This window comes from Rhodococcus sp. C1 (assembly GCF_020809065.1).
Taxonomy (GTDB): Bacteria; Actinomycetota; Actinomycetes; order Mycobacteriales; family Mycobacteriaceae; genus Rhodococcus_F; species Rhodococcus_F qingshengii.
The window spans coordinates 2,704,057-2,761,727 of sequence record NZ_CP078080.1; the positions used below are offsets into that span (position 1 = coordinate 2,704,057).

Sequence of the window (57,671 nt, forward strand, 5' to 3'; positions counted from 1 at the left end):
CGCGCGACACCCTTGATATCGGTCGGTTCGGCGCGCGAGACCACCAGCGCACGGGCGAGCAGACCCTTGTGGTGCTTGTTGAAGTGACTGACCACCGTCCGGGTGCCGTCCGGCTTCTCGGTGAGGACCGTTGCAATCAAGGCGTCCGGAACGGGACCGAGGTCTTGGTACGTACCCGATCGCAGATCGACGACCAGCCCGTCGGCTTCGGCAGCCAACGCCTTCGGCAGTTCCGGCTTCCACAGGGAGCGGAGCGTGCCCATTCCGGGCAGCTTGGACCCGCCGGAAAGGCGGTAGGCGGGGATCAGATCTCCTGCGCGGACAGCACCGAACAGAGCGGAACCAATGGCGATCCGATCGAGCGCCTTCGCCTTCTGGGCGCGGGTGAACGACTTTGCGTCGAGGGCGTCGAAGAGCACGCCGGTGTAGCGCTGCAGTGCGGGCCGCGTCGCGGACACCCACAGCTTGGCGTTGCGTTCCACTTCGTCTGCTTGCGTCGGACCGAGCCCGAGCGCTTCGCACGACGCCTCGACGTCAGCGGCCAGATCGACCAGCGTCTGAACCAGCAATTCGCGCGTTTCGGTCAACTGTGGCATCGACAGTTCGGCCAGATCGAGGGGCGCATCCTTGCCGCCGTCGGACTTGGTTTCTGAGGGAGGCAGCAGTACAAGCACGCTGTAACCGTACCGAGGCCCGCTCGGCCGACTGCGGCGACTATCCTTACACCTCGTGATTACCCGTCTGTCCCACCTGTTCCTGCGTACCCTGCGTGACGATCCCTCGGACGCCGAAGTTGCCAGCCACAAACTGCTGGTTCGTGCCGGCTACGTGCGTCGTATCGCTCCAGGCGTCTACTCGTGGTTGCCGCTGGGATTGCGGGTGCTGCGCGAGGTTGAGCGTGTTGTCCGCGAAGAAATGAATGCCATTGGCGGCCAGGAAATCCTGCTGCCTGCGCTGCTCCCGCGCGATCCCTACGAAGCGTCGAACCGCTGGACCGAGTACGGCCCCAACCTGTTCCGCCTCAAGGACCGCAAGGGCAACGACTACATGCTCGGCCCGACCCACGAGGAGCTCTTTGCTCTGACGGTCAAGGGTGAGTACAACTCCTACAAGGACTTCCCGGTCACCCTGTACCAGGTGCAGACCAAGTACCGCGACGAAGAGCGTCCGCGTGCCGGCATTCTGCGTGGCCGCGAGTTCCTCATGAAGGATTCCTACTCCTTCGACCTGACCGACGAAGGCCTGACGGAGTCGTACCAGGCGCATCGCGGTGCCTACGAGAAGATCTTCACGCGTCTGGGCGTCAAGTACGTCATCGTCTCGGCCACCTCCGGTGCGATGGGCGGCAGCGCGTCCGAGGAGTTCCTTGCCGAGAGCGAGATCGGCGAAGACACCTACGTGCGCTGCCTCGAATCCGGCTACGCCGCCAACGTCGAGGCCGTCAAGACTGTTGTTCCCGACTCGATTCCGTTTGACGGGCTGCCCGAAGCCAAGGTGTACGACACCGCGAACACACCCACCATCGACACCCTGGTGGACTGGGCGAACGGCGCTGATCTCGGCCGTACCGTCACCGCCGCCGACACACTCAAGAACATCATGGTCAAGACCCGCCTGCCCGGCGGCGAGTGGGAACTGCTCGGTATCGGCATCCCCGGCGACCGTGAGGTCGACGAAAAGCGCCTCGAAGCTTCGCTCGAGCCGGCCGAGTTCGTGATGATCACCGAGACCGACTTCAAGAACAACCCGTTCCTGGCCAAGGGTTACATCGGCCCGAAGGCTCTGCAGGCCAACGGCGTTCGCTACCTTGTCGATCCGCGCGTCGTCGACGGCACCAGCTGGATTACCGGCGCCGACGAAGACGGCAAGCACGTGGTCGGCCTCGTTGCCGGTCGCGACTTCACCCCTGACGGAACCATCGAAGCCGCCGAGGTTCGTGACGGCGACGCCTCTCCCGATGGAGCCGGCACGCTGGTCTCGGCTCGCGGTATCGAGATCGGGCACGTCTTCCAGCTCGGCCGCAAGTACACCGACGTCTTCACCGTCGACGTCCTCGCCGAGAACGGCAAGCCCGTCCGCCCGACCATGGGTTCGTACGGCGTCGGCGTCTCGCGTCTGGTGGCCGTCATTGCCGAGCAGCATCACGACGAAAAGGGCCTGCGCTGGCCTGCCGAGGTTTCACCGGCCGACGTCTACCTCGTCATCGCGAATAAGGACGAGACCGCGCGCGAAGGCGCCGAAGGCCTCGCCGCGCAACTCGACCGTGCCGGACTCGAAGTAATCCTCGACGACCGCAAGGCATCGCCGGGCGTGAAGTTCAAGGACTCCGAGCTGATCGGCGTTCCGCTGATCGTTGTCGTCGGCCGTGGTTGGGCCGACGGCAAGGTCGAAATTCGCGACCGCTTCACTGGCGAGAGCCGTGAGATCGACGCCGACTCGGCGATCGAGGAGATCATCAGCGCAGTTCGCGGCTGATTCGAATAGTCGTCTGGGCCGCCGCAGCCACCTTCCGAGGTGTCTGCGGCGGCCCTTCTTTTCTGCCACAATCGTGGCTATGGAACGCGAACCGGATTGGGCAGAAGTCGACGGTTACCTTGTCTCCACGTTGGTAGGTGAAGATCCGGTTCTCGACGCGGCACTCGCCGCCAACTCCGAGGCCGGTCTCCCGCCCATCGACGTGGCGCCGAACCAGGGCAAGCTCCTCAATCTTCTGGCGCGAATGTGCCTGGCGCGCAATGTTCTCGAGATCGGAACGCTCGGCGGATACAGCACGATCTGGCTCGCTCGCGCGGTCGGCCCCTCGGGCCAGGTCATCACGCTGGAATTCGATCCCACCCATGCGGATGTCGCTCGGGCGAATATCGAGCGCGCCGGCTTGGCTGACCGTGTCGACGTCCGCGTCGGGGCGGCGCTCGACAGCCTCCCGTCGATCGCGAAGGAAGAGTTGGGACCTTTCGACTTGGTCTTCATCGACGCCGACAAGGAGAACAACACCGAGTACGTGCGGTGGGCGTTGGCCCTTTCGCATCCCGGAACCGTCATCATCGTGGACAACGTGGTGCGTGGGGGACACGTGTCCAACCCGGATATCGACGACGAGCGCGTCAAAGCGAGTCGAGCGGTGTTGGAGATGATCGCGGCCGAGCCGAAACTCGACGGCACCGCCATTCAAACCGTGGGTTCGAAGGGATGGGACGGGTTTGCCGTTGCAGTAGTGAACGAGTGAGCGCAGACTCGAAGCGGTGAGGATGCTGGGGGCAGCAAAGGCGGCATGGCGATGGGTGCGCAGTGCTCCCGGTACCTACGTCTGGTTGCTGGCCCTGCTGTTCACCACACTGTTCCTGCGGCATCTGCCTGACAATGTCGAGGAGCGTTTTCTCGGCAAGCGCTCGACCAATCTGCATCACCTGGCCGAAGACCCGCTACGAGTCCTGTTCTCGAGTGCCTTCTGGCTCGAAGGTGGCGGTTGGTTGGGATACCTGGTTCTCTTCACCATCTTTCATGCAACGGCTGAGCGTTGGCTCGGGACGTGGCGGTGGTTGTGTGTTGTCGTCATTGCCCACGTCGGAGCCACGTACATCAGCGAAGGTGTTCTGTACGAAGGTATTCGGCACGGATACGTGGCGGAGTCGGCGGTCAACACTCTCGACGTGGGAGTGAGCTACGGTCTGGCCGGCATCATGGGGATTCTGGTGTACCGCATCGTCGATCCGTGGCGATACATCTATCTCGCGGGGTTGCTGCTCTTCTATGGTGTACCTCTGATTTTCGCCACCAATTTCACCGCCATCGGCCACATGTCTGCGTTGTTGCTCGGGTTGGCGTGCTACCCGATCACGCGCGCTCGGGCCGGCACGTGGAATCCGATGGACCTGTGGCATTCGCGAAGAATCGCAGGTCTTCCATGAATCGCACCGCGGAAAGTTACCCGCTGGTAGTTTAGCGTCATCGACGAAAGGTAATGACGTGTCTGGCACCGATGGATTGCTCTTCAACCCCCATACTTACGACCCAGCTCAGTTCGATCCGGAGACCCGCCGTTTGCTGCGAGCCACCATCGAATGGTTCGAGAGCCGCGGCAAGAAGCAACTTCTTCAGGACGACCTCGACGCCGTGTGGGTCTCCGACTTTCTCGAATTTGTCGGCAAGGAGAAGTTGTTCGCGACGTTCCAGACTCCGGCGGCATTCGCCGACGGTGACGAGAACCGTCGTTGGGACGGTGCCCGCAACGCAGCTCTGAGCGAGATCTTCGGTTTCTACGGGCTGGCGTACTGGTACGCGTGGCAGGTCACGATCCTCGGACTCGGACCGATCTGGATGAGTGACAACGACGCTGCGAAGAAGCGTGCAGCGCAGGAACTTGCCGACGGTGGTGTCATGGCGTTCGGGCTGTCCGAGCGCGACCACGGCGCCGACGTGTACTCCACCGACATGCTCCTCACTCCCACCGACGGCGACGTCGCCTTCCGCGCGAGCGGCGAGAAGTACTACATCGGAAACGGCAACGTAGCCGGAATGGTGTCTGTGTTCGGGCGTCGTACCGACGTCGAGGGCCCCGAAGGCTACGTGTTCTTTGTCGCCGACAGTGCACATCCGAACTATCAGCTCGTGGACAACGTCCTGCGCGGGCAGATGTATGTCAGCAATTTCCGCCTCGACGATTACCCGGTGCGCGAGGAAGACATTCTGCACACCGGCGTCGCCGCATTCGAGGCCGCGCTCAACACGGTCAACGTCGGAAAGTTCAACCTCTGCACCGGCTCCATCGGCATCACCGAGCATGCGTTCTTCGAGGCAATCACTCACGCGCAGAATCGAATTCTGTACGGCAATCCCGTCACGGATTTCGCCCACGTTCGCGCCGCCTTCGTCGACGCGTACTCACGTCTGATCGCGATGAAGCAGTTCAGTGCGCGGGCGGTCGACTACTTCCGCAGCGCCAGCCTCGAGGACCGTCGCTACCTGCTGTTCAATCCCATGACCAAGGCCAAGGTCACCTCCGAAGGTGAGAAGGTGGTCGGGTTGCTGCACGATGTGATCGCAGCCAAGGGATACGAGAAGTCAACGTACTTCCGCGAGGCAGCGCAGATGATCGGCACGCTGCCCAAGCTCGAGGGCACCGTCCACGTCAACGTCGGCCTGATTCTCAAGTTCTTGCCGAACTATCTGTTCAACTCGGCGCAGTTCCCGGAGATCGTCACGCGCGACGACGCCGCCGACGACGAGTTCTTCTGGAACCAGGGGCCTACCCGCGGCGCTGCGAAGATTCAGTTCCACGAGTGGAAGCCCGTCTACGAGAAGCACTCTTCGATTCCGAACGTCGCCCGTTTTTACGAGCAGGCGATCGCGCTCACCGAATTGCTCACTGCTGCAGCGCCGGACGCGCAGCAGCAGAAGGATCTCGATTTCATGCTCAACGTCGGGCACCTGTTCTCTCTCGTCGTCTACGGTCATCTGATTCTCGAACAGGCCGAGATCAGCGGGCTCGACGCCGACGTTGTCGATCAGATCTTCGACTTCCAGATTCGTGACTTCTCGGGATACGCGATCGCGCTGCATGGAAAGCCGTCGTCGACACCCGAGCAGCAGAAGTGGGCCCTGGCCGCGGTGCGGAAGCCTGTTGTCGACAGTGAACGCTTCGACCGGGTGTGGCAGCAGGTCAAGGCGTACGACGGTGCATACGAGATGCGCGCATGACCGCGCCGGTTACGCGCGAGCAGTTGATGGCCGTCGTGGAGGGATCCCCGAAAGCCGTCGGCGCGCATGACCGCTCGACCTGGGTGGCCCTGTTTGCCGGCGACGGACAGGTCAACGACCCTGTAGGTTCACGTCCGCACAACGGTCAGGCGGCGATCGAGAGTTTCTACGACACGTTCATCGCCCCCAATTCGATCACCTTCCATGTCGAGCGCGACATCGTGTGCGGCCGGACGGTGTGGCGCGATCTGAGCCTCGCTACCGAGATGTCGACCGGAGTCGTTCTCGACGTTCCGATGCACTTGCGCTACGACTTGGTGGGGGAGCCCGATTCCTTGCGGATCGGAACCCTCTATGCGCATTGGGAATTGGCGACGATGTTGAGCCAGCTCGCGACTGCTGGTGTGGCGGGGGTGAAGGCGGCCGCGAAGTTGACGCCGCAGTTGCTCTCGAACCAGGGGATCGGCGGGGCGCTCGGGTTCTCGCGCGGCATCTTCGGCGTCGGAGACAAAGGCAAGAAGGCAGCGTCGCGGTTCCTCGATGCGGCCGCTGTCGGCCGAACGCCGCCGGTACCCGTCGAGCTTCCGGCGGGGACGCAGTTGTCCAACGCTGATGTCAACGCTCTGCTCACCGGCGTGACGAAGAGCAAGATGCTGGTTGCCGGTCGCACCGTGACGGCGAGCGTCATCGTGTGCGGGGAACCGGCCATCGCATTGTTCGGCTTCGAGGCGAGCGGTCATCGACTCAATCGGGTGCGTTTCTTCACCGAGAGCTGACATAGAGCCCTCCACATGCAGGTCAGGCTCGGCGCGCCACTCCGGCGCGCCGAGCCTTCGCTTTTCTGAGAATTGTCAGATCGCCCCGAGATCCGCAGACAGCCAGTGCTGCGGATTCATGTAGATCGCTACCTGTTCGCCCAACTGCGATCGCGCGAATTCGAGATACCCGTCGACCTTGTCCGGAGCCAGGTAACGCCGCGAGACTTCGACCAGCATCTCGTCGGTGCCCGGAACGATCTTGTCGACGGATCCGCTGACGCTGACGTAACGGATTGTCGGATCGAGCCTTTCGGCCATCAACGAGAAATGCCCGGCCGACTCGATGAGTCGTGCCTTTCGCGAATCCTTGCCCGTGAGGATCCATGGTTTGCCACCGGGTGAGTACAGGTACCAGATCGGGACGGTCAACGGACCGCGCTCGGTGCCGTCCGCCACGGACAGCGCCCCGATGTGGGGTTCGGCCAGGAACTGTTCACGCTCATTTTCGGAGAGTGCCATTCCTCGAGATTACCGCGACGTTTGACATGGCGTTGTGACTCCGTACACAATCGATGTGCTCATTATGAACAGGCGTTCGCAATGCGAACACGTTTCGATCCGAACTACTGGATCCCAACCGGTCGCGAACGCCCACAAGCAGTGAATGTCGAGGATCCGATGACCGCACATACGCAGTCGAGTTCAATCACCGGTTCGCCTGGGGCGCGTGCCGCAATGTGGGTAGCACCGTTGTGTTGGATCGCTGTGCTTCTGGACGGATTCGACCTGGTCGTACTCGGCGCGGTCATTCCTTCGCTTCTCGACTACGACGCGTGGGGTTTGAGTACCGGCACGATTACGATGATCTCGACCTTCGGGCTCATCGGCATGACCATCGGCGCCCTCGTCATCGGCACTCTCACTGACGTCATCGGTCGACGCCGCGCGCTGCTGTACGCCGTTGCCGCATTCTCGATTCTGACTCTGTTGTGCGCAATTGCGCCCAATCCGTTCATCTTCGGGCTGCTGCGCTTCCTTGCCGGTGTGGGGCTGGGTGGCGCCCTACCGACGGCATTGGCTCTGGTCAACGAATTCTCGAAGAAACAAGGCGGTGGATCTGCGTCGACCATGCTGATGACCGGCTACCACGTCGGCGCCGTTGCCACCGCAGCGCTGGCGCTCGTCGTGATCGAACCTTTCGGTTGGCGAGCGATGTTCGTTGTGGGCGCACTTCCTGCCGTCGCCCTGATTCCACTCATGTTGCGGTATCTGCCGGAATCCCCGTCGTACCTTCTCGCTCACGGAAAGCGTGCCGAAGCCGAGGAAATCGCTGCCCGTTACGGAGTCGAACTCGAGATTGCGCCCACGTCCGAAGTTGAGCGCGCCGAAGCCGCCAATCCCGTTCGCGCACTGTTCTCTTCGAAGTTCTTGCGCAACAGCATCGCCATCTGGATCACCAGTTTCATGGGCTTGCTGCTCGTCTACGGATTGAACACATGGCTTCCGACGATCATGCGTGAGGCCGGTTACAACCTCGGGGCGTCGTTGACGTTCCTTCTGATCCTCAATGCCGGCGCCGTCGTCGGGCTGTTGATCGCCGGGGGCGTCGCGAACAAGATCGGCCCGCGGACTGCAGCCATCGTGTGGTTCGCCGGAGCTGCACTGTTCCTGGCGCTTCTGAGTGTGAAGGTGTCGTTCGGAATCTACGTGATGGTCTTCCTCGCCGGATGCTTCGTATTCAGCGCGCAGGTACTGGTCTACGCCTTCACGAGCGCCAATCACCCACCTCAGATTCGCGCGACCGCGCTCGGATGGTCGGCAGGTGTCGGCCGGGTCGGTGCGATCTGTGGCCCGATCCTGGGCGGAGTCCTCCTGGGTGCGGGTTACGCCGTGCCGTGGGGCTTCTACGCTTTCGCGCTCGTCGGACTGCTCGGAGCAATTTCTATCTCCTGCACACGGGTGCGCACCTGAAATACCAGTTTCGCTGGTTGGCGTGCTACTGCTATCGTAAAACATGAGTATGAAGAGTAGCGCTATCGTCGCGCCGCAGGAACCGCTACCGATGCCATCGTCTCGATCCGGTTTGTGGTGGGGCTTGCTCGGTGTGCTGGCGTTCTCGTTCACCGTTCCGCTCACGAGGGTCGCCGTCGCGGATCTCGACCCCCTGTTCGTCGGTGCGGGCCGCGCCGTCGTTGCCGGGGCCCTTGCGATTGTGATGCTGTCGGTTACTCGCGCGACGCTTCCGACGCTTCGGCAGTGGTTGCGCATCGCACTCGTGACTGTTGGTGCGGTACTGGGGTTTTCACTGTTCACCACGTTTGCGTTGCAGACATCGCCGGCGAGTCACGCGGCAGTCGTGATCGGGCTACTTCCCGCTGCGACCGCGGTATTTGCGGTCGTCCGAGGAAAAGAGCGTCCCAGTAAGGGATTCTGGTGGGCAAGCGCCGCCGGCGCGGTATCGGTCGTAGGGTTCGTGGCGATTGCAAACGGCGGACTCGGCTCGTTTCATCTCGCTGATCTTCTTCTGTTCGCCGCGGTGGTGTGTGCAGCGCTGGCATATTCGGAAGGTGCGTTGCTGGCCCGCGAGATCGGGTCGTGGCAGACGATTGCCTGGGCATTGATTCTCGGACTGCCGGTCACGATTGCGTTGACGGTGGCGTCCATGGCCCAGGCCCCGGTCTCTGCCGATGTGAATTCGTGGCTTTCGTTTGCCTACCTGGGATGCGTGAGTATGTTTCTCGGGTTCTTTCCTTGGTACCGGGGTCTGGCGATCGGTCCCATTTCCACTGTGAGCCAAACACAGTTGGTTCAACCGGTGCTCAGCATTGCCTGGTCGGCGCTGATACTCGGTGAGACGTTGTCACCCTCGATCGTGGCCGGCGGTGTCGTCGTCATCGGGTGTGCCTGGCTTGCCCTGAAGGCGCGAGTGGCAGCGCCGCGTGCTGTGCCGGCACGCGACGCGACCACTGCTACTGATGAATCAGAAAAGCGGGCCGCCACCGAAGGCACTGCGGTGTGACGCCGGTTGTTTCCCGTTGGCGTCGGTGATTCCGTACTCGACGGCCGTCTCGGCGGTGATCAGTGTGTGACCGCTGCGCGCGTTCACTTCTGGATCGTTGGCCAATGCAGTGATGACTTGGCCGACGAATTCCGGGGTTTCGGCCTCGGCCAGTGAGAAGCCTTCGAAGCTCTCGATCCCACTCGCCTCCATCCGCTCGTTGCGGATCAACCCGAGCCAGAAGGAAAGTGCGGTGACGCCGGTCCCCTTCAATTCGACAGCCATGTCCGCGGCCATCTTGTCCAAACCTGCCTTCGACATCCCGTACAGCACAGAGTGCAGGTACCCGCGGGTGCCGAACGACGAGATGTTGCCGATCACTCCACTGCCCCGGGGAACCATCAACTTCGCCGCTTCCACCGAAGCAACGTAGTGGGCGCGCAGTCCGATTCCGATCAGCGAATCCCAATCGTCGATCGGCCTCTTCCAGAACGGATCGGCGAAGCCTGCATAACCCGCCGGGTTTGCCCAGACGTTGTTGACCAGAAGATCGAGGCGGCCTGACTGTTCCTCGGCGATGCGTGCAAACAGGTCGACGATCTGTTGATCGTCGGCGTGATCGCACTGCACGGCAATGCCGTGACCACCGCGCTCGGTGATCTCGGCTGCGGTGCGATCGAGTGGGCCGTCGTCGCCGACGGTTCCTCGGGCCGTCACGTACACCGTCCATCCGTCGCTTCCCAGCGCGAGGGCAATGCCCTTGCCGACGCTCCGGCTGGCACCGGTTACGAGCGCAACTTTTCCGTTCGTCGTCATCGCGGCCCACCCAACGAACCCTCGACGATGTCAGCGTCCGGGGAAAGGGGAGTGGTGATCGACCACGTCTCCGTGAAATGGCATTGACTCATTTTCCACATACCGTCCTCGATCACGTACTTGTCGTCGTATTCGCCGGTCATCAACTTCTCGGTGCGCCCGACGGTGTCGATCTGGCGGAACTGCAGAGCCCATCGTCCCACCGCCGACGTCTCCGAGGTCAGTGTGATGTCGGGATGCAATCCGTGATGCATGTCGAGGACCGCGTACCGGCCGTCGACCTTGCGAAGAGCGATCTTCTCGAAGATGTCCGCCATCGGCCCCGCGTCGTCGAAGGCGCCGAGGCGGCCGTAGTCGATCGACGCTCCGGAACGGATGAAGCTGTTGCGGAACCCAACTGGATCCTTGGCATCACATGCTCGCCAGTAGCCGTGCTTGAGCTTCTTGATTTCCTCGATCTGTTCGAGCGCGTCGAGGCGTTGTGCGAGATCCAACGTCGGTCCTTTTCGTCTGGGTTTCCCGGAGACATGTCGGATCGACTGTAGGGTGTCCTCAGTCACATGTGTGTAGTTTTTCCCAGTGACCGGTCAGGAATCGGTGTCGGTTTCGCTCGAGGATTCGTCGCCGGTGAGCGTGATCGCAGTCGAGTCGCTGAAGACGCTGCCCCAGAGCTCGCCGAGGGCTGGATCTTCTTCGGCGTGTTCGGGCGCCATCATTGCGAGCAGATTGTTGATCAGCATCCCGTTCGCGATGAACAAACGCGCTTGCTCGGGTGTGCAACCGGTGCGCTCGCGCAGCAAGGTGTAGATGCCGGACATGGCGTTCCGGGAGACGGCGGCGACATCATCGGTGCTGGTGGCGAAGCCGTGCAACATGACAAGCAGTAGATCTCGGTCGAGAACCAGCTCGCCGTAGGCGGATCCGAGTTCGGCCCAGAACTGCGGATTGCTCGGATCGATCGTGACCGTATCCAATTTGTCGTTGAAGGTGCGGACGATTTCGTCGAGCGCGCGCGTGAACACTGCGTGGAACAAATCTGCCTTGGTTCCGAACATACGCACGACGTAGGGCTGCGAGACACCGGCTTCCTTGGCGACGGCGTCCGTACTGGTCCCCGAGTATCCACCCTTTGCGAAAGCTCGCGTTGCCGCGGCAAGGACCAACGCGCGACGTTCCGGTGCGCTCATCCTGCGGGTACGTGGTTCAGCTGCACCGATCGACATGTTGACACGTTATCACCGGATAGCTTAGTTTCGACCTAAGTAATCATTCGATGCCTTAAGGCACCTTCACTCGAGGAATCACGATGACCGTTTTGACGAAGTCCGGATCGGACGCCGCATCCGGGTCGGAAAGCAGTGGAGGACGTAAGGTTCCGATCGCGATAGCGATGGTTGCTGCCTCTCTGCCCATGTTCATGGCCACCCTCGACAACCTCGTGATGACGAGCGCGCTGCCGGTGATCGAGAAGGAGCTGAATGCGTCCGTCGGGCAACTTCAGTGGTTCATGAATGCGTACACGCTCTGCTTTGCGACGCTGATGCTTTCGGCGACGACGCTCGGCGATCGGTGGGGGCGCCGCAAGATGTTCGTGTTCGGGATCGGGCTGTTCACGGCGGCGTCGATTGCTTCGGCGTTGTCGACGACACCAAGCCTGCTCATCGCGGCCCGAGCCTTTCAGGGCGCCGGCGCTGCCGCGATCATGCCGCTCTCACTCACTCTCCTCGTGGCAGCGGTACCGGAAGCCAAGCGTGCCATGGCAATCGGCGTGTGGGGTGGCGTCTCCGGCCTGGGGATCGCGATGGGTCCCGTGGTCGGTGGAGCGGTAGTCGACGGGTTCTCGTGGCAGGGGATCTTCTGGATCAACGTGCCGGTTGCGATCGTCGCTGTTCCTCTCGCGTTGTATGCGTTGCGTGAATCGACCGGTCGCACACAGCCTCTCGACCTTCCCGGTGTCGCACTCGCCGGACTCGGTGTGTTCCTGGCGGTGTGGGGGATCGTTCACGGCAACGACGAGGGCTGGGGATCGCTTGGAGTAGTTGCGTCGTTGGTCGGTTCCGCAGTCGCGTTGGCACTGTTCGTTTTTCGCGAGATGAAGACCTCGCATCCGGTCATGCCCCTACGTCTGTTCCGCTCACGCAGCTTCTCGATGGCGAACGTCATCGGCTTGACCTTCTCGATCGGAATCTTCGGGGCGGTGTTCCTGCTCTCGCAGTACCTCCAGATCGTGATGGGCTACAGCCCGTTCCAAGCAGGCCTGCGGACGCTTCCGTGGACGGCAGCGCCGATGATCTTCGCGCCTCTCGCCGGTTTTCTGGCGCCGAAGGTCGGGCTCCGTTCGCTTCTGCTGACCGGTCTGTTGCTCCAGGCCGGAGCATTGTTCTGGTTGGCAGCGTTGATCGGTCCCGACGTGACGTACGGGTCGCTGGTTCCGGCTCTACTGATGGCGGGAATCGGTATGGGCCTGACCTTCGCGCCGAGCTCGACGGCGGTACTCGTCGACATGGACGAGCCTGATCACGGAACGGCCAGTTCGACCAACTCGACGCTTCGTGAGATCGGTGTTGCACTGGGAATCGCGGTTCTCACTGCAGTTTTCCTTGCCGCCGGCGGTGCCCTCACGCCCCTCGGTTACGGAGATGCGCTGACACCTGCACTGCGCGTCGGCGGTTGCTTCGTGTTGGTGGCCGTGGTCGCGGCGTGGTTCGTGCCCTCGCATCGCAAGAGCTGAGCCGCTGTGCGCCTTTATTAACCGCCGGCGGTTAATAAAGGCGCACAGCAGTTACGAAGCCGGGTCCCCCGGGAACGCTGAGGTGGCCGGAGCGGTTCCCAGCGCGGACCGCCATCCGGCGCCGCGGATTGCCGCATCGGTCAGGCCGTCGATTCCGAACGTGCGGAGTTGGTCGGTGTCGACCTGTTCGACGAATGCCCTGTAGGTCACGGCGGTGTCGGATTCGATCTGTGCTGCCAGCTGTGCCGCGGTAACGGCGTCCGTCACCGGAAACGGGATCTCGTACGCTGCCGCGGCTGTCGGCGGGGTCACGCCCGCGTCGGTCGACAGGGCAACCAGCGCATCACGTCGTGCGCGGTGCGCTGCTGTGTGCGTGGCAACCTCGTTGACACGGGCAGGATTCGAAAACGCGGCAACCACTCCGTAAGCGAAGATCGCGGCATTCTCTGATTCGATTGCGGTCAGCAAGGCAGAACTCTCGGATCGACGGGTGTGCGAAGTGATCACGGAAGCAACACCGCAACCTGAGTCGAGCACGACGCGCTGATCGAACCGAGCAGGCCCGCGCGATAGCCGGACATCGTCCGAGCGAGATCCGCGGCACTGCGCGCCGAATCGGCCAGCGAGGTACTCAAGGTTTCGACGCCCGTAGGAGCGTTTGCGACCGAGGTCGACGGGGGCGCTGTGGTCGTAGCGGCGCCGCTGCCCGCTGCTCGCGCAATCTCGGCGTCGAGTTCGATTGCATGCGCTGTGCGTTCGGCGCTGATCGTGGTCAGTGATGCCGACTTGTCCGGTGCGAGTGCGATGGCGGCGGTTGCGGCTGCCGCGTCGGAGCGGGCTCGATCGGCCTGGGCCGTCAGCTGGTCGACTTCTGCAGCCGCCTCCGCTGTGCCGTTGTCGGTGCAGGCGGACAACGAGAAGGCAGCAGCGCCCAACGCTGCTGTTCCCGTCATCTTGAGCGCACTCCGCCGGGAGAGTGGGGTAGTAGTCATGGGCGTCAGCACCAGTCCATCGTGCCAGGTGGTCGGCCGATCGTTCGAATCCGCGGCACGTGTTCAAGTGTGACGTGCGTCGGGCACTCTGGTCACGGAGACGCGCAATGGGCGGTACTCTTGGATGCTTGCAGCATGTGGCACCTGGTGTCTTTTCATGCTCGCAGCCGCCCACGTCGACAGTCGACACAAGTCGGACAATCGACGACAACTGAAATGAGGAGTTCGCGAGATGCCGGTGCCATCCAGGGAGAGGGTGATCGAGCTGATCTCCGAACTCGTGCACGCCCAGGGTTACGACGTCGAAGACGTTGTCGTGACCAGTGCGGGCAAGCACAGCGCGGTGCGCATCATGGTCGACAGCGATGCCGGGATCGAGCTCGATGCCGCCGCGGAGATCAGCAGACTCGTTTCGGAACTTTTCGACGCCCTCGAGGAAATCGGTAAAACGCCGTACACCCTCGAGGTGACCTCTCCGGGAATCGATCGCCCACTGACGCTCGATCGTCACTGGCGTCGGGCTCGCGGACGTAAAGCGCGAATCGATCTGGCCGGCGAGACCGTGGTGGGCCGTATCGGAACGTTGAACGACGATTCCGTGGCAGTTGTCATCGGTGGCCGAGGCGGACTGACCGTGCGCGAGATTGCACTGGGCGACGTTCAGAAGGCTGTAGTTCAGGTGGAGTTCTCGAAGCCCAGTGAGGCGGAGTTGGAACTCGCGGGCGGCATCCCGGAGGGGCGCGCAGTTCCCTCCGATGCGGTTGACCTCACCGAGGACTCGGGCGTGGACAGTGTCGAAGACGACGAAGCAGAATTAGAAGACGTAGGAAACGAAGAAGGGTTCGACAAGTGAATATCGACATTGCAGCGTTGCGAGCGATCGAAGCCGAAAAAGGTGTCTCGATCGAAACTGTGATCGCCACGATCCAGACCGCACTGCTGACGGCGTACCGCCACACCGAGGGGCACAAGCAGAACGCTCGGATCGATGTCAACATCAAGACCGGTTCGGTGCGAGTGATGGCGCACGACACCGATGCCGACGGCAACATGATCGGTGAGGAGTGGGATGACACTCCCGAGGGATTCGGACGCATCGCGGCGACCACCGCACGCCAGGTCATCCTGCAGCGTCTGCGCGACGCCGAGCACGAGCGCAGTTTCGGTGAGTTCTCCACCCATGAGGGTGAAATCGTCGGCGGTGTCATTCAGCGTGACACGCGTGCGAATTCCCGCGGAATGGTCGTCGTCCGAATCGGCAGCGAATCCAATGGCGCCGAAGGATTGTTGCCGCCTGCAGAACAGGTTCCCGGCGAGAACTACGAGCACGGTGAGCGCATCAAGTGCTACGTCGTCGGGGTTGCTCGCGGAGCCCGCGGCCCACAGATCACCCTCTCGCGGACCCACCCGAACCTGGTTCGCAAGTTGTTCGCACTCGAGGTTCCAGAGATCGCGGACGGCAGCGTCGAGATCATCAACGTCGCGCGCGAAGCGGGACATCGTTCCAAGATCGCCGTTGCCTCACGTGTGCAGGGGCTCAACGCAAAGGGTGCATGCATCGGCCCGATGGGTCAGCGCGTCCGCAACGTCATGAGCGAACTCGCGGGGGAGAAGATCGACATCATCGACTTCGACGAAGATCCCGCGACGTTTGTGGGCAACGCACTTTCCCCGTCGAAAGTGGTCTCCGTCACTGTCGTCGATCCCGAGGCTCGTGCGGCCCGTGTCATCGTGCCCGATTTCCAGCTTTCGTTGGCCATCGGAAAAGAGGGTCAAAATGCCCGCCTGGCTGCGCGGTTGACGGGTTGGCGTATCGACATTCGTAGCGATGCGGCACCCGTTGGCGACGCGTCCGACCGGCCCGCCACGTCCAACGGATAACAGTGGAATGCAGTGATCGAGACGGTTCGGCGGTAGAGTGGACAATGGTTCGACGTGAGTCCTCGGATTCTGCGCGCGTGAAACCCGGTTCGCCGGTCAGAACGTGTGTGGGATGCAGGGAACAAGGGTCGGCTGTCGATCTGTTGAGGGTCGTGGTTGGTGAGCAGGGGCCGGAGGGTTCCCCGCTCGTCCCCGACGTATCGCGAAGACTCCCCGGTCGAGGTGCATGGCTGCACCTGGATCCGAGTTGTCTGAGCCTGGCAGAGCGGCGCCGAGCATTCAGCAGAGCACTGCGAGTGTCCGGAAATCTGGACACGTCCGCTGTCGACCAGCTGGTCGACGCAGTTCACACAAAAGCAGTACCTCTCGAGAAGAACAGGCACAAGCACTCATGAGCACACCGTGAAGCACCAACGATGAACGTCCATCGGCGATAACCCGAGGTCGTGCGGGACCCACATCTGTGGGATGCCTCCTGCTCGACCTCATCAGTGAGGAGAGCAGTGGCAGGCAAGGCCCGCGTGCACGAGTTGGCTAAAGAACTCGGTGTCACCAGCAAGGAACTACTCGCAACGCTCAAGGAGCAAGGCGAGTTCGTGAAGTCTGCGTCATCCACAGTGGAGGCGCCCGTCGCCCGTCGTCTGCGGGAGTCATTCCCGTCGGCAGGCGGAGCAGAAACCAAGTCCGAGACCGGCGCAGCCGCTCCGGCGGCTCGCCCCGCGGCAAAGCCCGGCGCACCGTCGCCGTCGGCTGCAAAGCCTGGCGCACCGCGTCCCGGCCCCAAGCCGGCCGCACCCGCACCGGCTGCTCCCGCAGCTCCGGCCCCGGCAGCCCCCGCGGCTCCCGCAGCCGCTGCTCCGGCAGCACCGTCAGCGCCGGTCCCCACCCCGACGTTCAACGCTCCGAAGCCAGCACAGCCGGCACGTCCGGCTCCGGCTGCTCCCGCAGCGTCGGCACCGGCAGCCCCCGCGGCTCCGGCCGCACCGTCCACTGGCGCAAAGCCCGGCGGACCGCGTCCGGGACCGAAGGCACCTCGCGTCGGTAACAACCCGTACTCCTCGGCACCCGCCGAGCGTCCGGCACCTCGTCCGGCTCCCGGCGCACCGCGTCCGGGCGCAGGTCAGGGCGGTTCTCGTCCGGCTCCGGGTCAGGGCGGTCCCCGTCCGGCTCCCGGTCAGGGTGGACCTCGTCCGGCTCCGGGTCAGGGCGGTCCCCGTCCGGCTCCCGGTCAGGGTGGACCCCGTCCGCCTGCAGGTCAGGGCGGACCCCGTCCCAGCCCCGGCTCCATGCCTCCTCGCCCGAACCCGGGTGCAATGCCTGCTCGTTCCGCTCGTCCCGCGCCCGGTGGCGGCGGACGTCCGGGTCGTCCCGGTGGCGCTCCCGGTGGTCGTCCGGGTGGCGGCGGCGGTGGATACCGCGGTGGCGGCGCTCCCGGCGCCGGTGCCGGTGCAGGTGCTCCCGGTGGAGCAGCTCCGGCCGGTGGATTCCGCGGTCGTCCCGGCGGCGGTGGCCGTCCCGGTCAGCGCGGCGCAGCGGCAGGTGCATTCGGTCGTCCCGGCGGAGCAGTTCGCCGTGGACGTAAGTCGAAGCGGGCGAAGCGCGCCGAGTACGAAAGCATGCAGGCTCCCGCAGTCGGCGGCGTCAGGCTGCCACGCGGCAACGGCGAGACCATCCGTCTCGCTCGCGGCGCATCTCTGTCGGACTTCGCGGACAAGATCGATGCGAACCCCGCAGCACTCGTGCAGGCGTTGTTCAACCTCGGTGAGATGGTCACGGCAACTCAGTCGGTCAACGACGAGACGCTGGAGCTGCTCGGCGGCGAAATGAACTACGTCGTGCAGGTCGTCAGCCCGGAGGACGAGGATCGCGAGCTGCTCGACAGCTTCGACCTCACCTACGGCGAGGACGCCGGCGGAGAAGAGGACCTCGAGTCCCGTCCGCCTGTGGTCACCGTCATGGGCCACGTCGACCACGGTAAGACCCGTCTGCTCGACGTGATCCGTAAGGCGAATGTCCGTGAGGGCGAAGCCGGCGGCATCACGCAGCACATCGGTGCCTACCAGGTGCTGACCGAGCTCGAGGGCAACGAGCGTCTCGTGACGTTCATCGACACCCCGGGTCACGAGGCCTTCACGGCCATGCGTGCTCGTGGTGCCAAGGCCACCGACCTCGCGATCCTTGTTGTCGCAGCCGACGACGGCGTCATGCCGCAGACGGTGGAAGCGATCAACCACGCCCAGGCGGCCGACGTGCCGATCGTGGTCGCGGTGAACAAGATCGACAAGGAAGGCGCGAACCCGGACAAGATCCGGCAGCAGCTCACCGAGTACGGACTGGTGGCCGAGGAATACGGCGGAGACACCATGTTCGTCGACATCTCGGCGAAGCAGGGTCTCAACATCGACGCACTGCTCGAAGCAGTGCTGTTGACGGCCGACGCTTCCCTGGATCTGCGCGCCAACCCGGACATGGACGCTCAGGGTGTTGCCATCGAGGCGCACCTCGACCGTGGCCGCGGCCCCGTCGCTACCGTGCTCATTCAGCGCGGAACGCTGCGGGTCGGCGACTCGATCGTTGCCGGCGATGCTTACGGCCGCGTCCGCCGCATGGTGGACGAGCACGGTCAGGACGTCCACGAGGCACTGCCTTCACGTCCGGTCCAGGTCATCGGCTTCACGTCGGTCCCCGGTGCAGGCGACAACCTGCTCGTGGTCGACGAGGACCGTATCGCTCGTCAGATCGCGGACCGTCGCAACGCACGTAAGCGCAACGCGCTTGCAGCGAAGAGTCGTAAGCGCATCAGCCTCGACGATCTCGATGCAGCTCTGAAGGAACATTCACAGCTGAACTTGATCCTCAAGGGTGACAACTCGGGAACCGTGGAGGCCCTCGAAGAGGCTCTCCTCGGAATTCCGATCGACGACGAGGTGCAGTTGCGCGTCATCGACCGCGGTGTCGGTGGCATCACGGAGACCAACGTCAACCTGGCTGCTGCGTCCAACGCGATCATCATCGGCTTCAACGTCCGCGCCGAAGGCAAGGCAACGGAGCTGGCGAACCGCGAGGGCGTCGACATTCGCTACTACTCGGTGATCTACCAGGCCATCGACGAGGTCGAGAAGGCACTCAAGGGTCTGCTCAAGCCGGTGTACGAAGAGGTCGAGCTGGGCAAGGCAGAGATCCGCGCCATGTTCCGTTCGTCCAAGATCGGCAACATTGCCGGTTGCTTGGTCACCTCAGGCAGCATCCGTCGCAACGCCAAGGCACGTCTCATCCGCGACAGCAAGGTCATCGCCGAGACGGTCACCATCTCCTCGCTCAAGCGGGAGAAGGAAGACGCTACCGAGGTTCGCGAAGGCTACGAATGTGGTTTGACCGTCACCTATTCCGATATCAAGATCGGTGACGTTCTCGAGTGCTACGAGCTTCGCGAGAAGCCGCGCGACTGATTATGTCGACACGGGCGTTGGGGCGGACGCACGTGAGTACTAGCTGACATGGACTCTCTCGGACTTGAACATACAAGTCCGAGAGAGTCCATTCGGCTCTGTATAGGGGGAAAATGTTTGTAGGGGCACTGGAGTTCGACATCCTTTTCGGCGATGTCCACTCACTCAAGGAAAAGCGTTCGATGCTGTCGCCGATCCTGACGGAACTCCGTCGATTCGGTGTGAGTGCAGCGGAGGCGGGGGAGCAGGGACGCCTGCGTCGTGCGCTCGTGGGCGTCGGTGTGGTCAGTTCGTCCGTCGATCACCTGCACGACGTTCTCGATCATTGTGAGCGGGCGGTCGCCGAGCGTCCGGAGATTCAGTTGCTGGCTGTGCGAAGGCGAATTTTCGGCCCGGAAGACTGAGCGTCACCGATCTGTGTCGCTTAGCCACTCTTCCAGACGCCGTAACGAATCGAGTTCGTCGGAAAGGGATTCGGCTCCGGTGAGGAAGCGCGTGATTCGCGGGGCGCCCTTGGCGAGGACTTCCCCGTAGGCGGCGCACTACTTCATGCAACTACGAACCGCACGGTAGACGCGCCCGGATCGATCAAGGTTGATGTGAGCGATTCGCTGGTCAGATTGAGGCCCGCGTTGCCCGCCCCGACCTCAATGGATATCTGGCGGCTCGATTCACCCCGCAGCGAACCGGATCCGTCAGAGATGTGCGTCAAGTCGATTGCTCTCGTTCCACCGGTGCGAGTGTCGCGGTTCGAATAATTGACGTAGGCGGTGATCGAACACGGGCTGTCGAAAAAGGAAGTCCAGGAGACTGAAACGACTGCAATGCCTGGACGGTCGTGCGGCGTTTGGACGTAGCCCGTGAGTTGTCCGCTACAAGGAAGGGTGTTGTTCCTTCCCAACGAATATGTCAATGGAAGCGGTGTGAACTCGCTGTGGTCGGCCGACGCGATTGCCGGCGAGCAAAGTAGTGCAGTCGCAACGAGTCCTCCGGAAATTATCGATGCGGTGATTCTTGATCGCGTCATCGACCGGACGTTACCAACAAAAGGGCGATCGGTCTGTGCTGTGGGTTCGGCAGGCGCGGGTGGATGGTGATTTGGTTGCCGGGTAGCCGATGGACGAGACTGTTGTCGGTAATAATTCTTGTTAACCAGAACTTTGATCGATCGAGTCACCTCGATTCGAGTGGCCAGGTAGAGGAGACTGACAGTCATGGTAGATCCAGCCCGGGCACGCAAGTTGGCAAAGCGTATCGGAACCATCGTCGCGACCGCGATCGATCACGAGATCAAGGATCCGCGACTCGCATTCGTGACCATCACGGACACCAAGGTCACCAACGATCTGCACGACGCGACGGTGTACTACACAGTCATGGGCGAGAAGGTCGATTCCGCACCCGATGTGGAAGCCGCCGCCGCAGGTCTCGAGAAGGCCAAGGGTGTTCTGCGCTCGAAGGTCGGTGCCGGAACCGGAGTTCGCTTCACACCGACTCTGACGTTTGTCGCCGATACCGTTCCCGACACCGCGCGTCATATGGAAGAACTGCTGGCCCGTGCCAAGGCCGCCGACGACGAGGTCGCCAAGGCGCGTGAGAATGCACAGCCGGCCGGAGATGCAGATCCGTACAAGGAGCCGCGAGTGGCTTCGGACGAAGACGAGGCGTCGCCAGATGTTCGTGAAGCCGACTGACGCGCACCGAGAATGACGATCACCGCACTTTCGGACGTCGACCCCTGCGAGGCGAAGTTCGCTCAGGTGGCCGAGGTTCTCGAATCGGCACACACGGTGACAATTCTCTGCCATGTGCAGCCGGATGCGGACACGATCGGCAGCGGACTTGCGCTCGGTCTCGTTCTCGAGCGTCGGGGCATTTCGGTGCAGGTCGCGTTCAGTCGGCCGTCGGCGCTGCCCGAGTCGATGCGCGATTTCCCCGGTCTCCACTTGCTCGTGGCGCCCACTGATGTTCGGGAAAGTGTCGATGTACTGGTGACGGTGGATGTCGGCAGCGAGGGCCGTCTCGGTGAGTTGTCGAGTCGACTCGCCGGCGCGAATCGCACGATCGTCCTTGATCACCATCGCTCCAATTCCGAATTCGGAAGCATCAACGTCGTCGACGAAACCGCGGCCTCGACGACGGCACTCATCGCACGATTCTTCGATGCGTGGGGAGTCGCGATCGATCGCGATATCGCGCACTGTCTCTATGCCGGACTGGTCACCGACACCGGCTCCTTCCGGTGGGGAGGTCCGCTTCCGCACGTGCTCGCCGCGCGTTTGCTGGCGACCGGCATCGACGGCGACGCGATTGCGCGAAAGCTGCTCGACACCCATCCGTTCGGGTGGTTGCCGATGCTGGGCGCTGTACTCGGGTCCGCGGTGCTGGTTCCGGAAGCTGCGGACGGCCGTGGGCTGGTGTACGCGGTGATCCGACGCAGTGACATCGGCGATCTTCGCTCCGAGGAGATCGAGAGCGTCGTCGATATCGTGCGGACCACTTCGGAAGCCGAAGTTGCCGCCGTACTCAAAGAGTCGGTTTCCGGAAGCTGGTCGATCTCGTTGCGTGCAAAGTCGGCGATCGACGTGTCGGCGGTCGCTGAAAGTCTTGGTGGCGGCGGGCACCGGCTGTCGGCCGGATATACGTCGACCACTTCCAGCGACGAGATTGTTGCCGCGCTCGTCGCGGCACTCGGCTGAATCCGCGGCATTGAGCGAATCTGACGCCACCTCGGCGGGATCTTCGGCAGCTGATTTCGACGTCACTGGGCGTCGAATCTTTTCCCTGGCGTTTCCGGCGCTCGGGGTACTGGCGGCCGAACCCCTCTATCTGTTGTTCGACATCGCCGTGGTCGGCCGACTCGGGGCGCTTCCGCTGGCCGGATTGGCAGTCGGTGGTCTGATCCTGTCGTTGGTGAGTACGCAGCTGACCTTCTTGTCGTACGGCACCACGGCGCGGGCCGCACGGCTTCACGGGGCGGGCCGCGAGCGCGACGCGGTGGGTGAGGGTGTTCAGGCGACCTGGCTGGCGGCCGCGATCGGCCTGGCCTTGGTCGTGATCGTGCAGGTGATCGCCGGCCCGCTGACTTCGGCGGTGGCCGGGACTCCCGACATCGCCGCGGCTGCGGAAAGTTGGCTCCGGATAGCGGTGTTGGGTGTTCCACTCATCCTGGTGGCCCTGGCCGGCAACGGCTGGATGCGCGGGGTTCAGAACACGGTGCGACCGCTGCGGTTCGTCCTTGTCGGCCTGGGTATTTCGGCGGTGTTGTGTCCGATTCTGGTGCACGGCTTGCTCGGTGCTCCGCGTCTGGAACTCGAAGGATCAGCTGTTGCGAATCTGGTGGGCCAGAGTATTTCGGGTGTGCTGTTCGCCTGGGCGCTCTTTCGTGAACCGGTTTCGGCTCGACCACATTTTGCGATCATGCGGGCGCAGATGCTGATGGGCCGTGACCTGATTCTGCGCAGCCTCGCATTCCAAGCGTGTTTCGTTTCCGCGGCTGCAGTGGCGTCGAGGTTCGGTGCGGCTGTAGTCGGTGCGCACCAAGTCGTCCTCCAACTGTGGAACCTGGTTTCGCTCCTTCTCGATTCCTTGGCGATCGCAGCTCAGACGCTGATCGGAGCGGCGCTCGGCGGTGGATTCGCAGCCGCGGCGAAAAGGATGACCTGGCGGATCACCGCTTGGTCGACGGTATTTGCCGTGGTGCTCGCGATCTTCTTCGCCGCCGGCCACTCCGTGATCCCCGGACTCTTCACGTCCGACGCCGAGGTGCTCGGTCAGATGTCGATCGCATGGTGGTTCTTCGTCGCGATCATGCCGGTGGCGGGAATCGTCTTCGCACTCGACGGTGTTCTACTCGGCGCCGGGGACGTGGTGTTTCTGCGCAACGCGACCATGCTCTGCGCAGTTCTCGGGTTTCTGCCCGCGATCTGGCTCTCCCTCGCCTACGACTGGGGTCTGGCCGGAATTTGGGCAGGGCTTACCGTGTTCGTAGTACTTCGGATGGTCGCGGTGTCGTGGCGAGCGTTTTCCGGCAAGTGGGCAGTGACAGGTCCGGCGACGGCGAGGCGCGGAAGTTCAACTGAGGAAGCAGAGGGATCGTGGCAGCAAAGTTGATGGCGGTGAGCGACATTCATGTCGGTCACAACGGCAACAAGCCGATGACGGAGGAACTGTTCCCGGATTCGCCTGACGACTGGCTCATTCTCGCCGGAGATGTTTCCGAGAAAACTGACGACATTCGGTGGGCGTTGAAGCTCCTTCGCAGCCGATTCGCAAAGGTCATCTGGATTCCTGGCAACCACGAACTGTGGACGACCGCCAAGGATCCGGTTCAGATTCACGGAGCGCCGCGGTACGAGTACCTGGTCAACATGTGCCGCGAACTCGACGTCATCACGCCCGAGGACCCGTTCCCGGTGTGGGAGGGAGTCGAGGGCCCGGTCACGGTCGTCCCGATGTTCCTTCTCTACGACTACTCCTTCCTGCCGGAAGGCGCGCGAGACAAGGAACACGGGCTCGAGATCGCGCGGGACAAGAACGTCGTCGCCACCGACGAGTTCCTGCTCTCGCCGCAGCCGTATGCAACGCGCGACGCGTGGTGCCGGGCGAGAATCGAATACACCCAGGCACGGTTGGACGCGCTCCCTGAAGGCACAAAAACCGTTCTCGTGAACCATTTCCCGATGGTCCGGCAGCCGACGGACGTGCTCATGTATCCGGAGTTCGCGTTGTGGTGCGGAACCACCGCGACCGCCGACTGGCATGTGAAGTACAACGCGGTGTGCTCGGTGTACGGGCACCTGCACATTCCTCGAACCACGTACTACGACGGCGTCCGCTTCGAGGAAGTCTCACTCGGATACCCGCGCGAGTGGCGTCGGCGTGGACTGCCGGAGAAGTTGTTGCGTCAGATTCTTCCCGTTCCGGAGTACCCGCCGGGAACGCTCAACAAGTGGGGTGGCCACTTCAAGGTCACGCCGGAGCAGGAAGCCGAAGTCGAGCGCATGCGCGCCGGACGCTGAGAGGTATCGCTACGTGATCGAACAGATTCTTCCCGGTGGAGTTGCGACGGCCGAGGCCTTCGTGGATCCGCCCGGTCTGGTTCCGCACCCCAGTGAGGAGGCGTTGATCGGCCGCGCGGTCGAGAAGCGTCGTCGTGAGTTCGTGACTACCCGGCACCTTGCGCGTCAGGCGATGGGCAAGCTCGGTGTTCCGTCTGCCGCTGTCATGCGCGGCGAGCGTGGTGCCCCACTCTGGCCGCAGGGAGTGGTCGGGAGCCTCGCCCATTGCGACGGCTACCGCGGCGCTGTCCTGGCGTACTCCATGCAGGTCCGCTCACTCGGTATCGACGCCGAACCGCACGGCCCGCTGCCGGACGGGGTATTGCCCGCGGTCAGCATCGAGGCGGAACGAACGTGGTTGGACACTCAGGAAACCGGCGGTCCGGTGCACTGGGATCGAGTGCTCTTCTGCGCGAAGGAAGCCACGTACAAGGCGTGGTTTCCGCTCACCGGGCGCTGGTTGGGTTTCGAGGACGCCCACATCACGTTCGAGGCGGAGTCGGAAACGTCCGGCACTTTCAACTCGCGTCTGCTGGTCCCCGGTGAGGCGACGTCCGGTCCGCCGCTCACTTCTTTCGACGGCAGGTGGTTGGTGTCGGACGGGCTCATCCTGACGGCAATTTCGGTGCAGTGAGCGCGACTGGCAGAATCGGCACACGTGTCAGCTCGTGAAAAGCCTTCCTCCGGTCTTGTCGGCGCCGGAATTCTGATTGTCGACAAAGAGGCGGGTATCACCAGCCACGACGTGGTCGCTCGGTGCCGCAAGTTGTTGAACACCCGCAAAGTGGGACATGCCGGGACGCTGGATCCCATGGCGACCGGCGTCCTTGTTCTCGGTGTGGAGCGTGCGACCAAGTTGCTCGGACTCCTGGCGCTGACCACCAAGGCGTATTCGGCGACCATTCGCCTCGGTGCAGCGACGGACACGGACGACGCCGAGGGTGAGGTCCTGACTTCCACAGACGCATCGCAAGTGACGGACGCGGAGATCGCGGCGATCGTGGCCACGCTGACCGGAGACATCAAGCAGATCCCGGCGAGCGTGAGCGCTATCAAGGTGGACGGTCAGCGCGCACATGCTCTGGTGCGTGCGGGAGAAACCGTCGAGCTGGCGCCGCGTCCGGTAACGGTGTCGACTTTCGAGGTTCTGGCTCGGCGAGATGTCCCGGGTGGCTTCGTCGATCTGGACGTCGACGTGGAGTGCTCGTCCGGTACGTACATCCGCTCGCTTGCCCGCGACCTCGGTCGTGAATTGGGCGTCGGCGGTCATTTGACGGCATTGCGCCGCACCCGCGTCGGGCCGTTCACTCTCGAACATGCGCGCACGCTCGAAGATCTCGCGGATCAGCCGGGTGTGAGCCTCGACATCGATCAGGCCGCGCAGACGGCTTTTCCGCATCGGCAGATCACGGCGGAGGAAGCCGAGGCGATCAGCCAGGGGCGCTGGCTCGAGCCGATCGGGATGAAGGGGATCTGTGCGGCGATCGATCCCACCGGTCACACGATTGCGCTTCTGCAGGAGAAGGGTCGACGCGCCAGTTCGGTGATGGTCGTGCGACCGGCGACGCTTCGCGGGTGATCGTCCGCGAGCGTGTCGACGGCGAACTCGACGGTTGCGTCGATGCGCTGGCACAGGTCCACGAGTGCGACGGATATCCGAACACGTGGCCGCAGAACCCGCACCGCTGGCTCAGTTCGCCCACGGTGGTGAAGGCGTGGGTCGGTGAGAGCGACGGTCGTGTTGTCGGCCATGTGGCCGTCGACAGCGAGGTCGCAGGTGCGCCCACAACCGCGGGATCGATAGCCGTGTCGCGATTGTTCGTTCATCCTGGCTCACGTGGAAACGGCCTCAGCGATGCGCTACTCGATGCCGTGACGGATTTCGCAGCCGAGAGTCGGTTGGAACTGGTGCTCGACGTCGTCGACGACGCTCTGCCGGCGATCGCACTGTACGAGCGTCGAGGGTGGGTGTACGTCGACGAGAGGCTCGCCGACTGGACCCGGACCGACGGCGTCCGGCCCGTGGAACGCCGATACCGACTGCCGCTTTGACTACCTCGGCTAGACGAGCCAAATTGCTTGAGCGACTGGACTTCCCAAGTCGATGGTGTTGGGGCTGTCGCCGAGTCGAACGGACACTGTCCCGGCGAAATCGCGGCGCTCCTCGACGGTGATCTCGACATCGAGACTGACGCCGACGGAATCGAAGTACCGGAGCATTTCGGGATCGGAATCGGAGATCCGGGCAACGCGGCCCCGCTCACCGTTGGCGAAGTCGCTGAGCTGGCGGGCCGGGGGTGTCGGCACCGAACCGTCGGTGGCGGGAATGGGATCACCGTGCGGGTCACGTTCGGGGAAGCCCAGTTTGGCGTCCATCCGAGAGATCATCAGATCGGAAACGGCGTGTTCGAGGACTTCGGCCTCGTCGTGGACTTCGTCCCAGCCGTATCCGAGTTCCTGAACCAGATAGGTCTCGATCAACCGGTGGCGCCGGACCATGGAGACGGCGGCGGCGCGGCCGCTGTCGGTCAGGGCGATGGATCCGTAGCGGGCGTGATCGACCAGGCCTTGGTCCGAGAGTTTGCGGATCGCCTCGGAGACCGTCGAGGCCGAGACGCTCATTTTCTCGGACAGGAGCTTGGTGGAAACCCGCTCGTGGGACCACTCCTGGATAGTCCAGATGACCTTGAGGTAGTCCTGGGCCACCGACGAGAGTGCGAGCGTGTCGATTGCCGCGTCGTGCGCCGAAGTGCTGTCGCCGTCCGACGTCGATGATGCTTCCGAGGTTCCGGTCTTGTGAGCTGCCACAACGCTTAGCTTAGGCTACGAAATCCGGAACTTCCGTACGTGAGCGGCAGCACAGCGGTGATTCGCTGGGCGGGTCCGAACGTGACCCGCCGCCGGTGGACCCGTAGGCTGCCAATCGTGCTGAGATGGCGTGGTCTCGACGAAGTTCCGGCCGATTGGGGTCGTTGTGTGCTCACTATCGGTGTGTTCGACGGTGTGCATCGTGGGCATGCCCAATTGATAGCGAGAGCGGTTACCGCTGCCCGCAAACGTGGTGTTCCGAGCGTGTTGATGACGTTCGACCCGCATCCCATGGAGGTTGTGCGGCCGGGTAGTCATCCAGCCCAGTTGACGACGCTGCAACGGCGTGCGGAATTGGCTCAGGATCTGGGCATCGACGTGTTCTGCGTGATGCCGTTCACCGCTGATTTCATGAAGCTGACGCCGGAGCGCTACGTCCACGAGATTCTCGTCGAACGTCTACATGTCGCCGAGGTCGTGGTGGGGGACAACTTCACCTTCGGCAAGAAGGCGCTCGGCAATGTCGATCTTCTTCGTGAAATGGGCGCTCGCTTCGGCTTTGCCGTCGACGGCGTCCAGCTGCTCGCCGAGCATGCGGTGACGTTCTCGTCGACCTACATCCGCTCGTGCGTCGACGCAGGCGACATGGAAGCGGCTACCGAAGCTCTGGGCCGTCCACATCGTGTCGAAGGTGTGGTCGTCCACGGTGACAAGCGTGGACGCGAGTTGGGGTTCCCGACGGCCAACGTTGCACCGCCGATGTTTTCGGCGATTCCGGCCGACGGCGTGTACGCGGCGTGGTTCACGGTGCTCGGTGCCGGCGAGGAACTCGGAACCGTCGTTCCCGGTCGCCGATACCAAGCCGCGGTGTCTGTGGGTACCAATCCGACCTTCTCCGGCCGGACCCGAACCGTCGAGGCATACGTTCTCGACACCGAAGCAGACCTGTACGGACAACACGTCGCGGTCGACCTGGTTTCGCGGATTCGCGGTATGGAGAAGTTCGACTCGATCGAGTCGCTCATCACGGCGATGAACCGAGATGTCGAACGCGCACGCCGGATTCTGAGTGAGGATGCAGAACGTAGCGTCGGTTGAGTTCCTCCTGTGTCAGTGGCGGCCGCCACATTCGCTCCAGGTGGGCGAGAGCGCCTCATTGCTGCTGGTAGGATCTTCTCTCGGTGCGTGCTGCGGTTTGCGGTGGCCGCGCCCGATCTAGTTCCTTTCACGCAAACGTCATCACAGGAGTGAATCAAGTGGCATTGACCACGGAAGAAAAGAAGGCCGTTCTCGGCGAGTACGGCTTGCACGAGACCGACACGGGATCGCCTGAAGCTCAGGTGGCAATGCTCACCAAGCGCATCACCGATCTCACCGAGCACCTCAAGACCCACAAGCATGACCACCACTCGCGTCGTGGACTGCTCTTGATGGTCGGTCGCCGTCGTCGTCTGCTGAAGTACGTGGCAAAGACCGACGTCGCTCGCTACCGCACGCTCATCGAGCGTCTCGGCCTGCGTCGCTAGATTTTTCTCACGACGCTGATCGAAAGCAACACGGCATGCTTCGGTTTGCCGAACACTCCGTCAGCCGGCGAAGCCACGCATATACTTGGCTTCGCTGGCTTTCGGCGTTAGCTGCCGCAAGGCAGTTTCCGCTGTCGGCGCTATGCACAGTTGTCCAGGCGCAGTTGTTTATGCGCAGTTGTGCAGTGCGCAGCCAGCACACCGTATGCACCAGAGAACGTGGTGTCGGTTGTCGGTAGTGGTTCTCCGGACCGGGCAAGTGCCCGAAAGCTCCGGCGGACTTCGATCGACGGCCGCCCGAACGTCGTGACGTCCCGAAGCAGAAATCGCTCGCATCGCAAGGAGCGTCTGCAATTCAAGAGGGGGACGTCCCTCGGTGCGCAGTTTCCACCAGGAGGGTGGAAACGCCCGCGCGGGTACGGCGAAGACGAGAGGGAAGTGAAGAGAAAAGAATGACAGAGAATTCCGTAGTAGAGGTCGACGAAGGCGTGTTCGAATCCACCGCCGTGATCGACAACGGGTCCTTCGGTACCCGCACCATCCGTTTCGAGACCGGACGCCTTGCTCAGCAGGCCGCCGGCGCCGTCGTTGCTTACCTGGACGACGAGACCATGCTGCTGTCCGCCACGAGCGCCAGCAAGCACCCCAAGGAGCACTTCGACTTCTTCCCCCTGACGGTGGACGTCGAAGAGCGTATGTACGCAGCGGGCCGCATCCCCGGTTCGTTCTTCCGTCGTGAGGGACGCCCCTCCACCGACGCGATCCTGACTTGCCGCCTCATCGACCGGCCGCTGCGCCCGTCCTTCGTCGACGGTCTCCGTAACGAGATCCAGGTCGTCGTCACGGTCATGAGCCTCAACCCGCAGGATCTGTACGACGTCGTGGCCATCAACGCTGCTTCCGCGTCGACGCAGATCGCGGGCCTGCCGTTCTCCGGACCCGTCGGTGGCGTGCGCGTTGCACTCATCGTCTCGGACGAGAACAAGACCGGCCAGTGGGTTGCATTCCCGACGGTCGATCAGCTCGAGAACGCCGTCTTCGACATGGTCGTCGCCGGCCGCGTCGTTTCCGGTAGCGGTGACAACGCCGACGTCGCGATCATGATGGTCGAGGCCGAGGCCACCGACAACGTCATCGCGAAGATCGCCGACGGCGCTCAGGCACCGACCGAGGCCATTGTCGCCGAGGGCCTCGAGGCCGCCAAGCCGTTCATCGCACGCCTGTGCGCTGCACAGGCAGCACTTGCATCCAAGGCTGCAAAGCCCACGGGTGACTACCCGGTCTTCCCGGCGTACCAGGACGACGTTTTTGCTGCCGTCGAGGCTGCTGCGTCCGAAAAGCTCAATGCCGCACTGACAATCGCCGGCAAGCAGGAACGCGACGACAAGACCGACGAGGTCAAGGTCGAGGTTCTCGAGCAGGTTGCACCCAACTTCGAAGGCCGCGAGAAGGAACTGGGAGCAGCGTTCCGCTCGCTCACCAAGAAGCTGGTTCGCCAGCGCATCCTGCGCGATCAGTTCCGCATCGACGGCCGCGGCGTCACGGACATCCGTTCGCTGTCCGCCGAGGTTGCGATCATCCCGCGCGCACACGGCTCCGCACTGTTCGAGCGTGGCGAGACCCAGATCCTGGGTGTGACCACTCTCGACATGGTGAAGATGGCTCAGCAGGTCGACTCGCTCGGTCCCGAGACCACCAAGCGCTACATGCATCATTACAACTTCCCGCCGTACTCCACCGGTGAGACGGGCCGCGTCGGTTCGCCGAAGCGTCGCGAAATCGGTCACGGTGCACTCGCCGAGCGCGCTCTCATGCCGGTTCTGCCCAGCGTCGAAGAGTTCCCTTACGCGATTCGCCAGGTCTCCGAGGCTCTGAGCTCCAACGGTTCCACCTCGATGGGCTCGGTGTGCGCGTCCACGCTCGCACTGCTCAACGCCGGTGTGCCGCTTCGCGCTCCGGTTGCCGGTATCGCCATGGGTCTGGTTTCCGACCAGGTCGACGGCGAAACCCGCTACGTCGCGCTGACCGACATCCTCGGCGCCGAAGACGCCTTCGGCGACATGGACTTCAAGGTCGCAGGTACCAAGGACTTCGTCACGGCCCTGCAGCTGGACACGAAGCTCGACGGCATCCCGTCGCAGGTCCTTGCCGGTGCACTCTCGCAGGCCAAGGACGCACGGACCACGATCCTCGAGGTCATGGCGGAAGCCATCGACACCCCGGACGAGATGAGCCCGTTCGCTCCCCGCGTGACGGCCATCAAGGTCCCCGTCGACAAGATCGGTGAGGTCATCGGCCCCAAGGGCAAGATGATCAACTCCATCACCGAGCAGACCGGTGCCAACATCTCCATCGAAGACGACGGCACCGTGTTCGTCGGCGCCACCGATGGACCGTCTGCACAGGCCGCGATCGACATGATCAACGCCATTGCCAACCCGCAGCTCCCCAAGGTCGGCGAGCGGTTCCTGGGCACGGTCGTCAAGACCACCGCCTTCGGTGCCTTCGTTTCGCTCCTGCCGGGACGCGACGGACTGGTGCACATCTCGAAGCTGGGCAGCGGTAAGCGCATTGCCAAGGTCGAAGACGTGGTCAACGTCGGATCCAAGATCCGCGTCGAGATCGCCGACATCGATGCTCGCGGCAAGATCTCGCTGATCCCGGTCGAAGAGGGCAACGACGAGGCTGCCGCTCCGGCCGCCGACGAGGCTGCTTCCGAGTAGATCTCACTTCGTACTCTGATGCGGCCCCGCGCGGATTTCCGTGCGGGGCCGCATCTGTACTGTCTGTAGACACAGAGCCTGTAGATACCTGATTGACCACTTGCACCGAGGACTGCTGAACCTTTTCATGGCAAAGACCACTCCCAACACCACGCGCAGCCGCAGCGCTGTGCTGAAATCGCCGATCGATGCGACTCCCGAATCCGGAGTACAGCGCACGGTCCTTCCCGGCGGCCTGCGCGTCGTCACCGAGTTCATTCCCGGTGTGCGTTCCGCCTCCGTCGGTGTGTGGGTCGGAGTCGGCTCGCGCGACGAGCAGCCGAGTGTGGCCGGTGCCGCGCATTTTCTCGAGCACCTGCTGTTCAAGTCGACGCCGTCACGGACGGCGTTGGACATCGCGCAGGTCATGGATGGTGTGGGCGGCGAACTCAATGCATTCACGTCGAAGGAACACACCTGTTTCTACGCGCACGTGATCGACGACGACCTTCCGATGGCGGTTGACCTTGTCGCCGACGTCGTGCTGCGAGGGCGTTGCAGAACCGCGGACGTCGATGTCGAGCGGCAAGTAGTGCTCGAAGAGATCGCGATGCGTGACGACGATCCGGAAGACTTGCTCGGCGACGCGTTCCTGACCGCGTTGTTCGGCGATCATCCTGTCGGCCGTCCGATCATCGGTAGCGTCGAATCGATCGAGTCGATGTCGCGCAATCAGTTGCATTCCTTCCATGTTCGGCGTTACACACCGCAGCGGATGGTGCTGGCCGTAGCGGGAAACGTCGACCACAAGCAGGTTGTGACGCTCGCTCGCCGTGCATTTGCCGGACATCTCGAGCGCGGGGTCAAGCCGACGCCGCGGCGCGAAGGCACTCTGCGTTTGCGAACGATGCCTGAACTGAGCTTGACCCACCGCGACAGCGAGCAGGTCCACCTTGCGCTCGGGGTACGCGCGTTCGGCCGGCACGAGGGCCATCGCTGGGCGCTGTCGGTGCTCAACGCCGCAGTGGGCGGTGGGCTGAGTTCTCGTCTGTTCCAAGAGATTCGGGAGAAGCGCGGGCTGGCGTACTCCGTCTATTCCGGCGTCGACACCTTCGCGGACACCGGAGCGTTCTCCGTGTATGCAGGTTGCCAGCCGGAGAACCTCGGGGAGGTTGCCACGGTTATCCGCGAGGTACTCGCGAACGTGGCGACGGACGGAATCACCGATGCCGAGATCGCCCGCGCCAAGGGATCGCTGCGCGGCGGATTGGTTCTGGCACTGGAAGATTCAGGCTCACGCATGAACCGTATCGGTCGCAGCGAACTGAACTACGGCAACCATCGCAGTGTTGCGCAGACGCTCGCGACCATCGACGCAGTCACCTCCGAAGAGGTGCTCGAGGTGGCGCAGGTGCTCTTGACGAGGCCGTTTGCAGCCGCCGTCGTGGGTCCGTACAAGCGGGTTCGTGACCTCCCCGCGTCGGTACGCGGGATCGTGGGCAAGTAGTTCGAACTATCGAAATCGGGGTGTACAGTTGAAGATCCGTGGTGCAGTGCTCGAAGAGATCGGCCGGAAGCGTCCCTTCGCAGAGTCGACTCCGATTTCGATTTCGGAACTCGACCTCGAATCCCCGGGCCCGGGTGAGATCCTGGTCAAGATCGAAGCTGCCGGGCTTTGTCACTCCGACCTCTCCGTGGTCGACGGCAATCGGGTACGACCCGTGCCGATGTTGTTGGGCCATGAGGCGGCAGGTCGAATCATCGAACTCGGCGACGGAGTTGATTCGTTGTCGGTGGGCACCCGCGTCGTGATGACTTTTCTTCCACGGTGCGGTGAATGTGCGGGATGCGCCACTGACGGCCGGATGCCTTGCACGGTGGGTAGCGCTGCCAACAACGACGGCAGTTTGCTCGGTGGCGCGCATCGACTGCGGCGCTCCGGCGAGAACGTCAAACATCATCTCGGTGTTTCGGGTTTCGCGACGCATGCTGTGGTCAACGCCAAGTCGGTTGTTCCCGTCGACGACGACATCCCGGCCGAAATTGCAGCCGTACTCGGTTGTGCGGTGTTGACCGGTGGGGGAGCGCTCCTCAACGCGGCGAAGCCTCGCCCGGCAGACACCGTGATGGTGGTCGGCTTGGGTGGCGTCGGGATGGCCGCAATCCTGACGGCGAGGGCACTCGGGGTCGAGAACGTCATCGGTGTCGACGCACTGGAATCCAAGCTGGCTCAGGCGCTGGAACTGGGCGCGACCGAGGTCTTCACACCGTCCGGCCTGTCCGAGAGTGGCGTTCGCGCAGACATCGTCGTCGAGGCCGCGGGAAATGCTCGGGCCTTCGAGACAGCGGTGGCTGCGACGGCAGCGGGTGGCACGACCGTCACGGTCGGGTTGCCGGCGCCTGACGCGCGCTCGTCGATCTCACCTCTCGGACTGGTCGCCGAAGCGCGGACCATTATCGGCAGCTACCTGGGATCTGCGGTCCCGTCCCGCGACATCCCGATCTACGCGCAGTTGTGGCGCGACGGGAAGCTGCCGGTCGAGAAGCTCATTTCCTCGCGAATCGAATTGGCCGACATCAATTCGGGTATGGACGAACTCGCCGACGGAAAAGCAATCCGACAGGTCATTATCTTCGACGCGGAGTAGGTGCACGTCGGTGTTATGCAGCGGAAATGAGGCGTTTGCGCCCCCGATTCCCTCCCGAGTCGCCACGGAAAATCGTTACCCGTTGTAACGCTCCTCTCGTACTGGACGACTACTCGAATGACGTTGCGTGACGCCCCGGGGGTCGGTCGTACGTTTTCCAAAAGTTGATTGGGGAGAAGATATGCCGGTTCGTGGGTTCTTTTCGCGACATCGAATACTGGCGGGTGCAGTAGCGCCCGCAGCGCTCGGCGTGGCCGCACTGGTCGCGGTTGCGGTCGCTGTGGACTCTCCGGAGTCACGCACGATCGAGACACAATTGACGTCGTCGGTCACCGAGTGTCACGACATGGTCAGCATCGCGGTTGCCGGTCGACACGACACACCGGACGCTTCGACGGTGAAGATGTTGCTGGGAGCCGACGGGAAGCCGCTGCCGGCCGCCCTGTCCGGTGACTACAAGAGTGAACGCGTCGACCAGGTGATCAACCCGGCAGGCTCCGTCAACGCGAACAAGCCCGGCTCGTACGCGGCTGTGTATATCGCGTACCCGGCCAACATGGCGTCCTACGAGGATGCCGTCGCTGCCGGCGCTGCAAATACGCAGTCCGTGATGAGTGCCATCGCCAAGGAATGCCCGAAGACTCAGTTCTCGATCGTCGGGTACAGCGAAGGCGCCGATGTGGTGCGTCGCGTCGCGATGGACATCGGTACGCAGGAGAACAACGAGTTCGGGGTCGACCCGGACAAGGTTGTCGGTGTGGTCATGCTGGCGGATGCAGGCCGTGAAGCGGGCGACGGCACGTTCCTCGGTGCCACGAATCCGTTCACGAACCCGGATAACTTCAATACGAAGTACCAGAACGGAACCTCCGCGACACCTGGCGAAGGTGTACTCCCCGGCACTGCCGGAGGTTTCGGCAAGCTGAACGGCAAGGTCGCGTCCTTCTGCTCGGACGGTGACTTCACCTGCTCGGCTCCCAGCAACATCTCTCTGTTGATCTTGGCGGCAAATGTCGGTCGGCAGTTGAACATCGACCAACTCGAAGCGCAGGGTCTGAACCCGGCCACCGGTCAGGACGTCGCGGTGGTGTTCGGCCAGATCGTCTTCGAGGCGTTCGCAGACATTTCGTCCAATCCCAACTGGATGCAGAGTGACGAGACATTCCTTCAGGTGATGCTCAAGGTCTCGGATCCGGAGTACAAGCCCGGAAAAACACCCGCGCCGGCGCCGGTAGCCGAGGGCGAGACGGTGTCCACCGACAAGGTGTCTCCGCTGGCATATCTGCCGCAGAAGCTTTTCAAGGAGATTGTCGGTCTGATTGCTACCAACCAGAACACGATTCCCGTGATCTTGAGCGACCCCTACCAGCAGACACTCGCTCCAGACGTCGGACACCACTTCGATTACTGGCGAGATGCGGATGCGGCCAACGGCAAGCCGTTGACTTCAGCTGAGTACGCAGCGGCCTGGCTCACCTACCTCGCCCAGCAGGCGAAGGAAGGAAAGCCCGTCGACACAACTGCGAAGCCGACCCCGGAACAGATCAGTGCTGCTGTCGATGCCTACATGGCTGACGGCAATGCTGAGGGCGACGCCGCGGTGGCTGAAGGCACCGGAACCGGTCAGGCACCGGCCGGGACCACTGGCTCCACGGGATCTGCTGGAGCGCCCGCAACCACGTCACAGGTGCCTGCGGCAGGATCGGCGTCGGTCACATCGGGAGCGGTTGCCACTCCGACGGGTTCGGCGGCAGTGACGCCGACGTCGACAGTTCCGACCACACCGGTAGCGGGAACGGATGCAACGACGGCGCCCCCGACTACGACAGTGACGTCGACGACCACGACGACGAAGGTGCCGGTTCCGAACCCGTAATCCTTCTCGCCGGCGTTCGTCACACGAATAACGCTGTCACAGGCTGCGATCCGCAATAGTTGCGGATCGCAGCCTGTTTTCGTGTACGGGTTACGCACAGAGACCGTTGGTGCTTATCGTGGAAGGGAGGTTTCCGGATCACGAATCGTGGGTTTCACCGTGCACGAGCTGTCCATTGCGCAGAGTGTGGTCGAAGCCGTGTGTGAGCGTGCCGGCGAGCGACGAGTATCGAGCGTGCGGCTTGAAGTAGGGCAACTCTGCGCGGTGGTTCCACACTCTCTGCTGTTCTGCTTCGACGTCGTCACCGCGGGTACTCACGCCGAAGGTGCCAGCTTGCACATCGATGAGATTGCAACCAGCGCGCGATGCAAAAGCTGCGGCGTGATGTTCTCGCCGCCCGACATGTTCTTGCTGTGTGAATGCGGCAGTGCTGATGTCGAGGTGCTTGCCGGCCGAGAGTTACGGATCCTGTCGATGGAAGTGAGCTGAGCATGTGCGCGACGTGTGGGTGCGGGGACACCACAGGACCTCGGGTGTCGGTAGTCGCAGACGGAGAACACGAGCAGGAACACGACGATCATGGGCACGGTCATGGGCACGGTCACGAGCATGACCATGAGCGCGGCCACCCCGACCACACCGTGATTCTCGAGCAGCAGGTGCTCGCCAAGAACGACGGCATTGCGGTTCACAATCGTCAGAGGATGCGGAACCGCCGAATCACGGCGCTCAACATCATGAGTTCCCCCGGCGCGGGGAAGACGACATTGCTGGCGCGAACCATCCGGGAGCTCGGATGTCAGCGACCGATAGCCGTGATCGAAGGTGACCAGGAAACCCGGCTCGACGCCGAGCGGATCCGAGAGACCGGCGCGTCGGTGGTGCAGGTGAATACCGGGGCCGGATGTCACCTCGATGCCGCGATGATCGACCGCGCACTGCGCGCCTTGGATCCCGCTGAAGAATCGCTGCTTCTGATCGAAAACGTCGGAAACCTGGTGTGCCCCGCGCTCTTCGACCTCGGCGAGGAAGGCAAGGTTGTCCTAATTTCGACGCCGGAGGGGGCAGACAAGCCGAAAAAGTACCCACACATCTTCGCTGTCGCGGACCTCGTGGTGATCAACAAGATCGACTTGCTCCCATACGTCGAGTTCGACGTCGATGCCTGCGTCGAGCAGGCGAGAATACTCAATCCTGCTGTGCGCGTTGTTGTTTTGTCTGCCACGACAGGTGAGGGCATGGACGAGTGGTACGAGTGGATCGGTAGTCGTTCGGCGATTTCTCCGGTGGCCGTTGACAACTGATCTGCTCGGGTAGTTAATGAAATGAGTGGGTGCCACGCAAGTGGGCCGAGGTTCGACTCCGGTGGCGTCAGCGTTTCGGTGCCGCGGCAATTCGAGGCCACAGAGTCTTGAGGCCATAGCGTGTCAGGCCAGTCGCGGCGCTGAGAGTCAAGGCGCAAGTGCACCCGTGAAAGCGGCTGACATGGACACACAAAAATCGACTGCTGGCACCACGGCGGAACCTGCCTCCGAAAGCGCAGCTACCCCCGCAAGCGCAGCGGCCAAAGCGGAAGAAACTCTGATCCACGTGCTGTGGATCAATGCCGGTCTCAGTTGCGACGGAGATTCGGTGGCGCTCACTGCAGCCACGCAACCCAGTATCGAGGAGATCGCGCTCGGCGCCTTGCCCGGGCTGCCGCAGGTAGCGGTTCATTGGCCGCTCATCGACTTCGAATGCGGACCGCAGGGTGGCGCTGACGATTTCCTGGAGTGGTTTTGGAAAGCCGACCGCGGAGAACTGGAACCCTTTGTTCTTGTCGTCGAAGGATCGATACCGAACGAGAAACTTCACGACGAGGGGTATTGGTGTGGCTTCGGGAACAATCGCGAAACCGGCCAACCGGTCACCACGAGCGAATGGCTCGACAAGCTGGCACCGAAAGCCACTGCGGTAGTTGCGGTCGGTACGTGCGCGACCTACGGCGGCATACATGCGATGGCCGGCAATCCGACCGGTGCGATGGGCGTGCCGGACTATCTCGGGTGGACCTGGAAATCGAAGGCGGGCATCCCGATCGTCTGCGTTCCCGGGTGTCCCATTCAGCCGGACAACCTCTCCGAGACCCTGACCTACCTTCTGTACATGGCCACTGATCAGGCGCCGATGATTCCCTTGGACGAATCCCTGCGCCCGCAGTGGCTTTTCGGTGCCACCGTACACGAGGGCTGTGACCGTGGTGGGTACTACGAGCAGGGTGAGTTCGCGACGGAGTACGGGTCACCGAAGTGCATCGTCAAACTCGGATGTTGGGGACCGGTCGTGAAATGCAATGTCCCCAAACGTGGTTGGATCAACGGAGTCGGCGGGTGTCCCAACGTCGGCGGGATCTGCATCGGGTGCACGATGCCGGGGTTCCCCGACAAGTTCATGCCGTTCATGGATGAACCGCCCGGCGGCAAACTCTCCACCAATGCGGTGGGAATGTACGGGTCCGTGATCCACAGTCTCCGCCGGCTCACCGGAAACACGTTGGACAAGGAACCGCACTGGCGCGAGCGCGGGTCGAAATTACTCACTGGTGCGACGCGTACGTGGTGACCGACCGGATACATTCAAATCAGTTCGTGAGCAACGTCTCTGGGAGGCACTGCAATGACGGCCATCGTTCCCGAACCCACCTCGACTGCGGACCGCGACGGTCTTGTCGAGATGGCGTGGGACCCCATCACCCGAATCGTCGGCAGTCTGGGCATCTACACCAAGATCGACTTCGCCAATCGCGAAGTGGTGGAGTGCCACAGCACGTCGTCGATCTTTCGCGGGTATTCCCTGTTCATGAAGGGGAAGGACCCGCGCGACGCGCATTTCATCACCAGTCGTATCTGCGGCATCTGCGGTGACAATCACGCCACATGCTCGTGCTACGCACAGAACATGGCGTACGGCGTCAAGCCGCCGCATCTGGGCGAGTGGATCGTCAATCTCGGCGAGGCCGCCGAGTACATGTTCGACCACAACATCTTTCAAGAGAATCTTGTCGCCGTCGACTACTGCGAGAAGATGGTCTCCGAGACGAATCCCGGTGTGCTGGCGCAGGCAGAGAACACGCGCTGCCCGCACGAGGAGCAGCACGGGTATCGCACGATCGCGGACATCATGCGGACTCTCAATCCGTTCACGGGTGAGTTCTATCGCGAAGCGTTGCAAGTCTCGCGTTCGACTCGCGAAATGTTCTGCTTGATGGAGGGCAGGCACGTTCACCCGTCGACGCTCTATCCCGGCGGCGTCGGCACCGTCGCGACGATCGAACTGATGACGGACTACATGTCGCGGCTGATGCGGTACGTCGAATTCATGAAGAAGGTCGTGCCGATGCACGACGACCTGTTCGACTTCTTCTACCAGGCGATGCCTGGTTACGAAAAGGTTGGCCTGCGGCGGACCCTGCTGGGTTGTTGGGGATCGTTCCAAGACCCCGAGTACTGCAATTTCTCCTACAAGGACATGACCGACTGGGGCCGGAAGATGTTTGTCACTCCCGGTGTGGTTGTCGACGGAAAGTTGGTCACCACGGATCTGGTGGACATCAACCTCGGTATCCGAATCATGCTGGGCTCCTCGTATTACGAGGACTGGAGTGATCAGGAGATGTTCGTCAAAACCGATCCGCTGGGTAACCCGGTCGATCGCAGGCACCCGTGGAATCAGCACACCAACCCCCACCCGCAGAAGCGGAACCTCGAGGACAAGTACAGCTGGGTCATGTCACCGCGATGGTTCGACGGAAAAGACAACCTTGCTCTGGACACGGGCGGGGGAGCATTGGCTCGTCTGTGGAGCACCGCTCTGGCCGGCCTGGTCGACATCGGATACCTGGAGTCGACCGGACACAGTGTGAAGATCAATCTTCCGAAAACAGCACTGAAGGGTCCTGTCTCGCTCGAGTGGAAGATTCCCGAACATGGCAGCAATACCCTCGAAAGAAACCGCGCGCGAACGTATTTCCAGGCATACGCAGCCGCGGCTGCCCTTCATTTCGCCGAGAAGGCGCTTGTCGAGATCCGGGCCGGCCGGACCAAGACGTGGGAGTCGTTCGAGGTCCCGGACGAGGGTATCGGTTGCGGATTCACCGAAGCCGTCCGCGGAGTTCTCTCACACCACATGGTGATTCGTGACGGAAAAATCGCGAACTATCACCCGTACCCACCGACACCGTGGAATGCGAGCCCGCGCGACAGCTACGGAACCCCCGGTCCGTACGAGGATGCCGTGCAGGGTCAGCCGATCTTCGAGGAGAACGATCGAGACCACTTCAAGGGCATCGACATCATGCGGACCGTGCGTAGTTTCGATCCCTGCCTGCCGTGTGGTGTTCACATGTATCTCGGCGGTGGCAAGACCCTGGAGAAGTTGCACTCTCCGACGCAGTCCGTGACCGGGGAGTGATCGATGGAGCAATCGGCCGACTATTGGCGCGGAGCAGGTGAGCGCATCGAGACGTTGTTGCAGGCCAACGCCGGCGCAGGCCCGGTGGCGAGAGATCGCGCCGAGCAACTGGTGCGTGAGGTCGTGCAGTTGTACGGCGCAGCACTCGAACGCACCGTCGCTCTGGCAGATCCGGCCACGATGGATGCGATGGTTCGCGACGATCTGGTGTCCAGCCTGCTACTGGTGCACGGACTTCACCCGCACGACGTGGAGACCCGCGTCCGCACTGCGCTCGACAGCGTGCGTCCGTACCTCGGTTCGCACGGAGGCGACGTCGAACTGATCGAGGTGGCGGACGGCGTGGTGCGACTACGGCTTCTCGGAAGCTGTAACAGTTGCCCTTCGTCCTCGGTGACCCTCGAAACCGCGGTCCAGGACGCGGTGCAGGCGGCGGCACCCGAGACCACCGGAATCGACGTCGAAACACCGGATTCGCACGAGCTGAAGTCGGGTGTGATTTCGGTCGAGTCCCTGTTCTCGCACGTTCACGCCGACGGGGGAGGTACGCACTGGGTGGAGGTCCCCGAATTCGCCGAAGTCGAGGTGGGAGAGGTCGCGGGCTTCCGCGTGTCGGGCACCGATCTGTTGGTCTGCCGCTCCGGTGACGATCTGTACGCGTATCGCGACCATTGCCCGGTGTGTGAGCACTCGATGGCGGGGGCTGTGCTCGAACGCATGATGGGCCGTCCTGCCCGAGACGCCGCTGTCCTCACCTGTCCGACGTGCTCTGCCCACTTCAGTGTGTACGGGGCGGGAGCGCGGGTGGGCACCGGCTCCGAGCACCTGGCGCCTGTGCCGGTGCTGATTCGCGACGGAGTGCTCTCGGTCGCGCTTGCTGACGAGTCTGTGATACCGGTGACCTAGCCGTGAACGCAGCCCCGTCATGAAAGTCACTGTGGGAGAGGTGCTCACACGAATCGCCTCGTCGCGTGTCGTTCCGACCGGACCGAGGTGTGAGATGTGTGCGGCGGGCATAGGCGACGAACACCAGCACGTCGTGGACGTACAGGTCCGGAGCCTGATGTGCGTGTGCCGACCGTGCTATCTACTCTTTGCACCGGTCGACGCGGACCTTCGATACAAAGCGGTTCCCGATCGGTACCTCGAGTTTCCGGACTTCGACCTCGGCCCTGGCCGGTGGGAGTCTCTGGAAATCCCCGTCGGCCTGGCATTCTTCTTCCGCAACTCACTCGTCGACAAGTACATAGTCTTCTATCCGGGACCGGCCGGAGCTACCGAATCCGAGTTGCCCATCGACTCGTTCGAGACTGTGCTCGAGGAGAATCCGGGGCTCGCGCAGATGCGGGCCGACGTCGAGGCGTTGATCGTGTCGGTGCCCACGTCAGGACAATCGCCGAGATGCTTCGTTGTTCCCATCGACGCCTGTTACGAACTGGTGGGACGATTGCGCACCGTGTGGCGCGGATTCGACGGTGGCCAGGATGCCGCACGCGCAGTGGACGAGTTCTTCGGGCGCGTCGAGGCGCGAAGCAGGTCGGCATGACTGTTCTCGACTTCTCGATCGACAACATGGAGGTAGAACCGTACGCGGTTACGCCGAATCTGACGGTGAGATTGAGAATGTCGGAATCCACCGGCACGACCGTCCGTGCGGTGGCTCTGCGCGCGCAGGTACGAATCGAACCACACCGCCGACCGTACTCCGACGCCGAAGGCGAAGGTCTGCGCGATCTCTTCGGTCCGCGGGAGCGTTGGTCGAGTACGCTGCGCACCTTCCTGTGGATGGAATGTTCCACGGTCGTTCAAGGATTCACCGGAACAACGGTCGCGGCCTTGCCCATGGCGTGTACGTACGACTTCTCGGTGACGGCGTCGAAGTACATGCACGCACTCGGAGACGGAACGATTCCGATCGTGGTTCTACTGAGCGGCACGGTATTCACCGACGGACCGCGTGGGTTCTCCGTGCAGCAGATCCCGTGGGACAGATCTGCTGCCTACGAATTGCCGGTCGACGTGTGGAAACAGCTGATGGCTGCGCATTATCCGGCGTCTGGTTGGGCACGCCTCGACCATGAGACGATTGCCGATCTCGTGCGGTTCAAGGCAGCGCACGGCCTCACGGACCTCGATTCAGCCGTGCGGCAGTTGCTGACGGCGAGCCAGGTGCCGCGATGACTCGAACGGGGATGGATCACGACGTTCGGGCCGTGGCCGACGCCGTCCTGTACGAGGGATATCTTCTCTATCCCTACCGGGCCGGCTCGGCGAAGAATCAATCCCGTTGGCAGTTCGGGGTTCTCGGACCGCCCGGCGCCGCCGAGGTCGGAGTCGGCGAGGAACCGTCGATGTCCGCGCAATGTCTGCTCGGCGAATTCGAGCGGAACGGCGTCGAAGTTTCTGCGACTGTGAGATTTCTGCACCACCAGTCGCGGACGGTTGAACGACTCGGCGCCGGCGGGGCGTGGATCCCGGTCGATCGGTTGGTAGTCGGCGAGCGGGAGTCGATCTCGTGGGACGAAGCCACCGAGTCCGAGATCGTGTTGGGTCCGTGGGGTCTGGACGAACTCGAGGCCGGCGTCGAAGAAACCTTCTGTGCGGCCGGAGTTGTCGAAGGAGAGACTTTGTCGGACTCTCGGGGCAGGGTGGTCGGACGGATCGTTCGGACACGGCTTCCGGTGAATGGCCTCTTGGCAGTGAGCGCCTCCGCCGGGGACGGACGCACGGTGATTTCCGTGACGATCATGAACGCCACGAGCGTCGACGCACGGGACAAGGGCACGGCCACCGCGCAATCGATGCTGGGGACTCACGTCATTGTGAACTGCACAGGCTCGAGGTTCCTGTCGTTGTTCGAAGAAGCAGATCACTCGGAGCAGTTGCGGCAAAATCGCTGTTATCCGGTGCTTGCGGGGACCGAGGACCCCACTCACCCTGGCACATCTCCCACCGTTCTGGTGTCACCGATCATCCTGTACGACTTTCCCGAGATTGCGCCGCAGAGCGAGGGATCTCTCTTCGACTCGACCGAGATCGACGAAATTCTCACCCTGAGAATCCTTGCCATGACCGACGAGGAAAAGGCGCGGGCGCGAGCTACCGACTCCAGAGCTGCCGACATCATCGACCGATGTGAGCGATTGACGGACGACGATCTAGCCGGCCTGCACGGCGTGCTGCGAGATTCGAATGCCGGTTCTGATCTGATACCCGAGGTGCCTGACGGTGTGGACTGGTGGACCCCGGAAGCCGACACCAGTGTTCAACCACGCACCGACGCAGTTCTGATCAACGGCGTCCGTGTCTCTGGTGGAAGTACGGTTCGGCTCCACCCCTCACGCCGCGCTGATGCTCAGGACCTGTTCTTCGACGGCCGGATCGCCCACGTCGCCACCATTCATGAAGACGTGGACGGCGACATTCATGTTGGGGTGACACTGTTGGACGATCCGGCCGCCGATCTGCACAACTGGTACGGCCGCTACCTGTACTTCGCGCCGGACGAGATAGAGCCGATGCCGCGCGACAGCGCGTGACGTACTCACAGCTATCGAACTTCACAGCTATCGAGAGGAGAACTCGCCATGAGGAGCATGGGATTGCTGTCGACGGCACTTCTCGGCGCCACCGCGATCGCAGCCGCGATCGTCCTGGTGGTGTCGATGCCGGACATCCAGCGCTATCTGCGAATGCGAAAGATGTAAAGCGCTGTGCGCGTGCTGATTGCAGGTGTCGGAAACATATTTCTCGAAGACGACGGATTCGGCCCCGAAGTTGTTCGGGCGCTGCAGCATGAGAATCTCCCATCGGGAGCTCGCCTGGTCGACTACGGGATTCGGGGCGTGCATCTGGCGTACGACTTGTTGGAGTCGTGGGACGCCCTGGTCCTGATCGATGCCTTACCGGCGACCGGAGTCCCGGGCAAGCTCGCGATCATCGAAGTGGACCCCGAAAGTGAAGGCCCGCAAGGAGGTTTCGACGCGCACTCGATGCATCCGAGTTCGGTGTTTGCCAGCCTGCAGGCCCTCGGCGGAACACTCCCGCGGACGTTCGTGGTGGGGGCACATGCGAAATCGATCGGCGACGGAATCGGATTGAGTGCGGAGATGCGTGATTCGGTAAGGCAAGCCGCTTCTGCGGTGCTGGCACTCGTCCGGTCCATCGACGTGGACTGTGATGCCACCACACTGGGGCCGGAGGTGTGAGTCATGTGTCTGGGGATTCCGGGACGGGTACGCGAGCTACTGGACGGATACGGAGGTCAACTCGCTCTCGTCGACGTGGAGGGGGCACCACGCAAGGTCAACATCGGAATGCTCGACGAAGGCACCGTCACGGCAGGTGACTGGGTGGTGATCCACATGGGCTTTGCAGTCGAGAAGGTCGACGAGCAGGGAGCTCGCCATGCTCGGGCCGGCCTCGAACTGATGGGCCGTGGTGGCCACGACGGTGAGGTAGTCGACTCCGATACTGGTAACGGCGAGGTCGGGACATGAAGATCGCCTGCCGTGTCATCGTTCGTGGCGTAGTCCAGGGGGTGGGCTTCCGGCCGTTCGTCCATGCGACCGCCACCGAACTGGGACTGTCGGGTTCGGTGGGAAATTCTGCTCTCGGTGTCGTGATCGACGTCGAAGGCGACGGAGAGACAATCGATGCATTTGTCGCTCGGGTGCGAAACCGCCCCCCACCGCTGGCACGGGTGGAGTCGGTGGAGCGCGAGGACTCGCGGCCGGTTGGTCGTGAGGGGTTTCGCATAGTCGAGACGGATGCGGGGTCGGTCGGGCGAACCTTGGCGCCGGCGGATGTCGGGATCTGCGACGACTGCCTCCGGGAACTGACTGATCCGAGCGATCGGCGATATCGTCATCCATTCATCACCTGCACCAACTGCGGTCCGCGATTCACGATCATCGAATCGCTGCCCTACGACCGGGCCGCTACGACGATGAAGCGATTCCCGTTGTGCGCGAACTGTGCGGCGGAGTACGTGGATCCCGCCGACCGCCGGTTTCATGCGCAACCGATTGCCTGCCCGCAGTGCGGTCCAACGCTATCGTTCGTGGAAGGGGACGCGCCCGCCGTGACCGGTGAGGGTGCACTGCTACGAGCCCGATCCCTACTGCGAGACGGGAAGATTCTTGCTGTCAAGGGAATCGGAGGATTTCACCTGGCTTGTGATGCCCGCGACGACCGCGCGGTTCACGAGTTGCGTGAACGCAAGCATCGAGCAAGCAAGCCGTTGGCGGTGATGGTGCGCGATGTGCCAGAAGCCAGAGAGTTGGGTGTGGTCGGTGATGCCGAGGCTGATGCCATGTCCTCGCGCGAGCGCCCGATTGTGCTGGTTGCCAAAGCGTCTGGATACGCGCTTTCCCCCTTGATTGCCCCCGGCATTCCGGATATCGGAATCATGCTGGCCTACAACCCGATTCAGCATCTTCTTCTGGGTTTGGCCGGAGAAGAGGCGGGCCCAGCGGTGTTGGTCATGACATCGGCGAACATCGGCGGTGAGCCGATTCTGTACTCCGACAACGATCTCGAACGATTGGGTGACCTGGCCGACGGGGTATTGACCCACAACCGTCCGATCTTGATGCCGTGTGACGACTCGGTGATGCGAATAGTCGGCAGTGGAAGACAGTTGCTTCGTCGCTCGCGCGGATATGCTCCGCTGCCCGTCACCGCGCCGTTCGACGTACCGCCTACCTTGGCGGTCGGGGCCGACCTGAAGAACACCTTCTGTCTTGCCGAGGACGGATATGTGTGGCCGAGTCAGCACATCGGAGACATGGGCGACCTCGCTGTCATCGACAGTTTTGCTGCGTCGGAGAGTCACTTCGAATCGATCACGGGGGTGGTGCCGCACCAGATCGCCTGTGACGAGCATCCGCGGTATCGCTCGTCCTCGTGGGCTCGCAGTCGTAGTGGTGACCGACCGGTGCGCATCGTCGGGCATCACCACGCACATGTGGCTTCCGTGATGGGGGAGAACGGCCGGGACGGGAGCGAACCAGTTCTCGGAATAGCGTTCGACGGCACCGGCTACGGGGCGGACGGCGCAGTGTGGGGAGGGGAACTACTGCTGGCGACGTACAAGGGTTATCGCCGTCTCGCGCATCTGGGATACGTACTGCTGCCCGGGGGCGATGCCGGAGTGGAACGGCCGTACCGAATGGCGCTCGCCCACCTGTGGCATGCCGGGTTGGACTGGGAATCCGACCTCGCGCCCGTGGCAGCCTGTCCGCCCCGAGAGCAGTCGGTCCTACTTCACCAGATGGAAACCGGTTTCGGGTGCGTGGACACCTCGAGCATGGGGCGGTTGTTCGACGCAGTCTCCTCGCTGACCGGGGTCCGTCAGAGGGTCGACTACGAAGCGCAGGCTGCCATCGAGTTGGAGGGGGTGTCGAGGGGAGTCGACAGCGCCGGTTCGCGGTACACCTTCGATTGGACGCAGTCGGACGACGATTCGTGGACAGCAGATCCGCGGTCGGTCATTCGGGCTGTTGTCCGCGATCTCCGGGAGAAGTTGCCCGCTGAAGTGATCGGCGCCCGTTTCCACGAATCCGTAGCGCACCTGGTGCTCGAGTGGGCAATTCGTGGCCGGGAACTGGCGGGAGTGGACGAGGTAGTACTCACCGGAGGTGTCTTTCAGAACCCTCTACTGCTCGTTCGGGCGTGTGCTCTGCTCTCAGACGCTGGATTCACGCCGTTGACAGGACTGGAGTTGCCGCCGAACGACGGCGGTCTCGCCTACGGCCAAGTGCTGGTGGGGAGTTCGTCATGAGGTCAGGAGTTGTGTCATGTGCCTAGCCGTACCGGGACGTATCGAGTCCCTGGAGGAACGCGACGGAACGACGATGTCGGTGGTGAACTTCGGTGGCGTCCGAAAAGAAGTGTGCCTCGAGTACATTCCGGGCGCCCAAGTCGGCGAGTACGTCGTGGTGCACGTCGGATTTGCCATCCAGCGACTCGACGAGGAATCCGCTCGCAGCACGCTGGCGGAATTCGAGCACCTCGGCGTACTGGAAGAGGAATTCGGTGACGGGTTCGAAAGGGCTGCCCGGGCCGCGGGGATCGAACCGAAGGAGAAAGAATCATGAAATATCTGGACGAGTTCTCCGATCCGGAACTGGCCGGCAAACTGCTGGATCAGATCCGTGCGCTGGCCACACGGCGATGGGCGATCATGGAAGTGTGTGGTGGTCAGACACATTCGATCATCAGACACGGCATCGATCAATTACTTCCCCAACAGATCGAGATGATCCACGGACCCGGATGCCCGGTCTGTGTCACCCCGCTCGAGATCATCGACAAAGCTCTCGAAATCGCGGCAAGACCCGATGTCATTTTCTGCTCCTTCGGGGACATGTTGCGAGTTCCGGGGAGTTCGTCGGATCTGTTCCGCATCAAGAGCGCCGGCGGTGACGTGCGGGTGGTGTACTCACCGTTGGATGCACTGACTATTGCCAAGGAGAATCCGGGCCGGCAAGTGGTGTTCTTCGGGATCGGATTCGAGACCACCGCGCCGGCCAACGCCATGACCGTCTATCAGGCCAATCGCCTGGGTATCGAGAACTTCTCGCTACTCGTCTCGCACGTTCTGGTCCCGCCGGCGATGGCCGCGATCATGGATTCGCCAGAGTGCCGCGTGCAGGCATTTCTGGCGGCCGGGCATGTATGCAGTGTGATGGGAACGTCGGAGTACCCGGCGCTGGCCGAGAAGTACAAGGTCCCGATCGTCGTCACCGGATTCGAGCCGCTGGATCTGCTGGAGGGCATCCGAAAGACGGTGCTGCAGTTGGAATCGGGTCGATACGAGGTCGAAAATGCCTACGCCCGTGCCGTCACCGCGCAGGGCAACACCGCAGCGAAAGCGATGCTCGAGGATGTGTTCGCCGTGTCGGACCGGACGTGGCGCGGCATCGGATCGATCCCGGACAGCGGTTGGCAGCTGGCACCGAAGTATGCGTATTTTGATGCCGAAGAGCGTTTTTCGGTGACCGATATCCACACTGACGAGTCGAGCGTCTGCCGTTCCGGAGAAGTGTTGCAAGGTTTGATCAAGCCACACGAGTGCAGTGCCTTCGGGAAGGAATGCACTCCGCGGAATCCGCTCGGTGCCACGATGGTGTCGTCCGAGGGGGCGTGCGCCGCGTACTACCTGTACCGGCGCCTGGAACTTCAGGAGGCGGGTCATGCCGGCTGAGGAGACCGCTGTCGTGGACTTGTCGGCGTGGGTCTGCCCACTGCCGCTGCGTGATTCGCCGAACATCGTCATGGGGCACGGTGGTGGAGGAGCGATGTCCGCCGAGCTCATCGAGCACCTGTTCCTGCCCTCGTTCGGAAGCGCTGCCGATGCAGAACTCGGTGACTCGGCCGTATTCGACGTCGGCGGGGTGCGGCTCGCGTTCTCGACCGACTCGTATGTCGTCAAACCCATGGTGTTTCCCGGCGGAACTATCGGCGATCTCGCTGTCAACGGAACGGTGAACGACCTGGCGATGGCGGGAGCGCAGCCATTGGTGATGTCGACGGCATTCATCCTGGAAGAAGGGACGGCGCTGACCGACATCGCGGGAATCGCGAAGGCGCTCGGTGAGGCCGCGCACGTTGCCGGCGTTCGGCTGGTGACAGGTGATACCAAGGTCGTCGATGCCGGTCACGGCGACGGAGTCTTCATCAACACCGCAGGAATCGGGATTGTCGCAGACGGGGTGGACATCAGCCCCACTCGCGCACAAGTGGGTGACGTCGTGATCGTCAGCGGCGACATCGGCGTTCACGGCGTGGCCGTGATGAGTTGTCGCGAAGGTCTCGAATTCGGGACCGAAGTGCGCAGTGATTGTGCGGCCCTGAACGGCGTGGTGGCCGACATGATTGCCACCGGTGTCGACATCCACGTCCTGCGCGACCCTACGCGGGGCGGAGTCGCCGCGACCCTCAACGAGATCGCTCAGGCGTCGAACATCGGGGTTGCGCTGGTGGAGCGAGATCTGCCGATTCCCGCTGACGTGCGCGACGCCTGTGGGCTACTCGGCTTGGATCCGTTGTACGTCGCAAACGAGGGCAAGTTGATCGCTTTCGTTCCACGCGAAGATGCCGCCCTGGTTCTGGAAGCGATGCACGGCAATCCACTGAGTGTGGGAGCCGCCGTGATCGGGGAGTGCGTGGCCGAACATCGCACAATGGTGGTGGCGCGTACGGCATTGGGAGGCAATCGGGTAGTGGATTTGCCGGCAGGTGAACAACTTCCTCGGATCTGCTGATGACTGCCGTCGGTATGAACGGGCCGGCATTGTTTGCCCGCTACGCGTATCCGCCGAACGAGTTGGGTTACTGCGGACCCGACGATCCTTCAGTGCTGCTTCGTCTGGCCAGCGGCAACTCGGGCAGCGGCGACCGTGATCACGCTCGTCAATTCGACGGTGCGTGGCCGTACCTCGAGGCATTGGCTGTAGGAGCGGGCATCGACGACCCCCTGGATCCGCGAGTGATCGAAGCCTATTGGGTGGGAGGTGATCTCCTCGACTCTCTCGATTCGGGGAAGTTGTTACAGCACTTGAGGGGGGCATTCGGTGAACGCGAGAACACCGGGTTCCTCCCCGTCCTCGGGGGTCGGGACCGCGCGCTCGCGCACCACAGTTTTCACGTATTTCTGGTGTATCCGTGGGTCAAGCTTCTTCGGAAGCGCGGTGCGGTCCCACTGTCCGTCCTCCAGAACTGCCGGATCAGATGGGGAGTGGTCGAGGACGTCGGCGAGGAGCATGCATTGGTGGTTTCGTCCCCGCTCGAGTTCGACGGTGAGCAACTCGCACGCGGCCGACCGGCAACGCAGAGAGTGCGGTGGAGGGTCGAGGGCAACGCGCTTGCGGCGATGCCCGTCCCCGGCGCTGTGGTGACGATGCACTGGGATTGGGTGTGCGACAGGATAACGGCAGAGCAATCACGTGCATTGGATGCCGCGGAAGACTCGGGATTGCGGATCGCGAACCGAATGCTGTCGACCGATATGTGATCGTCAGTTCCCCTCCAGGACGGAGGAGACGGTGAATTGGGGTAGCGCGGTAACGGACAGCGCACTGTGGTTGGCAGAGGCATATGCGATCACGGTAGTGGTTCTCGTCGTCACCGCGCTGCTGCTTGCTCGGTATACCTTCTGGGGCAACCAGTTTCGGCGAATGGCTTGGCCCTACTTCGATCCCCGGCGCACCGTCATTCCGCTGTCGATTCTCGCGTTACTGCTGCTGCTCACGATATTCGGTGTCCGCGTGACGGTGTTGTTCTCGTACTGGTACAAGGATTTCTACGACGCCATTCAGAACCTCGACGAAACCGCTTTCTGGCACTACCTGCGAGTGTTCGCGATATTGGCCGCAGTCCACGTCGCTAGCTCACTCGTCGTCTACCTGGTAGGCCAAACACTCGATATCAATTGGCGCAGTTGGCTCAATGACACATTGACCGACGATTGGCTCGACGGCCGCGCCTACTATCGCGGAAACTTCCTGGAGAACCCGGTCGACAATCCGGACCAACGTATTCAGGCAGACATCACCGCATTCGCGACGTCGTCCCGCACGTTGTCCATGGGCGCCGTCGCCGCAATGGTCTCGATCGTCAGCTTCACCAAGATCCTGTGGGATCTGTCCGGTCCCTTGACTGTTTTCGGTGCCGAGATTCCGCGAGCGATGATCTTTCTCGTCTACACCTACGTGTTGGTGACCACGGCACTCGCATTCTGGATCGGCCGGCCTTTGATCATGCTGAACTTCTTGAACGAGAAACTCGGCGCCAGCTTCCGGTACGCGTTGGTTCGACTACGGGAGTACGGCGAAAGCATCGCCTTCTATCGCGGAGAGAACGTCGAACGACGCACGCTCGGACTACGTTTTGCTGCAGTGATCCGCAATATGTGGGCGATCGTCTTCCGGACGCTCAAGTTCAGTGGCTTCAATCTGGCAGTGGATCAGACAGCGGTGGTGTTTCCGTTTCTGGTCCAGGGATCTCGATTGTTCAGCGGGCAGATCACTTTCGGCGAAGTGATGCAAACTGCTCAAGCATTCGGCCAGGTGCACAATTCGTTGTCGTTCTTTCGAGAGTCTTATGCCGATTTTGCAAGTTTCCGGGCCACACTGATCCGTTTGACCGGGCTCGCCGATGCCAATCGACGTGCCCGCGCACTTCCCGTGCTCGACGCGTTCTCCGCTGGCAGTCATTTGGTTGTTCGGGGACTCGACGTGCGCACGCCGGTTGGTGAGGCGTTGATCTCCGAACTCGACATGTCACTGGGGCCCGGCGATGCACTGCTGGTGAAGGGTCCGTCGGGTAGCGGCAAAACCACGCTGCTCCGCAGCATCGCGCAGTTGTGGCCGTACACAAACGGTTCCGTGACCACCCCGGTCGGAGACGTCCTGTTCCTCTCACAACGGCCATACCTACCATTGGGTTCTCTGCGCGCGGGTTTGGCATATCCGGACCAGTTGCCCTCAGGTCAGCCGAACACCGGGCGCTCGAACTTCGACGACCGCAGGCTCCACGACGCGCTCGCCGAGGTGCATCTCGCACATTTGATCGGTCGGCTCGACGAGCCGGCTGATTGGACTCGAATTCTGTCGCCGGGCGAACAACAACGGTTGGCGTTCGCCCGAGTCCTCCTGATCCGACCGCGAACCGCATTTCTCGACGAGGCGACATCCGGAATCGACGAAGGCCTCGAGTACACGCTCTACGACATCCTTCGCCGTGAACTGCCCGACAGCATCATTGTCAGCGTCGGGCATCGCAGCACTCTCGACGTTTTTCACAATCGATAACTCGAACTGCGCGGTGCAGGACACTGGACTCTCGCTGATCACGAAGGCTGAGAAAACTTTCGACGGTCGGATTCTTGCGACAGGATTCGGCCGGGTTACCCGCCGCGCCGCGATCGATCGAAGACACCGACCGTCACGAGGTCGAAGGGTTGCGGAAGTCGTTTGTGCGCTGGAGCACCCAGGCCGCAATCCTGGTGCGCGAGCCGTACCCCAGTTTGTTCAGTATGTGATCGACGTGGCCGTCGACAGTGCGCTGAGAAATGACCAGCTTGTCCGCGATTGCTCGGTTTGTCAGGCCCTGTGCGACGAGTTCGGCCACCTGCTGCTCCCGCGGAGTCAGCACTTCGTCGGCCGCCGATTTCGGTGATCCACCGGGCGGTTGCCCTCTCAGCGCGCGGGCCGCTGCGTCGTCGAGAGTCAGAGCTCGTCCATGATCGAATGCTGTTTGAAACACCCTGTCTCCGAGCCGGTTACGAGCCTCGGTCACGCTGTTTTCGTGGTACGGGACCATGCTCCTGAAGGTGTCCATCGGGCTGCCCGTGGCGGTGAACAGCGTGTTGGCAGCTCCCATCAGTGTGGCTGCCAGCTTTGCGTCCCGGTCGACAAGCGTCCACGCGATTTCCTCGAGGCACCATGCACATCCGAACTGGTTACCCAGCCCTCGCAGCAATCGGAGAGAATCTTCGAGTAGCTCGATACCGCGAGCGTGGTTGCCATGACGCCATAGGGCGGATCCGTAGTCCGACATCGTCATCGACCGCCACAAGATTTCGCCGCGCGATTCGGTGAGGGCCAACTCCTCCTCGTAAATACTTGCAGCCCGGTCAGTTTCGCCGAGTGCGTCGACGACGAAGGCGAACCAGTAGAGCGCGGGTACCAGACGGGCGATGTCGTCGTTTGCCCGGAATGCTGCGACAGCCTGCTCCAGGTACTCGGCGCCGCGCACGAGATCGCCGTCGGCGACCGCGACGAATCCGAGCGTGTACCGCGCCAGTATGCGACCGTCGTCGTTCCGCTGCATCTCGGCCTGTCGCCGAGCCTCTTCGGCAATGCTTGTCGCCGAAGCGATATCTCGTTGGAGGGCTGCCAGCAGTGCGCCTGTCGCGGCGGCCTCGACTACCGCCTCACCGAGAGTGCCCTCGGTCAGTTCGGGCACCTCGGCCAGGGCGCGACCCAACCAGTAGCGACCTTCGTTGAATCGACCACGTGCAAGCCAGTAATCATGCAAGGCACTTGCGGTACGCAATGTGGCTTCGACCGAGTCGGGTTCGGTCAGACCGAATTCCAACGCGGTGCGCACGTTGGGTAAGTCGCGGTCGATCCGCGTCATCCAGTCGATTTGGTGCGGCCCCGTCCAGTCGACTCCGGCGCGGAAGACGAGTTGCCTGAACCACTCACTGTGCCTGCGCTGCAGCGAGACCCACTCGTCGACTGACACCAGTTCACGCCCGTAGTCGCGAAGAGTCTCGAGTAGGCGGTAGCGGACGTACGAGCCGTTTTGTTCACGGATGAGGATCGACTTGTCGACAAGGGACATCACGAGATCGCCCAAGTCGTCGTTCTGTGCTTCGTCGGCGAGAATTCCTTCGACGGACCCGAGATCGAAGCTACCCGCAAATACGCTCGAGTTCGCCCACAACGACTTCTCCGGCGGCGTACACAGATCGAAGCTCCAGTCGATACTCTGTGCAAGCGTTTGTTGACGCGCTGGAGCGTTCCGGCTGCCCCGCGTCAGCAGTTGGAAGCGGTCGTCGAGTTTTTGCAGGATCTGATCGACCGACATCGCCCTCAGTCGGGCAGCCGCCAACTCGATCGGCAGCGGTAGTCCTTCCAACCGGCGGACGATCTTCTCCACAGCCGCGCTGTTCTCGCTGGTGATGCGGAAGTCCGTCACGGAGGAACGTGCCCGCTGCTCGAACAGCATCATCGCATCACCATCACGGGTGTCGGTTGGCGACGGCGCCTCGGTGGGAAATCGCAGAGGCGGCACCCGTAATACCATCTCGCCGGGAATGTCGAGCGGTTCTCGGCTGGTCGCCAGAAGTGCCAATCGGGCACAGCACCGGAGGAGTTCGGCGGCGGTGTCGGCCACCCAGCCGATGAGGTGTTCGCAATTGTCCAGAACAAGCAGGACACGTTCGTCGACGAGACGGCCGATCAGTACCGATCGCGGTGACCGCGTAGATCGGTCTTGTACTCCGAGTGCGGCAAGAATCGTCTGATCGAGAAGTGCCGGCTCCCGCAGTTCGCTGAAGTCGACGAACCAGACGCCCCCGGGGAACGCACGAGAGGAATCATCGGCGGCACGGAGCGCCAAGCGGGTTTTGCCGACCCCACCCAGGCCCGTAAGGGTCACGAGCCGGTAGTCCGACAGCAGGCGTCGGACTTCTTTGGCCTCGGACCGGCGACCGACGAAACTGCTCAGTTCGATCGGTAGGTTTCCTCGTTTTGCCGCCATGAGAATCGCGCCGAATTTGTACGTGCTGAGTGGATTGACCCCACACAGTGTACGCGGAATCGCGTGTGTGAAATCTGTCAACGCACCACCGGTGTTTGTCCGTGATTGCCGTTGGGTCGAAGCTTTTCGGTGCATGACGCGGAATAGCGAACACTTTCCACCGACGTAGTTCGCGCCTCATTCGAAAGGGATGAGAGGCGCATTTCATCTTTCTGGCGCACTTACGATTCGGGCATGAAACGTGTGTGGGAAGGTGTGCGGCGCTACGGCAAGACACTGCACTCGGTCGGGTTGTCGTTCGGTCTGGTGTTTTTCGTCCTCTCGATGAGCCCGTCCCTCTTACCGCGCGCGTGGTACCTGCAGGGCGTGGCAACCGGTATTTCCGTCGCCACCGGGTACGCCATCGGTGTGATCGTGGCGTGGATGATCCGCAAATGCGGAGTCGAACCGAGATGGTCGGACCGGACCAAGCGGATCGGTTGGGCCGTACTCGCCGTACTGGCAGTGATATTGGTGCCTCTTTTTCTGATCTTGGGTTCGTGGTGGCAGCAGATCGTCCGTGATCTGGTCGAGGCGCCTCGCGTGAACCGGGCGAACTATCTTCTGGTGCTGCTGATTTCGCTGGTGGTGTGGTTGATCTTGTTGGAGGCGGGTCGCGGTCTGCGGCATCTCACCAGAGGGCTCGCTGCCGTTGCTCTGCGGTTTGTTCCCAAGGAAGCAGCGAAAGTCGCGAGCTTGGTCGTCGTCTTCGCGTTGGCGATCTTCGTCGTCAACGGTGCCCTCTACAACGGGCTCATCGCTTTTGCGAACTGGAGTTTCTCCGGCGCGGACAACGACACGCCCGATGGTATCGACCAGCCTCTGATCGCCGAACGCAGTGGTTCACCCATGTCTGCCGAGGCATGGGATTCGCTGGGCAAGGAGGGTCGCACTTTCATGGGTAGCGGGCCGTCTGCGGTGCAGATTTCCGCGCTGACCGGCCGGGACGCGAAGCAACCCATCCGCGTGTACGCCGGCCGTGAGTCGTCGGATTCCGTCGACGGTGTCGCGCAGCGGGTCGTCAACGAACTCGAGCGCACCGGCGGCTTCGACCGTGCCGTCCTGGCAGTAGTGACCACCACCGGCCGCGGCTGGGTGAACGACGACGTGGCGTCCGCTTTCGAATACGTCCAGGGCGGCGATACCGCCATCGCGGCGATGCAGTACTCGTTCCTTCCCAGCCCTTTGGCATTCATCGCCGATCGCGAAACCCCGATGGCCGCAGGCCGGGCGCTGTTCAACTCTGTCTATGCGAAGTGGATCGATCTGCCGCTCGACAAGCGCCCCAAGCTTGTCGTTTTCGGCGAGAGCCTCGGATCGTACGGGGGACAGGCCGCGTTCGCGGGAGCACAGGACATGGCGACGCGGGTGGATGGGGCGTTGTGGTCGGGGACTCCGAACTTCACCGCTCAATGGCAGGAGATCACCAGCAGTCGTGACTCCGGCTCACGGGAAGCCGTGCCGGTGATCGACGACGGGCAGTCGATTCGTTTCGCTGCCTATCCGGAGGATCTCGAACTGGATGCGCCGTGGAACGACTCACGCGTCGTGTACTGGCAGCACGCCAGCGACCCAATTGTCTGGTGGTCTTTCGACCTGCTTCTGAACAAGCCGGACTGGCTTGCCGAGCCTCTCGGCCGTGATGTCGATCCGGGAATGACGTGGATACCGTTCGTGACATTCTGGCAGGTGACACTCGACATGGTCTTCTCGGCGGACGTTCCGCCAGGTCACGGGCACAACTACGGTGCCGAGGCGGCGGACATGTGGGCGCGGATCCTGCACCCCGACAACTGGTCTCAGTCGGACACCGACGCGATTCGCGGCGCTCTGACGAACGACTTTCAACCCACCAAGTAGTAGTGCGGAGTGCGGACCTCGTGACGGTCTCTCGTCGTTGGACCGGGAGTACTCGCTCTAGATCGTTCTATCACTGTTTGTCAGCTATCTAACAAGGAGCGCGATGCATTCATCAAGAACACTCGTAGCTGCGGTGGCGCTGAGCGCGATCACTGTATTTGCCGGGGCTGGGTCCGCGGTCGCCGCGCCGGCGGTCGGATCTGTCGATTTCGGTTCGTCGAGCGGATCCGGATCAGGAACCGGTTCGGCTAGCGGATCCGAATCTGGTTCTGTCGATTTCGGATCCGGCGGACCGGACGTCGAGCATCCGGTGTCGACCTGCTTCTGGTCCGTGCCGATCAATCCCGAGCGCGCGGACCCACAGCTCAACTACGCCTTTCCTGACACTGCGGCGATTTACTGGGCTGCGCAGTTCACAATCCCCGAGAACGCCGAGTTGGTTATCCGAGGGCAGTATGCGCATGCTCGCTATCAGTCGTTGAACTCGTACAACGCGGCAACCGCGATGCCGACCGCCGTCCTCAATGACATTTCGACAGCTCCCGACGCAGGTTCGCGCAACACCTATCTTCCCGGTGCCGATCGATCGAACGAAAGTGCCAGGTCGTACACGGCTTCCGTCCTCAACGAGGCCTCGCCTGCTGAGCCGAAACCCAACACCTTGTATGCCGGTGTGCCAGGTCAGGACCGGATAAGCCTGCTTTATCGCATCTACCTGCCGGACAACGGGCGTGATCTCACCGGCGGCGTTGGACTGCCGGAGCCAGAGCTGCACCTTTCCGGTGGTCAGGTGTTGCGCGGGCAGGATCTGTGTTCAGCGGTCGGTGCGGACAACGGAATCTTGAAGCCGGCTTCGCTGCCGCTGGACACGTACAAGGCATTGCGTGACCAACCGGGCAAGCCTGCGACATTCCCTTCCGAGCAGACACCAGTCTGGCGGGCGTACTACAGCGCCGAGTTCACGCTCGGCTGTACCTATCTCGGCAAATGCGATGGCACACCCCAGCGGGTGGGCGGGCAGTACTCCAACATCGACAACAGCTACGTCACCGCCGAAGTCAACCGTGGGTTCGGCGAAGTTCTAGTACTTCGGGGAGAGTTGCCGAG

Annotated in this window: 54 protein-coding genes (2 of these 54 only partly in view); 45 read left to right on the forward strand and 9 right to left on the reverse strand. The window is 62.5% G+C overall.

The features are described from left to right. Positions 1–674: the 5' portion of a peroxide stress protein YaaA gene (gene yaaA, locus KTR60_RS12520; RefSeq protein WP_047271360.1), read on the reverse strand. It extends 70 nt beyond the left edge of the window; 674 of the gene's 744 nt are visible here — the first part of the coding sequence; its start codon is at positions 672–674; its stop codon lies off the left edge, out of view. A 55-nt stretch (positions 675–729) separates the two neighbouring features. Between yaaA and KTR60_RS12525 the strand changes: the two genes are divergently transcribed. From KTR60_RS12525 to KTR60_RS12545, 5 genes are all read left to right on the forward strand, one after another. Beyond that, a complete protein-coding gene (locus tag KTR60_RS12525) occupies positions 730–2,475 on the forward strand; it encodes a proline--tRNA ligase (protein WP_054188575.1) in 1,746 nt (581 codons plus the stop codon). Positions 2,476–2,554: 79 nt separating this feature from the next. Further along, on the forward strand, positions 2,555–3,226 hold the full coding sequence (locus KTR60_RS12530; RefSeq protein WP_020969392.1) for an O-methyltransferase: 672 nt from the start codon (positions 2,555–2,557) through the stop codon (positions 3,224–3,226). Positions 3,227–3,248: 22 nt separating this feature from the next. After that, complete coding sequence (locus tag KTR60_RS12535; RefSeq protein WP_007735016.1) at positions 3,249–3,908, forward strand: rhomboid-like protein; 660 nt, start codon at positions 3,249–3,251, stop codon at positions 3,906–3,908. Positions 3,909–3,966: 58 nt separating this feature from the next. Further along, complete coding sequence (locus KTR60_RS12540; protein WP_007735018.1) at positions 3,967–5,697, forward strand: acyl-CoA dehydrogenase family protein; 1,731 nt, start codon at positions 3,967–3,969, stop codon at positions 5,695–5,697. Then, positions 5,694–6,473 (forward strand): nuclear transport factor 2 family protein, encoded by a 780-nt coding sequence (locus tag KTR60_RS12545; RefSeq protein WP_030535621.1) that lies wholly within the window; start codon positions 5,694–5,696, stop codon positions 6,471–6,473. Before KTR60_RS12540 ends, KTR60_RS12545 begins: the two co-directional genes overlap by 4 nt. Before the next feature lie 75 nt (positions 6,474–6,548). Here the strand turns inward: KTR60_RS12545 and KTR60_RS12550 are convergent, their stop codons facing one another. Then, positions 6,549–6,974, reverse strand: a complete 426-nt coding sequence (locus tag KTR60_RS12550) for a pyridoxamine 5'-phosphate oxidase family protein (protein WP_003942732.1) — start codon at positions 6,972–6,974, stop codon at positions 6,549–6,551. Positions 6,975–7,133: 159 nt separating this feature from the next. Here KTR60_RS12550 and KTR60_RS12555 point away from each other — a divergent pair, with 159 nt between their 5' ends. Both KTR60_RS12555 and KTR60_RS12560 read left to right on the forward strand, forming a co-directional pair. Then, positions 7,134–8,426, forward strand: a complete 1,293-nt coding sequence (locus KTR60_RS12555; RefSeq protein WP_042450882.1) for an MFS transporter — start codon at positions 7,134–7,136, stop codon at positions 8,424–8,426. A 91-nt stretch (positions 8,427–8,517) separates the two neighbouring features. After that, a complete protein-coding gene (locus KTR60_RS12560) occupies positions 8,518–9,474 on the forward strand; it encodes a DMT family transporter (RefSeq protein ID WP_007735024.1) in 957 nt (318 codons plus the stop codon). Here the strand turns inward: KTR60_RS12560 and KTR60_RS12565 are convergent. From KTR60_RS12565 to KTR60_RS12575, 3 genes are all read right to left on the reverse strand, one after another. After that, positions 9,436–10,269: an SDR family NAD(P)-dependent oxidoreductase gene (locus tag KTR60_RS12565; protein ID WP_003942723.1), complete on the reverse strand. Its 834-nt coding sequence runs from the start codon at positions 10,267–10,269 to the stop codon at positions 9,436–9,438. The two genes, KTR60_RS12560 and KTR60_RS12565, sit on opposite strands and share 39 nt — an antisense overlap. After that, entirely contained in the window at positions 10,266–10,763 is a 498-nt protein-coding gene (locus tag KTR60_RS12570; protein WP_073512273.1) for a nuclear transport factor 2 family protein, read from the reverse strand. Before KTR60_RS12570 ends, KTR60_RS12565 begins: the two co-directional genes overlap by 4 nt. A gap of 93 nt (positions 10,764–10,856) precedes the next feature. Beyond that, entirely contained in the window at positions 10,857–11,492 is a 636-nt protein-coding gene (locus KTR60_RS12575) for a TetR/AcrR family transcriptional regulator (protein ID WP_003942694.1), read from the reverse strand. 83 nt (positions 11,493–11,575) lie between these two features. Here KTR60_RS12575 and KTR60_RS12580 point away from each other — a divergent pair, with 83 nt between their 5' ends. Next, entirely contained in the window at positions 11,576–13,000 is a 1,425-nt protein-coding gene (locus tag KTR60_RS12580) for an MFS transporter (protein ID WP_073512272.1), read from the forward strand. A 51-nt stretch (positions 13,001–13,051) separates the two neighbouring features. Here the strand turns inward: KTR60_RS12580 and KTR60_RS12585 are convergent, their stop codons facing one another. Both KTR60_RS12585 and KTR60_RS12590 read right to left on the reverse strand, forming a co-directional pair. Further along, entirely contained in the window at positions 13,052–13,507 is a 456-nt protein-coding gene (locus tag KTR60_RS12585) for a ferritin-like domain-containing protein (protein WP_080726667.1), read from the reverse strand. Beyond that, positions 13,504–13,953, reverse strand: coding sequence for a hypothetical protein (locus KTR60_RS12590; protein ID WP_058226296.1), 450 nt, complete (start codon positions 13,951–13,953; stop codon positions 13,504–13,506). The genes KTR60_RS12585 and KTR60_RS12590 overlap by 4 nt, the downstream gene beginning before the upstream one ends. A 271-nt stretch (positions 13,954–14,224) precedes the next feature. Here KTR60_RS12590 and rimP point away from each other — a divergent pair, with 271 nt between their 5' ends. From rimP to KTR60_RS12650, 12 genes are all read left to right on the forward strand, one after another. Then, on the forward strand, positions 14,225–14,845 hold the full coding sequence (gene rimP / locus KTR60_RS12595; RefSeq protein ID WP_228402207.1) for a ribosome maturation factor RimP: 621 nt from the start codon (positions 14,225–14,227) through the stop codon (positions 14,843–14,845). Beyond that, on the forward strand, positions 14,842–15,873 hold the full coding sequence (gene nusA / locus KTR60_RS12600; protein ID WP_003942738.1) for a transcription termination factor NusA: 1,032 nt from the start codon (positions 14,842–14,844) through the stop codon (positions 15,871–15,873). The genes rimP and nusA overlap by 4 nt, the downstream gene beginning before the upstream one ends. 44 nt (positions 15,874–15,917) lie before the next feature. Next, complete coding sequence (locus tag KTR60_RS12605) at positions 15,918–16,268, forward strand: YlxR family protein (RefSeq protein WP_019748063.1); 351 nt, start codon at positions 15,918–15,920, stop codon at positions 16,266–16,268. A gap of 108 nt (positions 16,269–16,376) precedes the next feature. After that, positions 16,377–19,322: a translation initiation factor IF-2 gene (gene infB, locus KTR60_RS12610; protein WP_030535614.1), complete on the forward strand. Its 2,946-nt coding sequence runs from the start codon at positions 16,377–16,379 to the stop codon at positions 19,320–19,322. A gap of 113 nt (positions 19,323–19,435) precedes the next feature. Beyond that, positions 19,436–19,726 carry a DUF503 domain-containing protein gene (locus KTR60_RS12615; RefSeq protein WP_003942205.1) on the forward strand — a complete coding sequence of 97 codons (291 nt, stop codon included), beginning with the start codon at positions 19,436–19,438 and terminating at the stop codon, positions 19,724–19,726. A gap of 810 nt (positions 19,727–20,536) precedes the next feature. Continuing rightward, positions 20,537–21,016 carry a 30S ribosome-binding factor RbfA gene (rbfA, locus tag KTR60_RS12620; RefSeq protein ID WP_003942248.1) on the forward strand — a complete coding sequence of 160 codons (480 nt, stop codon included), beginning with the start codon at positions 20,537–20,539 and terminating at the stop codon, positions 21,014–21,016. 12 nt (positions 21,017–21,028) lie between these two features. Beyond that, positions 21,029–22,021, forward strand: coding sequence for a DHH family phosphoesterase (locus tag KTR60_RS12625; RefSeq protein WP_030535612.1), 993 nt, complete (start codon positions 21,029–21,031; stop codon positions 22,019–22,021). Positions 22,022–22,031: 10 nt separating this feature from the next. Next, positions 22,032–23,435, forward strand: a complete 1,404-nt coding sequence (locus KTR60_RS12630; protein WP_051720815.1) for an MATE family efflux transporter — start codon at positions 22,032–22,034, stop codon at positions 23,433–23,435. Beyond that, positions 23,420–24,343 carry a metallophosphoesterase family protein gene (locus KTR60_RS12635; RefSeq protein WP_030535610.1) on the forward strand — a complete coding sequence of 308 codons (924 nt, stop codon included), beginning with the start codon at positions 23,420–23,422 and terminating at the stop codon, positions 24,341–24,343. The genes KTR60_RS12630 and KTR60_RS12635 overlap by 16 nt, the downstream gene beginning before the upstream one ends. Before the next feature lie 13 nt (positions 24,344–24,356). Beyond that, the gene (locus KTR60_RS12640; protein WP_003942126.1) at positions 24,357–25,016 is read left to right on the forward strand and encodes a 4'-phosphopantetheinyl transferase family protein; all 660 of its coding nucleotides are present in this window, start codon (positions 24,357–24,359) and stop codon (positions 25,014–25,016) included. A gap of 24 nt (positions 25,017–25,040) precedes the next feature. After that, positions 25,041–25,961 (forward strand): tRNA pseudouridine(55) synthase TruB, encoded by a 921-nt coding sequence (gene truB, locus KTR60_RS12645; protein ID WP_030535609.1) that lies wholly within the window; start codon positions 25,041–25,043, stop codon positions 25,959–25,961. After that, the gene (locus tag KTR60_RS12650; protein WP_065352396.1) at positions 25,958–26,434 is read left to right on the forward strand and encodes a GNAT family N-acetyltransferase; all 477 of its coding nucleotides are present in this window, start codon (positions 25,958–25,960) and stop codon (positions 26,432–26,434) included. Before truB ends, KTR60_RS12650 begins: the two co-directional genes overlap by 4 nt. A gap of 9 nt (positions 26,435–26,443) precedes the next feature. On the opposite strand, the gene KTR60_RS12655 is transcribed toward KTR60_RS12650, so the two are convergent. Further along, entirely contained in the window at positions 26,444–27,190 is a 747-nt protein-coding gene (locus KTR60_RS12655; RefSeq protein ID WP_030535607.1) for a metal-dependent transcriptional regulator, read from the reverse strand. Positions 27,191–27,307: 117 nt separating this feature from the next. Between KTR60_RS12655 and KTR60_RS12660 the strand changes: the two genes are divergently transcribed. The 23 genes from KTR60_RS12660 to KTR60_RS12765 all read left to right on the forward strand — a co-directional run bounded on the left by KTR60_RS12660 (position 27,308) and on the right by KTR60_RS12765 (position 52,207). After that, positions 27,308–28,288 carry a bifunctional riboflavin kinase/FAD synthetase gene (locus KTR60_RS12660; protein ID WP_003942148.1) on the forward strand — a complete coding sequence of 327 codons (981 nt, stop codon included), beginning with the start codon at positions 27,308–27,310 and terminating at the stop codon, positions 28,286–28,288. 158 nt (positions 28,289–28,446) lie between these two features. Continuing rightward, a complete protein-coding gene (gene rpsO / locus KTR60_RS12665) occupies positions 28,447–28,716 on the forward strand; it encodes a 30S ribosomal protein S15 (RefSeq protein ID WP_007735061.1) in 270 nt (89 codons plus the stop codon). Positions 28,717–29,168: 452 nt separating this feature from the next. Further along, complete coding sequence (locus tag KTR60_RS12670; RefSeq protein ID WP_003942275.1) at positions 29,169–31,439, forward strand: polyribonucleotide nucleotidyltransferase; 2,271 nt, start codon at positions 29,169–29,171, stop codon at positions 31,437–31,439. A 127-nt stretch (positions 31,440–31,566) separates the two neighbouring features. Then, entirely contained in the window at positions 31,567–32,925 is a 1,359-nt protein-coding gene (locus KTR60_RS12675) for a M16 family metallopeptidase (protein ID WP_030535606.1), read from the forward strand. A 28-nt stretch (positions 32,926–32,953) separates the two neighbouring features. Next, positions 32,954–34,066, forward strand: a complete 1,113-nt coding sequence (locus KTR60_RS12680; protein WP_007735068.1) for an alcohol dehydrogenase catalytic domain-containing protein — start codon at positions 32,954–32,956, stop codon at positions 34,064–34,066. A 181-nt stretch (positions 34,067–34,247) separates the two neighbouring features. Further along, positions 34,248–35,942: a cutinase family protein gene (locus tag KTR60_RS12685; RefSeq protein ID WP_007735070.1), complete on the forward strand. Its 1,695-nt coding sequence runs from the start codon at positions 34,248–34,250 to the stop codon at positions 35,940–35,942. A gap of 159 nt (positions 35,943–36,101) precedes the next feature. Next, a complete protein-coding gene (hypA, locus tag KTR60_RS12690; RefSeq protein WP_073512368.1) occupies positions 36,102–36,431 on the forward strand; it encodes a hydrogenase maturation nickel metallochaperone HypA in 330 nt (109 codons plus the stop codon). 2 nt (positions 36,432–36,433) lie between these two features. Beyond that, complete coding sequence (gene hypB, locus KTR60_RS12695) at positions 36,434–37,246, forward strand: hydrogenase nickel incorporation protein HypB (protein WP_228402208.1); 813 nt, start codon at positions 36,434–36,436, stop codon at positions 37,244–37,246. Between the two features lie 181 nt (positions 37,247–37,427). Then, a complete protein-coding gene (locus tag KTR60_RS12700; RefSeq protein ID WP_030535603.1) occupies positions 37,428–38,543 on the forward strand; it encodes a hydrogenase expression protein HypE in 1,116 nt (371 codons plus the stop codon). Positions 38,544–38,597: 54 nt separating this feature from the next. Next, the gene (locus KTR60_RS12705) at positions 38,598–40,391 is read left to right on the forward strand and encodes a nickel-dependent hydrogenase large subunit (RefSeq protein ID WP_007735075.1); all 1,794 of its coding nucleotides are present in this window, start codon (positions 38,598–38,600) and stop codon (positions 40,389–40,391) included. 3 nt (positions 40,392–40,394) lie between these two features. Then, positions 40,395–41,297: a NifU family protein gene (locus KTR60_RS12710; RefSeq protein ID WP_030535602.1), complete on the forward strand. Its 903-nt coding sequence runs from the start codon at positions 40,395–40,397 to the stop codon at positions 41,295–41,297. Between the two features lie 19 nt (positions 41,298–41,316). Further along, positions 41,317–41,937, forward strand: a complete 621-nt coding sequence (locus tag KTR60_RS12715) for a DUF5947 family protein (RefSeq protein ID WP_030535601.1) — start codon at positions 41,317–41,319, stop codon at positions 41,935–41,937. Then, positions 41,934–42,572: a DUF6084 family protein gene (locus tag KTR60_RS12720; RefSeq protein WP_228402209.1), complete on the forward strand. Its 639-nt coding sequence runs from the start codon at positions 41,934–41,936 to the stop codon at positions 42,570–42,572. Before KTR60_RS12715 ends, KTR60_RS12720 begins: the two co-directional genes overlap by 4 nt. Then, positions 42,569–43,930 (forward strand): hypothetical protein, encoded by a 1,362-nt coding sequence (locus KTR60_RS12725; protein ID WP_030535600.1) that lies wholly within the window; start codon positions 42,569–42,571, stop codon positions 43,928–43,930. Before KTR60_RS12720 ends, KTR60_RS12725 begins: the two co-directional genes overlap by 4 nt. A gap of 48 nt (positions 43,931–43,978) precedes the next feature. Next, a complete protein-coding gene (locus KTR60_RS29320) occupies positions 43,979–44,098 on the forward strand; it encodes a DUF6893 family small protein (protein ID WP_003942178.1) in 120 nt (39 codons plus the stop codon). 6 nt (positions 44,099–44,104) lie between these two features. Continuing rightward, positions 44,105–44,599 (forward strand): hydrogenase maturation protease, encoded by a 495-nt coding sequence (locus KTR60_RS12730; protein WP_030535599.1) that lies wholly within the window; start codon positions 44,105–44,107, stop codon positions 44,597–44,599. 3 nt (positions 44,600–44,602) lie between these two features. After that, positions 44,603–44,890: a HypC/HybG/HupF family hydrogenase formation chaperone gene (locus KTR60_RS12735; RefSeq protein ID WP_007735086.1), complete on the forward strand. Its 288-nt coding sequence runs from the start codon at positions 44,603–44,605 to the stop codon at positions 44,888–44,890. Beyond that, positions 44,887–47,175, forward strand: a complete 2,289-nt coding sequence (hypF, locus tag KTR60_RS12740) for a carbamoyltransferase HypF (RefSeq protein ID WP_050655148.1) — start codon at positions 44,887–44,889, stop codon at positions 47,173–47,175. Before KTR60_RS12735 ends, hypF begins: the two co-directional genes overlap by 4 nt. Positions 47,176–47,191: 16 nt before the next feature. Beyond that, positions 47,192–47,491: a HypC/HybG/HupF family hydrogenase formation chaperone gene (locus KTR60_RS12745; RefSeq protein WP_030535597.1), complete on the forward strand. Its 300-nt coding sequence runs from the start codon at positions 47,192–47,194 to the stop codon at positions 47,489–47,491. Further along, a complete protein-coding gene (gene hypD, locus KTR60_RS12750) occupies positions 47,488–48,600 on the forward strand; it encodes a hydrogenase formation protein HypD (RefSeq protein ID WP_007735088.1) in 1,113 nt (370 codons plus the stop codon). The genes KTR60_RS12745 and hypD overlap by 4 nt, the downstream gene beginning before the upstream one ends. Further along, entirely contained in the window at positions 48,590–49,660 is a 1,071-nt protein-coding gene (gene hypE / locus KTR60_RS12755) for a hydrogenase expression/formation protein HypE (protein ID WP_007735089.1), read from the forward strand. The genes hypD and hypE overlap by 11 nt, the downstream gene beginning before the upstream one ends. Further along, entirely contained in the window at positions 49,660–50,409 is a 750-nt protein-coding gene (locus KTR60_RS12760; RefSeq protein ID WP_030535596.1) for a DUF6390 family protein, read from the forward strand. Before hypE ends, KTR60_RS12760 begins: the two co-directional genes overlap by 1 nt. 31 nt (positions 50,410–50,440) lie before the next feature. Beyond that, a complete protein-coding gene (locus tag KTR60_RS12765) occupies positions 50,441–52,207 on the forward strand; it encodes an ABC transporter ATP-binding protein/permease (protein WP_051720808.1) in 1,767 nt (588 codons plus the stop codon). A 133-nt stretch (positions 52,208–52,340) separates the two neighbouring features. Here the strand turns inward: KTR60_RS12765 and KTR60_RS12770 are convergent, their stop codons facing one another. Continuing rightward, positions 52,341–54,746, reverse strand: a complete 2,406-nt coding sequence (locus tag KTR60_RS12770) for an ATP-binding protein (protein WP_030535595.1) — start codon at positions 54,744–54,746, stop codon at positions 52,341–52,343. A 153-nt stretch (positions 54,747–54,899) separates the two neighbouring features. Between KTR60_RS12770 and KTR60_RS12775 the strand changes: the two genes are divergently transcribed. Both KTR60_RS12775 and KTR60_RS12780 read left to right on the forward strand, forming a co-directional pair. Beyond that, a complete protein-coding gene (locus tag KTR60_RS12775; protein WP_065352397.1) occupies positions 54,900–56,564 on the forward strand; it encodes an alpha/beta hydrolase in 1,665 nt (554 codons plus the stop codon). A 103-nt stretch (positions 56,565–56,667) separates the two neighbouring features. Beyond that, positions 56,668–57,671, forward strand: partial view of a hypothetical protein gene (locus tag KTR60_RS12780; protein ID WP_054827139.1) — the 5' portion only. Its footprint extends 424 nt past the window's final position; only the first 1,004 of its 1,428 coding nucleotides appear in the window; the start codon lies at positions 56,668–56,670; its stop codon lies beyond the right edge, outside the window.

What these genes read in the sequence shown, in the direction of transcription:
- KTR60_RS12530 (WP_020969392.1), top strand. Translation starts at nt 2,555, where the DNA reads ATGGAACGCGAACCGGATTGGGCAGAAGTCGACGGTTACCTTGTCTCC.
- KTR60_RS12535 (WP_007735016.1), top strand. Translation starts at nt 3,249, where the DNA reads ATGCTGGGGGCAGCAAAGGCGGCATGGCGATGGGTGCGCAGTGCTCCC.
- KTR60_RS12545 (WP_030535621.1), top strand. Translation starts at nt 5,694, where the DNA reads ATGACCGCGCCGGTTACGCGCGAGCAGTTGATGGCCGTCGTGGAGGGA.
- KTR60_RS12550 (WP_003942732.1), bottom strand. Translation starts at nt 6,974, where the DNA reads ATGGCACTCTCCGAAAATGAGCGTGAACAGTTCCTGGCCGAACCCCAC.
- KTR60_RS12555 (WP_042450882.1), top strand. Translation starts at nt 7,134, where the DNA reads ATGACCGCACATACGCAGTCGAGTTCAATCACCGGTTCGCCTGGGGCG.
- KTR60_RS12560 (WP_007735024.1), top strand. Translation starts at nt 8,518, where the DNA reads ATGCCATCGTCTCGATCCGGTTTGTGGTGGGGCTTGCTCGGTGTGCTG.
- KTR60_RS12565 (WP_003942723.1), bottom strand. Translation starts at nt 10,269, where the DNA reads ATGACGACGAACGGAAAAGTTGCGCTCGTAACCGGTGCCAGCCGGAGC.
- KTR60_RS12575 (WP_003942694.1), bottom strand. Translation starts at nt 11,492, where the DNA reads ATGTCGATCGGTGCAGCTGAACCACGTACCCGCAGGATGAGCGCACCG.
- KTR60_RS12580 (WP_073512272.1), top strand. Translation starts at nt 11,576, where the DNA reads ATGACCGTTTTGACGAAGTCCGGATCGGACGCCGCATCCGGGTCGGAA.
- KTR60_RS12590 (WP_058226296.1), bottom strand. Translation starts at nt 13,953, where the DNA reads ATGACGGGAACAGCAGCGTTGGGCGCTGCTGCCTTCTCGTTGTCCGCC.
- rimP (WP_228402207.1), top strand. Translation starts at nt 14,225, where the DNA reads ATGCCGGTGCCATCCAGGGAGAGGGTGATCGAGCTGATCTCCGAACTC.
- KTR60_RS12605 (WP_019748063.1), top strand. Translation starts at nt 15,918, where the DNA reads ATGGTTCGACGTGAGTCCTCGGATTCTGCGCGCGTGAAACCCGGTTCG.
- KTR60_RS12615 (WP_003942205.1), top strand. Translation starts at nt 19,436, where the DNA reads ATGTTTGTAGGGGCACTGGAGTTCGACATCCTTTTCGGCGATGTCCAC.
- rbfA (WP_003942248.1), top strand. Translation starts at nt 20,537, where the DNA reads ATGGTAGATCCAGCCCGGGCACGCAAGTTGGCAAAGCGTATCGGAACC.
- KTR60_RS12625 (WP_030535612.1), top strand. Translation starts at nt 21,029, where the DNA reads ATGACGATCACCGCACTTTCGGACGTCGACCCCTGCGAGGCGAAGTTC.
- KTR60_RS12670 (WP_003942275.1), top strand. Translation starts at nt 29,169, where the DNA reads ATGACAGAGAATTCCGTAGTAGAGGTCGACGAAGGCGTGTTCGAATCC.
- KTR60_RS12675 (WP_030535606.1), top strand. Translation starts at nt 31,567, where the DNA reads ATGGCAAAGACCACTCCCAACACCACGCGCAGCCGCAGCGCTGTGCTG.
- KTR60_RS12685 (WP_007735070.1), top strand. Translation starts at nt 34,248, where the DNA reads ATGCCGGTTCGTGGGTTCTTTTCGCGACATCGAATACTGGCGGGTGCA.
- hypB (WP_228402208.1), top strand. Translation starts at nt 36,434, where the DNA reads ATGTGCGCGACGTGTGGGTGCGGGGACACCACAGGACCTCGGGTGTCG.
- KTR60_RS12700 (WP_030535603.1), top strand. Translation starts at nt 37,428, where the DNA reads ATGGACACACAAAAATCGACTGCTGGCACCACGGCGGAACCTGCCTCC.
- KTR60_RS12705 (WP_007735075.1), top strand. Translation starts at nt 38,598, where the DNA reads ATGACGGCCATCGTTCCCGAACCCACCTCGACTGCGGACCGCGACGGT.
- KTR60_RS12710 (WP_030535602.1), top strand. Translation starts at nt 40,395, where the DNA reads ATGGAGCAATCGGCCGACTATTGGCGCGGAGCAGGTGAGCGCATCGAG.
- KTR60_RS12715 (WP_030535601.1), top strand. Translation starts at nt 41,317, where the DNA reads ATGAAAGTCACTGTGGGAGAGGTGCTCACACGAATCGCCTCGTCGCGT.
- KTR60_RS12720 (WP_228402209.1), top strand. Translation starts at nt 41,934, where the DNA reads ATGACTGTTCTCGACTTCTCGATCGACAACATGGAGGTAGAACCGTAC.
- KTR60_RS12725 (WP_030535600.1), top strand. Translation starts at nt 42,569, where the DNA reads ATGACTCGAACGGGGATGGATCACGACGTTCGGGCCGTGGCCGACGCC.
- KTR60_RS29320 (WP_003942178.1), top strand. Translation starts at nt 43,979, where the DNA reads ATGAGGAGCATGGGATTGCTGTCGACGGCACTTCTCGGCGCCACCGCG.
- KTR60_RS12735 (WP_007735086.1), top strand. Translation starts at nt 44,603, where the DNA reads ATGTGTCTGGGGATTCCGGGACGGGTACGCGAGCTACTGGACGGATAC.
- hypF (WP_050655148.1), top strand. Translation starts at nt 44,887, where the DNA reads ATGAAGATCGCCTGCCGTGTCATCGTTCGTGGCGTAGTCCAGGGGGTG.
- KTR60_RS12745 (WP_030535597.1), top strand. Translation starts at nt 47,192, where the DNA reads ATGTGCCTAGCCGTACCGGGACGTATCGAGTCCCTGGAGGAACGCGAC.
- hypD (WP_007735088.1), top strand. Translation starts at nt 47,488, where the DNA reads ATGAAATATCTGGACGAGTTCTCCGATCCGGAACTGGCCGGCAAACTG.
- hypE (WP_007735089.1), top strand. Translation starts at nt 48,590, where the DNA reads ATGCCGGCTGAGGAGACCGCTGTCGTGGACTTGTCGGCGTGGGTCTGC.
- KTR60_RS12760 (WP_030535596.1), top strand. Translation starts at nt 49,660, where the DNA reads ATGACTGCCGTCGGTATGAACGGGCCGGCATTGTTTGCCCGCTACGCG.
- KTR60_RS12775 (WP_065352397.1), top strand. Translation starts at nt 54,900, where the DNA reads ATGAAACGTGTGTGGGAAGGTGTGCGGCGCTACGGCAAGACACTGCAC.